This is a genomic window from Flavobacterium sp. T12S277, from assembly GCF_048514875.1.
In the GTDB taxonomy this organism is placed as follows: Bacteria; Bacteroidota; Bacteroidia; order Flavobacteriales; family Flavobacteriaceae; genus Flavobacterium.
In genome coordinates this window covers 230,687-288,357 of the sequence record NZ_JBLYEG010000004.1, presented here as the reverse complement: position 1 = coordinate 288,357, position 57,671 = coordinate 230,687, and the positions used below count along the sequence as shown (strand labels likewise).

Below are 57,671 nucleotides of genomic sequence, written 5' to 3'. Positions count from 1 at the left end.
CCGGAAGAAATTATACCATGAAATCTGCTTTGCAGCCCGGAATAAGAGGTGTCATGACCTGGTCTATCAATTGGGATGCCAGTTGTGGCAGTGGATACGAGTTTTCTAATAAGTACCATAACTACTTTAATAAATCGCTTTCAGTTGATGCATTCGATAAAACAACTGCTAACAATATAATTGCTTATTTTAAAAATAACGCATTGGCAATAGCGATACATAATCAAGCAATAGACATTGACCATGTTGAGGTATACAATGCTCTTGGGCAAGCTGTACTAAAGTATAAGAATGTTCAAAACAACAGAGAGTTATTGCTGGAGGATAGAAGTTTTAGTGCAAAGCAATTGTTTATTGTGGTTGTGACTGATAATCAGGGACATCGAAAATCATTTAAATTAATTAATCATTAAACGTAATACAATTGAGATCTTATAATTCCTTTTTTCTTTTTTAGAAAAAAGGAATTATGAAGTAGTTTTTGGTACAAGAAAATTAGCTAAAGCAAAAAATCGATCAGGAAGAAGAAATAGATTATTTGGCTTTTTTTCAACACAAATAAACAATTATGAATTATTACAAAATACAAGTTTTCTTCATTATATGTTTTTTATTTGTTGGCCATGTTTATTCTCAGGTAACTTACGAGTTTTGCATGACTGGTAAGTATGGAAAAACAATTGTTTTGGATTTTAAAGTGCATAACAATACCACAAAAGCAATACCGGATTATACTTTTGTTTTCAATTGGCCGGGAATTTCTAATGCTGTAATGTGGTCCGGAATGGATGTGATTCAGAATGGGGATAAGGGGATTGTCGAACTTAAAAAAAACACCTGGGGCGGTGACCTTCCGGTTGGGACAACTACGTTCAGTATTAATATGACGTATGAACCGGGAATGTTCCCTCCTGATGCAGGTACTTTGAACGGTTCTACGATTAAAGGCATCACCTGTTATACACCTCCGGCTTACGAGAATTTTAAGTGTATGAAGAAATTAACAGACGGGTGTATGCTAAAGTCTGTTAGTAGCGGGGGACACGAAATAAAAATTGGTGAAGGAAGTGTTTTTGCCTGGGGTGTTCCGATGCAGGTATACATCCCTGAGAACAGAAAAGGCTGGGCAATCGGTATGGCGGTTTCACATTCCTTATTTACCAATTTAATGGGGTTTGATGCCATGAGCATTAACGAATACTTTGCAACTGCTATTCAGGAATCGAATGCAGGTTGTGAAGGAAGTAAATTGATAGCCCCCAGTTGGGTAACTACTAAATATCCGAGTCTTGACACAAAAGCTCCGATTTTTTGTTATGATCTTAGCGGAGGAGTTGCAGTAGGATATTTTCAGCAGGAAATGGGAGGGAGCTGGACAGAATTAGATGCCAATTATCCCTGTTTTATTCCTTTTGTAAAAAAAGATCAATTTACATCAACTCCCAGTGTAGGTTCCAGCTTTGAATTTCAATCGATTGTTAAAGCTTATCACGATTACCGAAATGTGGCGTATTGGCAGTACGTGAAGTGTTGGAATCCCATCGATTTTTTTAAAAACTCAAAAGATCCTTATGCTGCGGTCAAAATAATTGCTTTGGCTTATAATCAGGGGATGAACAGTGGTGCTTTTGAACCGGTTTTTGTTAAAAACCGTACGGCTGCTGTTGCTGCAACAAATTTGATGGATTACATTTCTCCGGCTTCACCTAGTGGTCTCGATCGTCTTTATGCCGAACAAATTAATAGAATAACAAAAGTACTGGATAATAAAGCTTCGGAAATTAACTGGAATGATGCTGCTGTTTTTGGGGTGACTGATAAAGGAGATCACAGTTTTAGGGATTTTTATGATGCTCAGTACAATTGGTCTGATGTAGAAGATTACATCAAAAAAATAGCGCCTTTTTACAAAGCTTTTGGAGTGGATGAAAATAATTTTCTGGCTGAAATTAAACCTGTTTTTGATAAGATTAATGGAGGGAAATCGATCTCTTTCAGATATCAAATGGGGGAAGTTATTGATGCAATAGTGCTTTATTTACCCGTTTTTGATCCCAAAAAAGGATTAGGGGAAATTTACGGTGCTGTAGGGGGAAATGGTTGTTTTGCTCCTACTGCCAGAATGGAAAGGGAAAATGGCACTTGTTTAAACGAAGCAAAGTTAAAAGTTTATTTTTCCGGAGAAGCACCCTATTCTTTTTCTTATAAAAGAACAGATGTATCTCCTGAAGTTGTATATCCGGAGATTACAACCTCAGTGAATCCTTATATAATAAAACCGGTGCCTGACGGAGTATATTCGCTTGTTTCCATCAGAGATAATACAAGTGTAGGAGAAGTAGTTTGTACGCCTGTAGAAATAAAGTCTAACAGTGCAATGGCTACTGCCAGGTTAGTGAAATATGGTGATACTTTTTGTTCGGGTGCAGGTGCAGGTATACAGGTTCAAATTACGAGTTCAGCTTCAGGACCATTTACAATAGAATATGAAATTGACGGAATACTTCAATCTCCCGTAACCCTAAATAATACAGGTTTACACACTTTAGTAACAGCTCCGGCAAAACAAGGAACTTATCGACTGACTAAAATTTCGACAGCAGGATGCGCTTCGACACTTGACGATACAATGGTTATTGATAAAGGAACTCCAGCATCAGCCAGTGCTAAACTAATTAAGTATGGGGGAGTTTCTTGCTCAGGCTTAGGTTCGGGTATACAAGTAAATGTGACAAGTACAAAATCAGGACCATTTATAATAGAATATGAAATTAACGGAATAGCTCAGTCTCCTGTAACGATAAGCAGTACAGGTTTACATACTTTGGTAACAGCTCCGGCAAAAGTAGGAACGTATCGATTAACAAAAATTTCAGTCGGAACTTGTAATTTTTCGCTTGACGAAACTTTGGTTATTTATGGAGGAGTGCCTCCTAAAGCCAGTGCGAGACTCATCAAATATGGAGGAAATTCCTGTTTGGGAGAAAATCCGGGAGTACAGGTAGAAATTACAAGTCCGGATCCGGGGCCTTTTAAAATTGAGTATGAAATTAACGGAATACTTCAATCTCCTGTAACCATAAATAATGCAGGTTTATATACTTTAATAGCGGCACCATCTAATGCCGGAAGCTATAGAATTGTAAAAATTTCAACCGGAGGATGTGATTTTTCATTAGATCATACGCTCGTGATTACCGATGATGAACCATTTACCACAAGTGCTAAATTAGCCCAATATGGCGATAACCTTTGTTCGGGTACAGGTTCAGGTGTACAAGTTCAAATTACGAGTTCAAATTCAGGACCATTTACCATAGCATATGAGCTAGATGGAATCGCTCAATCTCCTGTAACTGTCAATAATGCAGGTTTGCATACCTTAATAACGGCTCCGGCTAAGACAGGAACTTATCGACTGACTAAAATTACGGTTGGAGATTGTGATTTTTTACATGATGATACTTTAGTTATTAAGGAGGGAGTGCCTCCTAAAGCCAGTGCCAGACTAATCAAATACGGAGGGAATTCCTGTTTGGGAGAAAACTCAGGGGCGGAGGTAGAAATTACAAGTTCAGCTTCAGGCCCATTTATAATCGAGTATGAGTTCAATGGAATCGTTCAATCTCCTGTAACGATCAATGATGCAGGTTTGCATACTTTAATAGCGGCTCCGGCTAAGGCAGGAACCTATCGAATTATAAAGATGTCAACCGGGGGATGCAATTTTTCATTAGATGATACTCTTGTGATTAATAAGGAAGAACCATTTACCGCAACTGCTAAATTATTTAAATATGGAGAGAATTCAGGGGTACAGGTAGAAATTACAAGTATTGATCCGGGCCCATTTACAATAGATTATACCTTAAATGGAATAGCGCAATCTCCGGTGACTATTAATAGCGCAGGTTTGCATACGTTAGTAGAGACTCCGGCTAAAACCGGAACGTATCGATTGACGAAAATTTCAACGCGAAGTTGTAGTCTTTTAATGGATGATTTTCTTGTTATCGATGAGAACATCGTTTCTGATGAGGTTACAATCGAAGGAAAATTAATGATTTGCAAAGGAGAGAGTGCTACTTTAAGGGTAAATATTCGTTCACATGAGGAAATTGTCTCTTATCAATGGAGGGTCAATGGCAATGATATTTTTGGAGCAGATACGAATACCTATGTAGCCACTCAGGAAGGAAATTACACGGTTAGTGTTAGTACCAGTAAAGAATGTCATTTACTTTCGGCTGTAGCAAAAGTGATTTTTTTAAGCAATGAAGATTGTGCGTTAGAAAAACCGGGATTGGATTATCCTAAGTTTTTTACACCCAATGGCGATGGCTATAATGATACCTGGCATGTTATAAATTTGGAGAATGTCAATTATGTAGAGATTGATATTTTTGATCGATATGGGAAGTTTATCACCCATTTGACAGAAAACAGTCCGGGATGGGATGGTACTTATAAAAACAATCCTGTTTTGGCTTCAGATTACTGGTTTGTTCTAATTTATGAAGAAATGAATAATCCGGGGATTAAAAAACAAATTAGAAGTCATTTCTCTTTAAAAAGATAAGCTGTAGTTTTTATACCGATTCAGGATTTAGCCTGATAAAAAAGAAGTAGTGCTAGTCATGAATCAAAAGCGATCATGAGTTTAAATTAAAAAAAGGTGGTCCGTTTGATTTGAAAACGAGGACGCCTTAATTGTAAAAAAGTAGGGTCGATTTAACGGTTTTACTCTTATCTTTTATCTTCTTTAGAATAATTAGAAACTCCATTTATATCGATTGGATTTCCTAAAAAGCGAGGCTCCCGATTTCTTAAAACATCAAAAAAAGCTTTGAAAATAGAACCGTATTCTCTAAAAGTAACGTATTTATAGCCCAGATACTCTCCTTCGTTAGCAGAAAAACCAACTGATTTCACACCAAGTTTCTGACCAATATAAACAGCCCGGTTCAAATGGTATTCCTGCGAAACCAGAGTGGCACTTTTTACGTTGAAAATAGATTTCGCCCGAAACATAGTCGAGTACGTATCAAATCCTGCATAATCAACGTAGATTTTGGTAGTATCAACACCGTGTTGGTAACAATACTTTTTCATCACCGTTAGTTCATCGTGTTCGTCACGGCCATTATCACCCGAAAGCAGAATCTTGTCTATTTTGTGTGTTTGGTACAATAAAATTCCGGCATCCAGTCGGTCTTTTAAATATTTGCTGGGCTGATCGCCGTTGATTCCGGCCCCAAAAATAATTCCTACCTCATTTTTTGGAAGATTGTTTGCAGTAGGATAAATCAAATCACGGGTTGATGATTTTACATATAGATTTACAGAAACGATTATTATCAAGCCAAGGATAGCAAGGTAAAGTAGGTTTTTGAGATTTTTTTTCAATTTGAATTTTCAGGATTAGTCTTTAATATCAACGGCATTTATCGTCTGAATTTTTCCATCCGCATAAACAACAATTTTTCCATTGATTTTCTTTTTGTTTTCTATCATTTTTTTAGAAGAAACTTTAAGACCCTCAATAATCTTATTTTGTAGCTCTTTGATCTTATCTTTAGTCATGTTGTAAATTATTTATTTTATCAAATAAATTTTCATCAATAATTATAGCTTTTTCATTCATTTCCTTTTCTAAAACGAGCACAGGTGATTTGTTAGAATTGTCAAACAACATCACATTGTTGCATGTATTTAGGTAAATTTTGAAAAAATTTTTAATTCCTCTGGTGTACCTTCTTTCGATTACATCCTCTGGAATGTTATGTCCTCCTTCGCTTACTCTTATCGAAACTCGTTGTTTTGCCAGCTCTATTGAGTTTAACCAAAAGAAAACTAGTGTAACAAAATAACCTTGACTTTGAGCTTTTTTTATGATTGAAATATAGCTTTTTGCTGAAAGAGTTGTTTCAAAGGCAAAATCACTTTCTTTTTGCAATAATTCATTAATACGGTGAAGCATTATTCTACCAGCTTCAAAACCTACTTTTTCTGGCTGAAAAGGAGAAAGCCCTCTTGCTATTTCGTCAGCATTTACAAATTCTCTGCAATTTAAAATCTCGGGCAGAATTGTATAGGAGGCGGTTGTTTTTCCCGCCCCATTACATCCGGCAATTATATATAAGTTTTTCTCTTTCAATAGCTTTTAATAGTAACAAAGATATCAAATAATTAAACCAATCCAGCTCTTTTCAATAAAGCTTCCGGTTTTGGTTCCTGACCTCTAAAACGTTTGTACAAAGTCATAGGGTGTTCTGTTCCTCCTTTTGAAAGTACATTGTCTTTGAATTTTGTAGCGACCTCATGATTGAAAATGCCGTTTTCCTGAAAATATTCAAAAGCATCAGCATCCAAAACTTCTGCCCATTTGTAGCTGTAATAACCCGAAGAATATCCACCTTGAAAAATATGTGAAAAAGCAGTACTCATTGCGTTTTCTTTTACATCAGGATACAATTGTGTATTGGCAAATTGCTCCGTTTCGAAAGCTTTTAAATCGGTAATGTTAGTTGGGTCTTGTCCGTGCCATGCCATATCCAGTAATCCGAAACTTAGTTGGCGCAAAGTTGCAAGACCTTCCTGAAAACTGGCACTTTCTTTAATCTTCTGAACATATTCAATCGGGATAATTTCTCCGGTTTCATAATGATTGGCAAACAAAGCCAAAGCTTCCGGTTCGTAACACCAGTTTTCCATAATCTGACTTGGTAATTCAACAAAATCCCAAAACACCGAAGTACCGGATAAACTTGGATAAGTAGTGTTGGCTAACATTCCGTGTAAACCATGACCAAATTCGTGGAATAAAGTCGTTACTTCATTAAAAGTCAATAACGAAGGTTTGGTTTCTGTAGGTTTTGTAAAATTGCAAACATTCGAAATATGAGGTCTTTCGTTTACACCCTCTTTTATAGATTGTGATTTGAAGGAGGTCATCCAGGCTCCGTTACGTTTTCCTTTTCTTGGGAAGAAATCGGCGTAGAAAATCGAAACTAAATTATTCTCCGCATCGGTTACCTCGTAAGTGGTTACTTCTTCATGATATTTGTCGATATCAAAAACTTCGGTAAACGTTAGTCCGTATAATTTTTTAGCAACGATAAAAGCTCCGTTTAAAACTTTTTCTAATTGGAAATACGGTTTCAGTTTTTCATCGTCTAAGTTGAAAAGCTGTTGTTTTAATTTTTCTGAATAATAAGCGCCATCCCATTTTTCTAACTGTTCGATTCCGTCCAGCTCTTTGGCGAAAGCCGTTAATTCAGCAAATTCTTTTTGAGCTGCCGGTTTTGCTTTTGCCAGTAAATCGTTAAGGAAAGAGAAAACTTTTTCCGGACTCTCGGCCATTCTTTCTTCTAAAACAAAATGAGCATGGGTTTTATATCCTAACAAATTGGCTCTTTCAAAACGCAGTTTGGCAATTTTCAGGACATTTTCCTGATTGTCAAATTCGTTATTTTGGAAAGCTTTAGCTCCAAAGGCAATTGCCATTTTTTTACGCAATTCACGATTGTCGGCATACGTCAAAAACGGAATATAACTAGGATGATCTAAGGTGAAAATCCAGCCTTCTTTTTCCTGACTTTTGGCTAACAATCTTGCGGCTTCGATAGTTCCTTCCGGTAAACCTGCCAGATCTTTTTCAGCGGTTAAATGCAATTCGAAAGCATTGGTTTCGGCCAGAACATTTTCGCCAAACTGCAAACTTAGTCTTGACAATTCTTTGTCGATTTCGCGTAAACTTTCTTTTTTGTCCTCCGGCAAATTGGCTCCGTTTCTTGAAAAGCTTTTGTACTTTTTATCCAAAAGCGTAGTTTGCTCCGGATTTAAATTCAGCTTTTCTTTTTGGTCGTAAACGGTTTTAATTTTAGCAAATAATGCCGCATTTAAGGTAATGTCATTTCCAAATTCTGAAAGTAAAGGAGAAACTTCCTGTGCAATTTTTTGCATCTCATCATTTGTTTCTGCCGAATTCAGATTGAAGAAAATACTGGAAAGACGATCCAGAACATCACCCGTAAAATCCATTGCTACCACTGTGTTTTCAAAAGTGGGTGCTTCCGGATTGTTTACGATTGCATCAATTTCGGCTTTAGCCAAAGCAATTCCTTCGTTGAAAGCAGGAACGTAATCTTCGATTTTAATTTGCGAAAAAGGGGCTGTATTGTGTCTGGTATTGAAATGTTGTGTTAAGACGCTCATTTTTTTAGTTTTCAGTCTCCGTCTCAGTTTTCAGTGCAAACTAAGACTAAAGAGTTTATTTATTTGAGTATTCAGTTGCAGCTCAGTTTTCAGTCTCAGTTTTCAGTGCTCACTGTGACTGAGACTGAAAACTGAGACTGAGACTGCGAACTATTTAAGACTTTCAGCCGCTTTATTAACCGCAGCTTTTAATTCTTCTTTATAGGAAATAATAGTGTCAAGTACTTTTTTATCGTGGCTTCCAATGATTTGTGCCGCTAAAATTCCGGCGTTTTTGGCTCCGTTTAAAGCTACTGTTGCAACAGGAACTCCACCTGGCATTTGAAGAATCGATAAAACCGAATCCCAGCCGTCAATAGAATTACTGGACTTCACCGGAACTCCAATTACAGGAAGTGGTGACATGGAAGCAACCATTCCCGGTAAATGTGCAGCTCCTCCGGCTCCGGCAATAATTACCGAAATGCCACGAGTGTGTGCATTTTTACTGAAATCGAATAACTTTTCAGGCGTTCTGTGTGCCGAAACGATATCTACTTCAACTTCAATATTAAATTGTTTTAAGATGTCGATCGCATCCTGCATGACTGGCATGTCTGAGATACTTCCCATTATGATGGCTACTTTGCTCATTTTATTTTTTGTTTCAGGTTTTTTTTGTTTCAGGTTTCAGACTGTTGACTGCGACTAAACACTAATCACTCTAATCGTATTCTTAACCTCTTCAGCTATTCTTCTGGCTTCAGACATGTCTTCATTGACAATGGTTACATGACCCATTTTTCGGAAAGGACGTGTTTGTTTTTTACCATAAATATGTGGGGTAACACCATTCCATCCTAATATAGTTTCAATGTTTTCATAAACAACATCTCCTGAAAATCCTTCTGCTCCCACTAAATTAACCATAATTCCGGCAACTTTGCTATCGGTATTTCCTAGCGGAAGATCCAGAATCGCGCGCAGGTGGTTTTCGAACTGTGAGGTGTAGCTGGCTTCAATAGAGTAGTGTCCTGAATTGTGCGGACGTGGGGCAACTTCATTTACTAAAATTTCATCGTCGTTAGTTTGGAACATTTCGACAGCCAAAAGACCCACGTGATTGAATTTTTCCGAAACATTTAAAGCAATAGCTCTTGCTTTTTCGGCTACTTTCTCATCAATTCTGGCAGGACAGATTACATATTCTACCTGATTGGCTTCCGGATGAAATTCCATTTCAACAACCGGATACGTTTTTATTTCTCCTGATGGATTTTGACATACAATAACTGCCAGTTCGTTTTTGAACGGAATCATGGTTTCGGCAATACATTCTACATTTGGAAGATGGTCTAAGTCAGCAGCCTGACGGATTACTTTTACACCATTTCCATCGTAACCAAACTCCGTGCATTTCCACACGAATGGTAATTTCAATTCCTGGATTTTATCTTTTAGACTTTCTAAATTTTCAAATCGCTCAAATGGTGCTGTCGGGATATTGTGATCTGCGTAGAATTGTTTCTGAATTCCTTTGTTTTGAATTCCTTTTAAGGTTTTTGGAGAAGGATAGATTTTTAAACCTTCATTCTCTAATTGTGTCAGTGCTTCAAGATTGACTAGTTCGATTTCAAAAGTCAGAACATCAACTTGTTTTCCAAAATTATAAACCGTTTCATAATCCATTAAATCACCCTGAAAGAATTTATTGCAGGCAATTTTACTTGGAGCTTCATCGCTTGGATCGAGAACATAAGTCTGGATGTCAAATTTTCTGGTGTCGAACAAAAGCATTTTGCCTAATTGTCCGCCGCCTAATATTCCTAATTTAAAATCAGAAGAAAAATAATTCATTGTAGTTGTGTTTTTGCAAAGATACTTTTTAATCTTTTTTTTGCCACGAATTTTATGAATTTCATGAGATAGGGAGTGGGAATATTTTTTTTGTCACGAATTCCCCGAATTTCCCCGAATTAAAAGTTTTCAAAAGCAGTGCTTAAGAATTTGTGGCATGTGAAAAAAAATCTTTTTTAATCTGTGGCTAAAAACAATATACGCAAAGTGTACAATCCGAATAACTATCAGGATTCTAAAAGTTGCAACTGAAATTCTAGGATAAGATTATTTTTCTATTTTCTTCAAAACTTCTTTGGCTACGGCTTTGTAAGCTGCCGAATGATCACCATAATCTTTATTCAGAATAATTTGCAGTTCAGGGTGTATCCAGTCGTAATGATTGCCCAAAACATACAAAGTCCGGATCGAATATGCTTTTGTCGCCACTTTTACATCGTTGATAAGCCAGTCAAATGACGCTTCTATGCAATCTTGGAGATTTTCTTCAGAAAGTGAAATGCCGTTTTTGGCTTTTTTATAATGGTCTTTTACGAGCAACTGAATCACTTTTGCAACGGGACGTATAGCACTTTCGTCTTTTAAAAATTTAAGATTGGAACAGAAAAAATCAAGATGAGGCTGCAGCCAGATCAATTCTTCGTAAGAAACAAACTCCAGAATCCAACAGGCTTTATGATTGTTTTTGTCTGATGGCGAAAAACAAATCGTGACAAGTTCTTTAAATAAAGAGTGGTTTTCTAAAACCTCTTTGGCAACCTTAAGACGGTTTTCTCTATAAGCTTTTACGTAATCTAGTTTTGTTTGTAATTCAGAAGACATTTAGTTGGGTTTAATACAGGGTCTAAAATAAGTAATTTAAGGTTATGGTTTTAAAATCTGCCGATTTAATGAAATCAGGCTTGTTTTTAAGAAAAGAATTCTAAATAGTGAGGGATATTTAACATTCTTAAAAAAATATGTGCGCAGTATATTTTGATACTTACATTTTGGTTGTAATTCTGTATCTTTGCCCATTATTTTAAATGTAAAAATAATGATACAACTTCACGATAAACAATTTGTTCCGTTTATTTCGGCAAAAGAAATTGATTTTGCTTTAACAAAAATAGTGGCGCAGGTAGAAGATGATTTTGGAGACGATACCCCAATTTTTATTGGTGTTTTAAATGGGGCCTTTATGGTGGTTGCCGATTTTCTGAAAAAATATAAAAGCCTTTGCGAGGTTTCATTTATCAAAATGGCATCTTATGAAGGAATTGAAAGTACCAATAAGGTAAAAGAATTAATTGGAATCAATCAGGATTTGTCGGGTAGAACCGTTATTCTTATTGAAGACATTATTGATACAGGAAATACTGTCGAAGAATTAAAACACTTGTTCAAGCAGCAAAATGTAAAGCATTTTAAAATTGCAACCTTGTTTTTTAAACCGGAGGCTTATAAAAAAGACATCAAAATAGATTATATCGGAATCAGAATTCCAAATAAATTCATTGTAGGTTACGGATTGGACTACGATGGTTTAGGAAGAAATTTGCCCGAAGTTTATAAATTGGCAGAATAAATTTAAACACACACAACTATATATTCATTTAAAACTTCTTATAAAAATAGAAGTCACAACACTCACTCATATTATGATTAACATTGTTTTATTTGGAAAGCCGGGAGCAGGAAAAGGAACTCAGGCAGAATTTTTAAAAGAAAAATACAAATTAACGCACCTTTCAACAGGAGATATTTTTCGTTTTAATTTAAAAAATGACACAGATTTAGGTAAAAAAGCGAGGGTTTTTATGGATAATGGAGAACTAGTTCCTTGCGAAGTTACCACTGCAATGTTAATTGATGAAGTAAAAAAACATCCTGATACAGCCGGATTTTTGTTTGATGGTTATCCTCGAACTTTAGATCAGGCAGAAGCTTTGGATAAATTTTTACCAACGATTGGATCAAGTGTTACAGCGACTATTGCATTGGAAGCTGATGATGAAATTTTGGTAGCTCGTTTATTAGAAAGAGGAAAAACAAGCGGAAGAGCTGATGATCAGGACGAAGAAAAAATTCGTGTAAGATACCAGGAGTACAATGAAAAAACGGCTCCGCTAATTGGATATTATAAAGAACAAAATAAGTTTCACGCCGTAAACGGTATCGGAACTATCGAAGAAATTACAGAGCGATTAACGTCAGTTATAGATAATTTGTAGAAGCTTTTTCCAGCTGTCGTTTCATCCCGATTGCTATCGGGACTCCAAAAGAACTATTTTTCTTATCATAAAATATGCTTCCCCTGGTTGCTGTTTTCTGGCAAGAAAAATTAGTTTTTTTAAAGACATGGCTCTTTTGAGTGGTCTGGAGTACGAAATATTTAAGATTACAGATTGATAAGGACGATTATATAACGAATAAACCAAAAATTGGAAATACTAATAATATTTTTTCTAATACTATTGAATGGAGTTTTTTCCATGTCAGAAATTGCATTGATTTCGGCTCGGAAAAACAGACTTGAAACTGCCGCAAAAAAAGGAAATAACAGTGCTAAAATCGCGCTTGATCTGGCCAATTCTCCAAATAAATTTTTGTCAACCGTGCAAATCGGGATCACTTTAATCGGTATTTTGACCGGTATTTATAGTGGTGATAAAATAACAATGGATGTGGAGGTTTTTGTTAGCGGATTTGAATTTTTAAAGCCCTATGCCCATTCAGTTGCAGTGGGAATTGTTGTCGTGGTCCTGACATTTTTCTCTTTGGTTTTAGGAGAGTTATTACCAAAGCGAATTGGTTTAAATTATCCGGAGTCGATTGCAAAAATGGTAGCCCTTCCGATGAAGACCATCTCGATAATCACGGCACCATTTATTTGGCTGCTTACTTCTTCGACTGATTTTTTACTGAATGTTTTCCAAATCAAGCCAACCGCTGACGGTAAGGTAACCGAAGAAGAGATTAAAGCGATTATCAAAGAAGGAACAGAGGGTGGAGAAGTGCAGGAGATCGAGCAGGACATTGTAGAACGTGTTTTCCATATTGGTGATCGAAAAGTAAACTCACTGATGACACACCGAAAGTCAGTTGATATGTTGCCTTTCAATGCCGATAAAGCGAAGATTAAGGAATTGGTTTTGCAGGATTTGCACACCGTTTATCCGGTCTTTAGAGATAATTATGATGATATAGTGGGGGTTGTAACCCTAAAAAATATATTCGCAAACATCGAAAGCGAACAGTTTGATTTGGCGGGAATCATGATCGATGCGCCTTATTTAATGGAGCAGACAACGGCATACAAAGCGCTGGAGAATTTCAAAAAAACAGGAATTCATTATGCTTTAGTTTCTGATGAATATGGTGTTTTTCAGGGAATTATTACCCTAAATGATATTTTGGAAGCTTTAGTAGGAGATGCATCTGATTTTTATAAAGATGAATTCCAGTTAATTGAAAGAGAAGACGGTTCCTGGCTGGTTGACGGGCATTATTCGTTACACGATTTCTTAACTTATTTTGAGTTAGACGAATTGACAAACGATTATGAAGTAAACACAGTAAGCGGAATGATTATGACCGAGCTTTCGCATATTCCAAAAGAAGGCGAAAAATTAATTTGGCAAAAATTTGTACTGGAAGTAATCGATATGGATGGCGTAAAGATTGATAAAGTGTTGGTAAAAGCGCTTAAAGAATAAATAAAATAGTTTTCAGTCACAGTTTTCAGTCACAGTTTAGTACTGAAAAATGCGATTGCAACTGAAAGATAAATAAAATAGAATTTAGAAATAGAAGCTAGAGAAATCTAAAATCTAAAATCTAAAATCTGAAATTCAGAAAAATGACAGAAGGAAATTTTGTAGATTATGTTAAGATTTATGTTTCTTCCGGTAAGGGAGGAAAAGGATCTACGCATTTACATAGAGAGAAATTTATTGAAAAAGGAGGCCCTGACGGAGGAGATGGTGGTCGTGGAGGACATGTGTATTTGGTAGGAAATAAAGGACTTTGGACGTTGTTTCATCTAAAGTTTGCACGACATATTAAAGCAGGGCACGGTGGAGACGGTGGAGGAGACCGTAGTACAGGTGCTGACGGAGATGATAAATTTATCGAAGTGCCTTTAGGAACTGTTGTAAAAGACAAAGAAACCGGAGAAACTTTATTCGAAATCACCGAAGACGGTGAAAAAAGAATCCTTTCAAAAGGAGGTAAAGGTGGTTTAGGAAACTGGCACTTTAGAAGTTCTACCAATCAGACACCACGTTATGCTCAGCCAGGTTTACCGGGTGTAGAGATGGATGTAATTCTGGAACTTAAAGTATTGGCCGATGTTGGTTTAGTAGGTTTTCCAAATGCCGGAAAATCAACCTTGCTGTCTGTTTTGACTTCAGCGAAACCAAAAATCGCCGATTATCCTTTTACAACCTTAAAGCCGAACTTAGGAATTGTAGCGTACAGAGATTATCAATCGTTTGTAATTGCTGACATTCCGGGAATTATCGAAGGTGCTGCTGAAGGAAAAGGATTGGGTCATTACTTCTTGCGTCATATCGAGCGTAACTCAACTTTGTTGTTTTTAGTTCCGGTAGATACACCGGATATTAAAGCAGAGTACGATATTTTGGTGAACGAATTAACGAAATACAATCCTGAAATGTTAGACAAAGAACGTCTTTTAGTAATCTCGAAATGTGATATGCTGGACGACGAACTGAAAGCCGAATTGAAAACCGAATTAGATGTCGCTTTCAAAGATGTTCCTTACATGTTTATCTCATCTGTGGCCCAACAAGGTCTAACCGATTTAAAGGATAAGCTTTGGAAGATGCTTAACGACTAAAAAAAATACAATTTGTACAAAAGGTGTTCTGGAAACAGAGCGCCTTTTTTGTTTTATATAATGTTAAATTCGTAATGAAATGCTAAAAATTTGCTGAGATATTTAATTTCAGGATGGATTGCAATAATATAATTACGAAAATGAGTTATATTCGCATCACTTAAACAAAATAACATGAAAAAAATAGTTTTATTCTTGACCATGTGTCTGATGGCTTTTCCTGTAAGGGCTGACGAAGGAATGTGGTTTTTGATGTTTATCGAAAGATTGAACCATAGAGATATGGAAAAAATGGGCTTGCAATTGACAGCCGAAGAAATTTACAGTATCAACAATCATAGTTTAAAAGATGCTATTGTACAATTTAACGGAGGTTGTACTGCAGAAATCGTTTCTAAAGAGGGATTGGTTTTAACAAATCACCACTGTGGTTACAATGCAATTGCGGAACTTTCTTCAGCAGAACAAAATTATTTGAAAGACGGTTTTTGGGCAAAACAAAGAGGTGCCGAAATGAAACCGAAATCCTTATACGTTCGTTTCTTTGTACGTATGGACGATGTTTCTAAAAGAATTTTATCAAAAGTAAATGATAAAATGACTGAGACTGAAAGAAACAAAGCGATTCAGCAAGAAATTGCTTTGATCGAAAAGGAAAACAACGAAGGTGGAAAATATACCGTTTCAGTTCGCCCTTTCTTTCAGGGAAATGAATATTACTATTTCGTTTACCAGGATTATACAGACGTTCGTTTAGTAGGAACACCACTGAAAGTGTTGGTAAATTTGGTGGAGATACTGACAACTGGGAATGGCCTCGTCAAACAGGAGATTTCTCTATGTTCAGAGTTTACGCAGATAAAGACGGAAATCCGGCAGCTTACTCTAAAGACAATGTGCCTTTGAAACCGAAACATTACTTACCGGTAAGTATCAAAGGGGTTAAAGAGAATGATTTTGCAATGATTTTAGGATATCCTGGAAGAACAAACCGTTGGATGCCGGCTGGAGGAATTGAGCAAAATGTTAAGTTTGCTTATCCTGCATGGGTTGAAGGTGCTAAAACCGGAATGGATCAAATGAAAAAGTATATGGACAAAGATGCAACAGTTCGTTTGCAATACGCGTCTAAATATGCTTCTACAGCAAATTACTGGAAAAACCGTCAGGGTATGATCGATGCTTTAACAAAAGCGGGTACAGCAGAGATTAAAGCGGCACAAGAAGATAAATTCTATGAGTGGGCTACTAAACCTGCTAACAAAGAAAAGTACGAGAATGTAATTCCAACGATTAATGATTATTACAGAGCTACAAATCTAAAAGCCATCCACGATAATTACTTAACACAGCTTTTGCGTACTTCAAATTATGCTGGCGGGCCTGCTAATTTAGGTAATGCATTGATCGCTTACTACAACGAAAACGACGCTAAAAAAGCTGAAATGTTGCCAAAGATCAACGCATTGATCGAAAATATTTATGGTGAATTTTATGCACCTCTTGAAAAAGATGTCTTAACGGCACAGTTAAATTTATATGCTTCTAAAGCTGCTGAATATGGTTTAGCAACACAAATTGCTAAAATGAAATCAGAGAACAATGGTGATTTTACTGCTGATGTAGCAAAAGCAACTGAAATCAGTTATTTTACTTCTAAAGAAACAGTATTGGCATTTATGGCTAATCCTAAACCATTAGCGATTGTACACGATCCTTTGTATATTATCTCTAACGACTTATTGACAAAATTCCGTTCTAAAACTGACGATCAGTTAAAAGCCGATGATGGTTTTGCAAGTGCTTACCGCAAATTGGTAGAAGGGTTAAGAGAATCTAAATTGAATGCAATTCAATATCCAGATGCTAACTCTACTTTGAGATTAACTTACGGAAAAGTAAGAGCTTTGCCTGCTGATCCACGTAACGATGCTAAAATAAACAATTATACTACCATGGAAAGTATGGTGAAAAAGTATAAAGCAGGAGATCAGGAATTTGATTTACCAAAACGTTTATTAGAATTAAACAAAGCAAAAGACTTTGGACAGTATGCAGATAAAGCAGGTTATATGCCGGTAAACTTCTTAACAGATAACGATATTACAGGTGGAAATTCAGGTTCTCCGGTATTAAACGGAAAAGGAGAATTGATTGGAGTTGCTTTTGACGGAAACATCGAAGCTATGGCCGGAGACGTTATTTTTGATTCTAAATTGCAAAGAACCATTAACGTAGATATTCGTTATGTACTTTGGATTATTGACAAATACGCTGGAGCTAAAAACATTATCGACGAAATGACGATTATTAAATAATTCTGATTTCTTAATAAATAGTAAACCCGACAGGTTCTTAAAACTTGTCGGGTTTTTGATTTTTTTTCCGCCACGAATTCACGAATTTTATTTAATTAATTCGTGAATTCGTAGCGGAAATTTTTTACAGCATTCTTTTGGAATTGGGGATTTTATTTTTGGAATTTATAAAAGTTGTTAATTCACTTTTATTCTAATTCCGTCGGTATGACTTGTAAATTCTGGTGCATACATACTTTCAATTGTTGTAATTCCGTTAGAGAATTCTCCACTGTTGTTTACGCGAATATCGTATTCTATTACATAAGTTCCTTTATTGATTGCATCAAAGAAGAAATGAGTTGCTGCATCTTTCGTACTCATATAGTACCCCAAATAATCTTTATATTGATACTGAGAAAGCACATTTACAGGTTCAAAACAAGAAGCCCTCATGTCTTTTAAATGAATATATTCTGTGTCTTCTTTTGCAGTAATCATCAATCGTACTGTAACTAAATCTCCGGTTTTTAAAGAGTTTTTAGAACTGATCTTTTCTAATTGGTCTCCTTTTAATGTGCTTTTCTTTAGATATAATTCTTTAGAGACTGACAGGACTGATCCTGAATTGGTTTGAATTTTATCCAAATCTTCAAAATACTGCCAATAAACACCTCCAAAACCAGGAACTTTAGATTTGTTTTGAATACTGATCGAAGCCATTTCTTTTTTAACTTCATCGGCCTTCCAGCTTAGTTTAATATAACCGGTTTCAGCTTCTTTTTCATTTTCAGTCAGTTTTTTAGTTAGAATTTTTTCATCTCCAATTTTAATAACGGTATTGTCTTTCACACTTAACCAGTCATTTCCTTGCATCAATAAAGCATAAATAGCTTCGGTAGTAGATTTAGTCGTTGGCCAATTTTTGGTTTGTTTGTTTTTTAATAACCATACTTTCATTGCATCAACAGATTTGGTATCGTTATTCACTTCGTCGAAAGCCTCAATTAATAAAGCCTGAGTTTCTATTGGCGCCTGATACCAATACCAGCCCGATTTATTGGCGATCCAGTACATTCCTAAATCTTCGTTGTTTGATGACGTTTCTTTTAAGCTTTCTATGATTTTTTTAGCGGTTTCTTTTTCGCCAAAACGATTCAAAGTTAAAGCAGCTAATCCTTTTTCGTAGAGAGAATAGTTTAGCCAATCTTTTTTAGCCGTTTCTAAATAAAGTTTGGTGGCTTTTTTTAAAGTGTCTGAAAGCGGATATTTCTCTAAATAAAAACTTCTGGTATATAAATAATGCAGATCAGAATAAGGATTGATCCAAATTAGTTTCTCTACAGTTTTTAGACCTTTGGTTCTGTTTTTATAGTATTCTAAAAATTTAGTGTCTAAAAACGGAATACCGGTTTTTGCAATTTGGTCTATTTTATTGTTATCACTGCTTTTAGTTAATTTTGATAAATGACCCAACCCAGCCAGAATATGTCGGGTAATGTATTCATTTTCATTGCCTCCTTCAAACCATGAAAATCCTCCTGATGATTTTTGCTTTTGTTTTAATTTTTCGAAAGTAGTTTCCTGTGAAGTTTTCATTTTCTCCAGATCAAACAAAAGTGCCAGATTCTTTTTCTTTTCGTCTTCGCTTTGCGCATCATTCAGCCACGGAGTTTCCGCAAGAATAATCGATTTTAACTCTTCATTTTCTTCTAGTTTAGACGTTAGTTTTCCATTTTTTCTCCAATTTTCAAAAACAGTTGCAATCTTCGGATTATTTGAAATAATCTCCGAAGCTAAAGCATTGGCATAAAAACGGGCAAAAGTTTGTTCCGCACATTCATGCTCGTATTCCATTAAATAAGGCAAAGACTGAATGGCTATCCAGGATGGATTCGAAGTATATTCGAATGTAAATTGGTGATTCTTTAAAGTTGTTGAATTGTTGTTTTTTAGATTATTAAAGGTGTAGGCTTTGGTTGAGTTTTCACGAACCCAGATAGGAATACTTTCTGTAACAAGCATATTGTTTGTCAAAACCGGAAGTATGTTTTCCTCTCCATCGGAAAAATTGCCTGATTTAGCCAGAATCTTATATTGTAAACCCTGCAAACCTTCCGGTATTGAAACGGTCCAGGTTACGGTTGTGTTTCCGAAAGCACCAACAGTAAAGTTTCTGATGTTTTTTGCATTGAGCATTTTAGCGTCGATGGGCTGCAGGGTTGCAGCATCAAAGAACTGTAAAACGGCAATTCCGGTTTTAGCTTCGTTGGTAATATTCGAGATCTTGGCATGGATTACAACCGCGTCTTTTTCTCTAAAGAAACGTGGGAAATTTGGTAAAAGCATTAATTCTTTTTGAGTCACAACACTTTTCTCCAGATAACCAGAAACAGCATCTTTGTTATGTGCCAATAAACGAAGTTTCCAAGTCGTTAAAGCTTCGGGAGAGCTAAAGTTAAAACTCACTTTTCCGTTAGCATCTGTTCTTAAATTAGGTAGGAAAAAAGCAGTTTCAGATAAATTTTTTCTGGCTTTTACTTGTGTTAAGGCTTCTAAGGCTTTTTTGGTTGTAATGATTATGGCTCCGTTTGCACCTTTACTTCCGTAAAGTGCTGAGGCTTTGTCGGCTTTTAATGTGTCAATTGAAATTATTTCCGAGGGGTTCAGATTTTTTAAAGTTTCTTCATTAGAAATTTCTCCATCAACTATAATTAGTGGATGTGTTGCAGCATTAGAAGCTGTACCACGAATCACTATTGTATCTGAATCGGTTTTGGTAATCTCCAGGCCGCTTACTATTCCTGAAAGCATTGTAGCCGGTGCGCCATTTACAGCAGCGCCTTCTGATATAGACTCAGCGCTTACTTTTCTAACGGCATAAGAAAGTGATTTTTGTTTTTTTTGTATTCCATAAGCAGTTACAACAACTTCGCTTAAGGCACTTGAATCCTCAACTAAAATAATATCTATATTCTTTTTATTTTCAACAAATACAGTTTTGTTTTTGAAACCAAGATAGCTGAATACAATTTCTTCATTTTCGGCGGCTTCAATTTCATAATAACCATCAAAATCACTCTGTGCTATTCTTTTTGTTCCATTGATGATAATAGAAACTCCGGGCAAAGGAAGTCCTGAAATCTCGGTAATCACGCCTGAAATCATTTTTGCATTCAGAGGCTTTTTTGTCTTTTTAGAAAGTTGTCTCTGATACTCTCTTTGCAGCTGCAAATTGTTGTTTTGGTTCGCAAAATCAAATCCAAACCATATTAGTTTGGTGGTTTCGTTATAGAGTTCTACACGATTTAGAGGTGGATTAAGATTAATAATCGATGTTGAAGTCTTTTCAAAACCTAGAGCTGTTTTGGTATTGTTTTGATTATAGTTGTAATCATAAATAGCCAGATTAGACCAATCTTTTTGGGTAAACTGATCCAGGGAACTGTCATACATCGAAGCCAAAATTTCAGCTTCTTTTTTTGCGTTAATGGATTTTAGCTTAAAAGACCAATTTTCACTGCTTCCAGGCTGTATTTTATTTCTAAAGGTTTCAACATTAAATTCCAATTTTGAGATGGGTTCTTTTAATGTTACATCTATTTGATTGCTAAAAGTTTCATTTTCAAAAACACTTTGAAATCCAATCTTTATACTTTTTTCAAATTCATTTTTTAAAGGAATTTTAATTATAGTCTCATTGTTCTGAAGATGATAGGTTTCTTCAAAAAAGATTTTACTGTTATAACTCCCGGTTGCAATGATGTAAAGTTCCGGTATAACAGACGTTAATTTGATTAATGCAAAACCGTCTTTTTTAGCGTCGCGATTGACCTGTTCGAAAGTAAAAAGTTTACTTGGATTGAACCTGTCTTTGCTTTGCTTAATGTCAAAAGGGGCGATGCTTTGAATAGTATTGTTATAACGGTCTTTTGCAGAGAATACAATTTTGTATTTTCCGGATTTGTAATTTGTAATAAAATCCAGAACTATTTTTTTGTCCTTTTCAGTATCAACTTTTTTTGAATAAACCAGAACTTCAGTTTTTTCATTTGTTATGTCACTTTTGTTTTGTTCGTATGGAAATAACTTTTCAAATTCTTCATTACTGATGGTTTCAATTTCAGGCTTACTCCATACACTTTGTTTGAATTTGCTTGAAAACGGACTAATAAAGTAGATTTTAACTTCACCTTTAGCAGCTAAGAATTCTCCATTTAAATTAGTACTTTCCAGTTTAACTTCATTTTTGTCTTTGGTTCTAATTTCAGGGGCGATAAGGGTCTGTAGAACCAAATCGTGATAGCCGACTTTTACGGTAGTTTCAGTTTCATGTGTCTCACCATTTATATCGGTGACAGAAGCTTTAATGCGATAATTAAAAACAGGCAATTGCTCTTTGTTGCTGTTTTTAGAAGGAACTGCGACAAAATCAATAATAAATTTACCCGAGGCATCGGTTTTTGTCTCCCCAGTTGAAATAGTTTCAGTTAGTTCGTTACTGTAATGATTTCTGTAATAATCGACATAACGAGTTACTGAATACGTAACTTTCGCGTCAGAAATCATACTCCCGGCAAATGCTTTTGCACTACCTTTTACTTGAATAGACTGATTGATTTGAAAGGTCTCTTTTTTGGGTTCAAAAGTGACTTCAAATTTTGGACGTTTGTATTCTTCTACTCTAAAATCAGTTTGAGAATTTTCAAAGTTGACATGATCCCAGAAAGGATGATCCCCATTTTCTTTGTCATAGATAATGTCTTTTTCATAATCATTTACGTCATCAGCTTTCATCGTAAAATTGCCTGTTAATCCGGTTTTAGGCAAGACAAATTCGCCCGAAAAAGAGCCAAACTCATTTGTTACTACTTCGAACTCTTTGATCTCATTATAATCAGGATCTTCAATACTGATGTTAAAAGAGGTGTGAGGCACAATACTAGTGATGTTTTGTTTTTTCTGGATTGCAATTCCTTTGTAATAAACAGTTTGCCCGGGACGATAAATTGCGCGGTCTAAATAAAATTCGACTTTCCCTTTAAAGTCATTGTTGTCAGTAGTGTCAGTAGGATCATATTCGCTGCTATAAAAAAGATAGTTTTTATAAACAGAGACAGTATCGTTTGCGGTGGAAATTTGAATTGCTTCATTGTTATAAGTATATTTTTTTTCCTTATAAACTGCAATTCCCTTTTTATTTGTTACAAGGTTAAGGTAAGTCGACTTAAGAATTGCGTTGGGTATCGGTTTTCCCGTTTTTCGATCCAGAACCTGATAAGTTTCTTTAGCATCACCCTGAGAAGCTAAAGCCATTATATTTGTGGTAGTGATGGTTTCATATGCAAAGGCTTTCTTATCCTTTTCATCTGAATCACTTTCAAAGCAAACTAAATAAGATCCCGTTTTTAAATTTGGTAGCAGAACCTCGGTCGTATACTCGAAAAAGTCTTTTTTATTTGTGAGCGGATAGTTTTTTCTTAGAATAGGCTGTGCTTTTTTAATTATAGCCTTGGTTAAACTATCTTTTTTAGAAAACAGGGTTCTAAATTCAGCAAGTTGTTTTTGATTGATTTTAAAGAAGGAAATTGTTAAATGATCTAGGTTTTTGTATCGAATAAAAGCTCTGGTATTTTCGTCAGTATAGGTGTATTTTTGAAGTTGTACATTTAATGATTTGGAAATAATGTTTTCTTTCTTCTGGTGGGCTAATTTATAGGCATTAGATCTATTGCTGATCTTTAGGATACTATCTAGAGTCGTAATGGCTTTTATATTGTAATCAGGATGAATGTCTTTTGATGCCTGACTACTTAAAATGAAAGCTTTTTCTAATTGAATTTTCTGAATTAGAAGCTCGTCTTTGATGTCTTTTTGAAATTGAACTAAATAGCTAAAATAGCTATCGTTTGCTAATGATAATTTTGTTTTGCAAAATTGTATGCGATCCCATTCATTTTCTTTTGTTGGATTTGTACTTTCTCGTCTTTGATACAGCGATAATGATTGTCGTAGATTTTCATTGGTGATAAAATCCAGATTCAGTTTTATGAAATCCGCGGAATTTCCGAAAAGAACTTTTTCATAAGATTCAAAATCACTTTTTTGAATTTCCCAGTTGCTGATTTTGGAATTGTATATTATGATATTTTCATTAATTATATAATCGAACAAGCTTTGATTTTTAAAATTTCCCAAAGTTGGGTAATCAAAAATAAGGTCATATTTTGCCAATAAAGTATTCTTCAAAACAGTTTCGTTCTCAAGAGATTGTTTTAAAGAAAGGTTTATCTGATCAGTAAAATTGAGTGTAGTCCAGGTTAAGAAATTAGTATCCGGTACTGTGGTATTAGTTCTTCTTTGGATAGAATATTTGTTTTGATTGTAATAATCATTTAAACACTTCGCGTAAATCAAATTCAAAATTGCTTTTGAAGGAATCGAAACGCGATCGATATCTGTTTTAAGATTGTTTAGTATTTTAGTTTGTGCATTTTCATCAATAATCTGTAAGTATTTTGATTGATAGAAGAAGCATTTTAGCATTTGAACTTCATCTTTTCTTGCGATCGCTTTTTTGTAAATTTTGCTTACAACTTCATTAGCTGATTTAACTTTTCCATCATTTTCGTATGCAACAACTTCATCCCATTTTTTATCTGTTCTTTGCGCAAATAGTGCTGTGGATAACAGTAAGAAAACAAATAGTATATTTTTCATAAGTTAGTTTTAATAAAGAGAGTGTTATTTTTCACTAAAGGTTGGGAGAGTACTCAAATAAATTTTGTACAAATTACTAATTTATCCCTAAAAGCAAATGAGACATTTTATAATTCCTTATTTTTGAAAAATAATTAACCGATTTAAGCGTTGAATTCTATTTTCGTTTTATCGAATAAACGGTTCAACAAACAAACGATTTAACGTATTCAATGAAAACACATTTCATCGCCATAGGCGGAAGCGCCATGCATAATTTAGCACTTGCATTGCACAATAAAGGATATCAGGTTACAGGAAGTGATGATGCTATTTTTGAACCTTCAAAATCAAGATTGGAAAAAAAGGGAATTTTACCGGCTGAACTGGGCTGGTTTCCTGAAAAAATCACTGCTGATATTGATGCCATAATTCTCGGGATGCATGCAAAAGCAGATAATCCGGAATTGTTAAAAGCGCAGGAGTTAGGTTTGAAAATTTATTCTTATCCGGAATTTTTGTACGAGCAGTCTAAGAACAAAACCCGTGTGGTAATAGGAGGTTCTCATGGAAAAACAACAATAACTTCGATGATTTTGCACGTAATGCATTATCACAATATCGAAGTAGATTATATGGTTGGAGCGCAATTAGAAGGTTTTGATACGATGGTGCATCTTACCGAAGAGAATGATTTCATGGTTTTGGAAGGGGATGAGTATTTATCTTCTCCAATAGACAGACGTCCTAAATTTCATTTGTACCAACCCAATATTGCTTTGATTTCCGGAATTGCCTGGGATCATATCAATGTGTTTCCAACGTATGAGAACTATGTTGAGCAATTCGAAATTTTTATCGGAAAAATTACTAATGGAGGTATTTTGGTTTACAACGAAAATGATCCGGAAGTAAAACGTGTTGCGGAAGCTGCTACAAACCCAATTCGAAAATTAGCCTATTCCACTCCTAAGTATACCGTAAGTGATGGAGTAACGTTATTAGAAACTCCCGAAGGCGATATGCCAATTGAAGTTTTTGGGGCGCATAATCTAAACAATCTGGCCGGAGCCAAATGGATTTGCCAGAATATGGGCGTTGACGAAGCCGATTTTTATGAAGCAATTGCCAGTTTTAAAGGAGCTTCAAAACGATTGGAAAAAATTGCGGAAGGAAAAGGAAAAGTAGCGTACAAAGATTTTGCACATTCCCCAAGTAAAGTAGCTGCAACGACAAAAGCCGTAAAAGAGCAATATCCGAACAGAACTCTAATAGCTTGTTTGGAATTGCATACCTATAGCAGTTTGAATGCAGCCTTTTTAAAAGAATACGAAGGAGCCCTTGAGTATGCTGATGTCGCAGTAGTATTCTATTCGCCAGATGCCGTAAAAATTAAACAATTGGAAGAAGTAACCTACGAGCAAATTGCAAGTTCTTTTAACCGCGAAGATTTAATTATTTATACAAATCCTGCTGAGTTCAAAGAATACCTCTTCAATTTGAATCTTGAAAATTCGGCATTATTGCTGATGAGTTCCGGAAATTACGGAGGTTTGAATTTTGATGATGTAAAAGGATTGATTAATTAGTCAATTTGAAAATTAGATAATGTGCCAATTGCAGTTTTGCAGTTGGCATTTTTTTTGGAATTTCTAATTTGGAATTTCTTTTACATACTTATAATGTCCGGTAATTTTATACTGAAACAAACAGTCCTCAAGAACTTGTCCGTTGCCGATGTTGTGTACAATTAAGTTTCGTTTTCCGTCGGCGGATTTTTTGGATGTGACAATTCCAATATGGTCCAGTTTGTCATTAATCAGCCAGGTAACAATTTCGCCTGTTTTATAATTATTTGCATTTTGAGTTACAGGAAGTTTTTTTCCTTTTCTTTCAAAGAAAACGGCCAAATTAGGAACTCTGCGATGGTCTATATTAGTATCGGTTGAAGTCAGTCCCCATTTTTGTAAAGACGGATAAACAGAGAAATTTGCAGCCATATCTTCATGTACTTCTTTCTGTAAGTCAATATTTAGTTTTCGATAAGATCGAATTACAACATCAGTGCAGACTCCTTTGTTTGAAGGGATGTCTCCGTTAGGATAAGCTATTGAAAAGTAAGCAGGGTCGTAATCTATGGAGGGATCAATAATTAGTAATGCCGCATTGGATAGTTTTTCGGGAAAAGTTTTTGCAATACCGGATGATAAGCTTTCTGCAACAGCAGTTTTACCCTCTTTTTGATTACAGGAGAGCAGAAGAAGGAAGAGGAGAAAAGCACTTATTATTTTCATGTAGTTAAGGTAAGGCATTTTGATGGGCTATTATATAGTTGAAATAATTAATTTGAGATTAATATTGTTTTTGTTGAAAGATTTTTCTTATTTTTAGATATTAACTTCTAAGAGTATTGTAAAATGAGAGCAAGTTTAAAAGTTGTAAAAACAACAAGTGAAACCCCGGATTTTTTGGCAACTTATTTTTCTATAAGAGATTGGTCTGAAGAAGATCGTCCCCGCGAGAAGTTGATCCTTAAAGGTAAAGAAGCCTTGAGTGATGCCGAATTAATTGCACTGTTAATTCGCTCAGGTAGCCGAAATGAATCGGCAGTACATCTGAGTCGAAAGATTCTATTGAGTGTTGATAATCTCAATGCTTTAGGCAAACTATCGATTACGCAGTTGCTAAAATACAAAGGAATAGGGGAGGCTAAGGCTATTGCAATTATTGCTGCTTTGGAGTTAGGACGCCGCCGAAGATCGGAGGATGTCGCTGAGTTTGCTAAAATCACTTCGAGTAAAACGGTTTTTGATATTATGCAGCCCTTAATCGGAGAATTGCCACACGAAGAGTTTTGGGTACTTTTTCTGAATAATTCGAATAAAGTAATTTCTAAATCCCAGTTAAGTAAAGGTGGAATTACCGGAGCCACTGTCGATGTGCGCATTGTTTTTAAATTAGCGCTTGAAATCGGGGCTACCGGTTTGATTTTGTGTCACAATCATCCATCGGGAAGTTTGCAGCCTAGTGAGGCAGACAAAATGCTTACAAAAAAAATAAAGTTAGCCGGTGACAGCTTAGATGTTAAAGTTTTGGATCATTTGATTATAACTGAAACAAAATATTATAGTTTTGTAGATCAAGGAATTTTATAAATTATGAATACCACTATTACCGATGTCTTTTTTGACTTAGACCACACACTTTGGGATTTTGACAAGAATTCAGAAATGGCTTTTGATCGAATTTTTAAAAGTAAATACCCCGAAATTCAAACACAGAATTTTATTGAGAAATATGCTCCAATAAATCAGGAATGCTGGAAATTGTATCAAAACGATAAAATAACACATCTGGAGCTGCGTTACAATAGATTAAAGTTTTCTTTTGATGCTTTAAATTATGTCATTTCAGATGAAAGCATCAATGAAATTGCCAATGATTATATTGAGTTTTTAACCGATAACAATCATCTTTTCGAAGGAGCGATTGAAGTTTTAGAGTATCTGAAACCAAAATACAGACTGCATATTATCACCAACGGTTTTGCAAATGTTCAGGATAAGAAAATTAATAATGCGGCACTTTCAGGTTATTTTGAAACCATAATAAATTCTGAACTAGCAGGTGTTAAAAAACCAAATAGTATTATCTTTGATTATGCGATAAACATTGCAAAAGCATCGAAAGAAAGTAGTGTTATGATTGGTGATTGTCTGGATGCCGATGTCAATGGAGCATTAAATGCTGGTCTGGATGCTATTTTTTTTAATGAAAAAAGAATCGAAGCTCCGCAAAATATCAAACAAGTAAACCATTTATTAGAACTTAAAAAATATTTATAATTATGAGAATAAAATTTTTGTTGCTTGCATTCCTTACATCAATTATCGGGTTTTCGCAATCGGTTAATGATTACAAAGCTGTTATTGTACCGCTAAAATATGATTTTCTTAAAACAGAAAACCAATACAGAACGTCAACAATGACAAAAGCTAATTTAAACAAAGCAGGTTTTCAGGCTTTTTATGCCAACGAGATACTTCCGGAAGGTTTTGGTGATCGTTGTGATCTTTTGTATGCTGATGTTAAGAAAGAAAGTGGTTTTTTAATCACTAAGCTTTTTGTGGAATTTAAAGATTGTTATGGCAAAGTAATTTTCACATCAGCAATAGGAAAAAGTAAAGAAAAGGAGTATGAAGTGGCTTATAGAGAATGTCTTGATCTTGCTTTTGTTTCGGTTACTGCTTTGCGTTACAAATACAACGGTAAAAGCGCCAATACAGTAAAAACCTCAGTTGCAGCTACTCCTCTAACAGCATCAACTGTTGCGGCGAAAGTTGTCGAAGCAACTCCGGTAGCCGATACTAAAGATCCTAATTTATTGTATGCTCAGCCAACTGAAAATGGTTATCAGTTAATTGATAAAACGCCAAAAGTGGTGATGAAGTTGTTAAAAACATCACGTCCTGACTCTTTTATTGCTATTAAAGATGGTATCCAGGGATCTTTGAATGCAAAAGACAATCAATGGTTTTTTGAATACTATAGAAACGATCAGTTAGTTTCTGAAAAAGTTTCAGTAAAATTCTAAAATAAGAAACGGTTTAATAGCCGTATTTATCTTTCCAACGGTTCTTTAAAAATTCGCGGTTGCTGTTCTCTCTTGAATTGTGCCCCGGATTGTAAAGAACCGTTTCTTTTATGGCATCGGGTAAAAACTCCTGCTCGGCAAAATTATTGGCATAGTCGTGCGAATATTTGTAATCATCGCCATAACCCAGTTCTTTCATCAACTTGGTTGGCGCATTTCTTAAATGAATAGGAACAGGCAAATCACCGGTTTGTTTTACCAATTGCTGTGCGTTGCCGATAGCCATATACGAGGCATTACTTTTAGGAGAAGTAGCCAGATAAATGGCACATTGGCTCAATATAATTCTGCTTTCAGGATATCCAATTGTAGTGACCGCCTGAAAGGTATTGTTGGCCATGATAAAGGCAGTCGGATTTGCATTTCCAATATCCTCGCTGGAGAGAATTAGCATTCTTCGGGCAATAAATTTCACATCTTCACCACCTTCAATCATTCTGGCGAGCCAATAAACAGCGCCATTCGGATCACTGCCACGAATCGATTTTATAAAGGCCGAAACAATATCATAATGCTGTTCTCCGCTTTTGTCATACAATACCGTATTTTGCTGCACTAATTCGAAAACGCGATCGTTGGTAATGATAATCTCATCACCAGCTGAAGCATTAATGACAAGTTCAAAAATATTGAGCAATTTTCGTCCGTCTCCGCCTGAAAGCCTTAACAGTGCCTCGGTTTCCTTTAAGGTAATGTTTTTAGAAGCCAAATAAGTATCCGTTTTCATTGCGCGGTGCAGTAGGGCTTCTAAATCGGCTTTTGTGAAAGCATTGAGTATGTAGACCTGGCAACGTGACAATAATGCAGGAATAACTTCAAAACTGGGGTTTTCTGTCGTCGCGCCAACAAGTGTAATCCAGCCTTTTTCGACAGCAGCCAAAAGTGAATCTTGCTGTGACTTACTGAAACGATGGATCTCGTCAATAAACAAAATAGGATTTTTAGCCGTAAACAGTCCGCCGCTTTGTTTGGCTTTTTCGATCACATCACGAATGTCTTTTACACCTGAATTGATGGCGCTCAGTATATAAAAAGGACGTTTGGATTCCTGTGCAATGATTTGCGCCAAAGTGGTTTTACCAGTACCCGGTGGCCCCCAGAAGATCAATGACGGAATAATTCCTTTCGAAATTTGCTGTGTTAAGGATCCGTTTGGTCCAACCAAATGACTCTGACTGATGTAATCTTCTAAATGTTGTGGGCGAATACGCTCGGCTAAAGGTGCTTCCATTTTGTAAAATTACTATTTTCAGTTTTAATTTTATAGTTTTTAGAAGCTATTCCTGCTGTCCGCTGTATCTTTTGCGTCCGCCGCGGCAGACACAAAAGGATGCCGCTCCCATCAGGGCTAAAATGACATTTAAGAAAGTTCTTGTTAGCTGACAAATTATCAGTAAATTGTAATTGGATAGTTTTTTGATGTCATCATTTAAAATTACCTGAAAAATTATGAACGACAACCATTTTAAATTTACGACTTCAGTTATAGGACTTCCGGTATTTTTTGTTCTTTTTTTGTGGATTGTGTACTGGGTGCAGATCCGCTTTGACTTTGATTTTTATCAATATGGCGTTTATCCCAGGGATTTTTTAGGTCTGCAAGGTGTCTTGTTCAGTCCTTTTATTCATGAAAATTTAAGTCATTTATATAATAATTCTATTCCGCTTTTGGTATTATTGGCAGCATTGCAGTTTTTCTACCCCAAACAATCCTTTGCTGTTGTTGCCTATGGTATTTTGTTTTCGGGATTGATAACGTGGATTATTGGCCGTGAAAATTTTCACATAGGGGCCAGCGGATTGATTTATGTTTTGGTTAGTTTTATTTTCTTTAAAGGAATTCAAACAGGCTATTATCGACTGGTCGCGCTTTCGTTATCTGTGATTTTGCTTTATGGCGGAATGATTTGGTACGTGTTTCCGGAGGTAGATAAAACCATTTCCTGGGAAGGACATTTGGCAGGCTTTATTACCGGATTTGCGATGTCTTTAATTTATAAAACTCCGGAGTACGCAAAACCTATTGTTTATGAATGGCAGAAACCGGATTTTAATCCTGAAGAAGATCCCTTTATGAAACATTTTGATGAAAATGGAAATTTCGTAAATACAGAGATCGTAGAGGAAGAACCGGAGGAATTAATGACTTATTTTAATTCAGATGTTCCGGTTAATTATATTTTGACTAATTCTGAGACAAAGGAAGATAGGTAATGTTTGGCTTAGAATGTTTATTTTACCCGTAGCTTAAGGTTGTAGTTAACAGTACTACAATTAAGCTACAGGTTTTTAGAAAGAATAAGTTATGAGTATTTTTGAAGACCTTAATTTGTCTCATAATTCTCAATTCTTTGTATTATTTAGCTTCTTTGGCGAACAGCCTCATATAGAAATGCACCACAAGCAACAGAAACATTTAAAGATCCAATTGATCCAAACATTGGTAATTTTGCTTTTTCATCTACAATTTTAAGCACAGAAGGATTTATACCTCTGTCTTCAGATCCCATGATGATGGCTACAGGTTCGTTTAGGGTAATGTCGTATATGTTTTGATCTGTTTTTTCAGTTGCCGCCACAGTTTTGATTCCTGATCCCTGAAGATAAAAAATCGCATCTTTGATATGTTCCACTTTACAAATCGGAACATTAAATACCGCTCCTGCCGAAGTTTTAACAGTGTCTCCGTTTACCGGGGCCGAACCTGCTTTTTGTACAATGATTCCGTTTACGCCGGTACATTCAGCAGTCCTGATAATTGCACCAAAATTTCTTGCGTCTGAAATCTGATCTAATATTAAAAATAAAGGTTTTGATCCCGATTCGATTGTTGATTCAACCAAATGTTCTAATTCTATAAAACCAATAGGGGAGATGGTTGCTACCGCTCCCTGATGATTGTTTGGCGTTAAGCGATTGAGTTTTTCTACAGGAACATACGAGAAATTAATGTTAGCGCGTTTCATCACCTTCATTAAATCTTTCATTAATTCTCCGGAAATTTCTTTTTGAATAAATACTTTATCAACTTCTTTTCCTGCCTGAATGGCTTCTATAATGGCTCTAATTCCAAATATTTGATGTTCTTTTTCCATGGGACAAATATAGGTATATTGTTGGTATAAAAAAAAACCACTCTGAGTGAACAGAGTGGTTTCAATATAAAATTTATTTTGATTAAGGAGCTTTAACTAAATTGAATGTATAGTCAGACGATCCGCTAAAACTAATTTTTAAGTTAATGTCTCCGGTACATGAACTAACGTTACCAGTTCCTGTAACAGTGTAAACCTGTCCAGGTCCGTAATTCCATTGCTCATTACTTGTAACGGTAACCGCATTTGTAGCCGGGTTGATAGTACCAATAATATAAGAAGTACTTCCGTTAATCAAATATGGGTTAGCTGTATTCAAAATTCTGAATACATATTTACCATTTGCTGCATTGTAAACTACAGGAACAATATCTCCAATTCCATAATCCTGCCATGTATCAGCGGTAACTTTATAGTTTCCATTGAACTGAGAAGCATCATTTAAAGGACAAAGTGCCGTGTAAGTTTGTTGCACTTTCCATAATGTTGAATTGGCTACGTCAGCTCCGTATGCTGGCTGACCGTTATCGGTAAACATTTTCAAAACACTTCCGTCTTTCAATTTTAAATCAGCAGTGATCACTAATTTATCAAGAAGACCAAAACTTGCAAATGTTGGGAATGCCTTAATAAGGTCTGCTTTAGTATACTTTAATGTTGCCGGGAAAGTGGTCACATTAGCTTGTAATGTTGCTTTTGAAACAACACCGCTTTTAGTAAAATAACCCACTACATCCATAGAGCTAACCTCACCGGTAGAAACTCCTAAAGTTAATCCCAGGTTTAGATCTCCCGCACCTTGCAGTGCTAAAATGTTTATACCCTGATCTGCAGTAGCGATTTTATTTATGTTTGGAGTAGCTCCTTCAACGGCGCCAATTTTTGATGTTCCTCCATCGTCATCACATGAGAACGCTATTAGCAAAAACAGCATTGATGTGAATATTAGTTTTATATTTTTCATTTTATTCGTTTTTTAATGATTAAAGATCCCAAAAGATTTTGTAAGTACCTGGGTTTTTCTGAGCCGGAGCACTTGCATTAGAATTTAATTCTGATTGTGGCCAGTACCATGATACTTGGAAAGGGTTATTTAATACAGTTTGTGAATCATTTAGAGGAAAAGCATCATTGTTGTTCAGCTGATATTCTTTTGTAGTACTTAGCGGGTTTGCTAATACAGGGAAACCAGTTCTTCTGTAATCAATGTATTGATCAGCAGGATCTCCAAAAGTACCTACCCATTTCTGAGTCATAATAATCTCTAATTTTTTTGCAGCATCGCCTGCATTAAATTCAGCTATTACTTTTGTAATGAAGTTATTCACTGCAGTAGAACCTGTAAGAACAGGAATTGTTGCAAGCTGAGGCGATTGGCTTTTAGCTACTACCTGGTCAACTTTAGCAAAACTTGCTGTAACAGCTTGTTGAAGTTTTGTAGCAGCATTTCCGGCTAGTTTTCCTGTTTGTATTAACTCTGCCTGAATGTATAAAAATTCATCATAAGTTAATATTCTGTGTGGCGCTATACCTGTTCCTGATTTTGCAGCTAAAGTTGAAACTGAACCACCTTGTCCGTCATCATATCTACCACCAGAAGGGAAGATACCAGGATAGGTAAAAGTGTTCTCTGCACTTTTATCTCTGTCAGGACCTGTACTCCCAAATCGGATACTAACAAAACCAGTTGATTTATCCCAATAATCTGCACCAGGATTTCCTGTTGTAGTGTTTCCTTGGTCAGGTGGGAATTGGTTTGGTTTTAATTGGTTGTAGTAGTAATATTTCATTCTAGGATCTGGATTCCCGTTATGAATATTAGGGTTTACTCCTTTCAGGATTTCATACATCCATGGACTTTGGTAAGATCCAAATTGTGTACTTTCATAAGATTCGATAAACAACCTGTTTCTTTCGTTTGTTGGCGAAATTATATTGAAACGTGCAAATTGGAAATCATCAGCATTAGAAGAGAAGAAGTTGTCTTCAGCTATTAAAGCGTTAAATCCTGCCTGATCAAAATCAGAAGTTAATCGTGTTTGATTGTATAATTTTAGTTTAAAAGTATTGGCAAATTTTATCCATTTAGTGTTACTTCCACCATAGAATATATCATCACCACCTGGTTTTTTTAAACCGGCATTACTTTTTAAGTTCACTTTTGCAAGATCGATTAATTTAAAAATACTTGCATAGATTTCTTTTTGATTGTCAAATTTAGGCGCAAGGTTACCAGTAGTTAATTTAGTCGCTTCGCTGTACGGAACATCTCCCCACATGTCTACGGCATATGCCATGATATATGCTTTTTGCATTTGAGCAATACCCAAGTATACTAAATCTCCAGATTTAGTAGATTGTTCTATTAGGGTTTCAAGATTAGTCAGACTCAGGTAAACAGCGTTCCAGTCATTATTCATAGGAATATTATCGACTTTTACTCCGTACTGATCTTCTTCCTCTCTGGCTGTCATCTGGTGCGTGTAAACCGCAAGGATATCACCTGTGTTCAAATTGAATTCACCTATTTCAGCAATATCGCTTTGGATTTGAGTTAGTAAATAATTCAATGGAGCAACCGTTGGGTCATCAGTATCTTTATCAACATCTAAATAATTACTGCAGCTACTGAAAAAAGTAGTGAGAGATAATAAAACCAGAGCAGTTTTATTATTTTTTATAGAATTATATAATTTCATGTCGTTTTGTATTAAAATGTTAAATTAATTTTGAAACCCCATCTTTTTGCAGTCGGAGCAGCTGAAGTTTCTATACCTTGTAATGTTGAATTACCGTAGCTTGTCGTTTCAGGATCAAAATTGGTGTACTTAGGAACGTTTGGAGCAAAATACCAAAGGTTGTTTGCGATAAGACTTAAACTAATTCTTCCAAATGGAGTTTTTTCCAAAATTTTACTTGGTACATCATAAGTCAAGTTTATTTCTCTTAATCTAAATACGGTTCCGTCATAGATTGTTGCTTCGTCAACAGAATTGATTCCGAAAGTACTTCCTCCTGCAGGTGAGAAGTAAAGCTCATTCATGCTTAATTGTGTTGTATTTGGAATTTGGTTTCCGTTAGCATCTAAGATTGGAGTTCCGTCATTATTTCCATAGTAACCTGGAATTATATATGTTTTTTCTCTGTCTTCAGTATCTCTGGTAACACCTCTTCCTAATAATTGTTCGATAGTAGAAGAAGAGATATCTCCTCCTTGTTTCCAGTCAAACTGAGTTCTTAAACTCCATGCTTTGTAAATAAAGGTATTCGCAAAACTTACTCTGAATTTAGCATTTGGATCTCCGATAACTCCAAGTGAAGGATCTTGAATAACTGCTCCTCCAGATCTGTTGATTAAATAATTTCCATTAGCATCACGAGCAAATCTTGTTCCGTAGAATACACCAAATGGTTGTCCTGGAATTGCATAAGCAATTTGATTAGCATTTAGCTGAATTCTGTCTAAACCTTCTTTTAAGGTTAATACCTCATTTTCGTTTTTAGTGAAGTTTGTTAATAACGACCATGTAAAGTCTTTAGATTTAATAGGTACTAATGTTAATCCAAGCTCAATACCTCTGTTTCTGATAGAACCTGCATTAGTGTTTAACTCTGTAAATCCAGTTGAAGATGCTACAGTTACCGGAGTAATTAGATCTTTTGTTGTTTTAGAGTATAAACTTAAGTCTACTGCAATTCTTTTTCTGAAAAATTCTAAATCTGTACCGATTTCAAATTCTTCTGAAAATTCAGGTCTTACGTCCTGATCTCCTAAGAAAGTATTGTTTCCGATTCTAGGAAGACCGTTGTAAGCTTGTCCTTGATCGTAAGATATTTTTAAGAATTCTGCTGGTACATCTCTACCAACTTTCGCGAAACTGGCTCTTAATTTAGCAAAAGTTAAAACTTCGCTTTGGATGTTCAATGCATCAGTTAAAACTGCAGAGGCACTAACAGATGGGTAGAAATAAGAGTTTCTGTTTTTTGGTAATGAAGAACTCCAGTCATTTCTCGCTGTAGCATTTAAGAATAAATAATCTTTATAAGATAAAGTTACATCGGCAAATACACCTACATTTCTTTTCATAGCGCGCTCATCAGTTAAACTGGCGATACTTTTAACGTTTTTGAAAGTAAAGATGTTTGGTACAATGAATTCTCTTCCTTCATTTGCAACTCTTGTGTATTCATTTTGTAGAACGTTATTACCAACAATGGTAGCTAATTTGAAGCTTTCATTTAATTCGTAATTAAAGTTCAATAAAAATGTAGATTCAATATCTTGGTTTACATAGTTATCGCTAAGTAAGTTACCTAATCCGTTGTTTGCTCTTGAAGCTAAATCACGAACTTGTATTCTGTTTAATGAATATTTGTTGATACCCGCTCTGTACGATGCTGAAATGTTGTCGTTAAGAACGTAGTTTAAGTTAATGCCTGCAACAATTCTATCGGTATTAGTAACGATTTGATCGTGTTGCCAAGACCAAAGTGGGTGGTCGAATTGAGTTCCGTTTGGAGTCACAGATCCACCAGTTACCGGGTCAACATAAGGAAGATTTAAATCCCAGTTTCTCGCTAAGAACAAAGTTCTGGCAAATGAAGAAGAAGATCCTGCAAATTGGTTTTCTCCAAAGAAACCTCCTACTTGTTTTGTTTTTGAGTAAGCTAAGTTTGCTCCAACAGTGAATTTTTTGCTTAATTTGAAATTTCCACCTGCAGACATTGATGTTCTGTCGTAAGAGTTGTAAGGAATGTAACCATCCTGACGTAAATCTGAAATAGTTGCATTAAAAGTTCCGTCTTGTCCAGCGTAGTTAAAACCAATTGTTTTGTCTAATACTGTTCCTGTTCTGAATAAGTCTTTTACGTTATTTGGTTTTGCAACATAAGGAACTGTTGGGCCAAATTGATCAGGATAAGCAGCCAAAAGTGTTGGCCATGTAGGAATTGTTGCTAATGAATCAAAGCGAGGCCCCCAAGAACCATTTGCATTTGAATATTGGAAGTTAGCTCCTGAACCATAAGTGTTTTGATAATCTGGTAAGTTGGCAATAGTTTCGAAGTAGGTACCCATTCCAACATTTACATTTAATTTTTGATTTTTGTTTGGTTTAGATGCACCAGATTTTGTGGTTACAACGATTACCCCGTTCATCGCTCTTGAACCATAAAGTGCAGCTGCTGCTGTACTTTTAAGTACGTTGATGCTTTCGATATCATTTGGATCTAATGAAGACAAAGCTGATTCGTATCCACCACCTCCAGTGATCTGGCTAGTAGAAGTTACAGATACATTGCTGTAGGCAATACCGTCAACGATAATTAAAGGATCTGTGTTACCCGTTAATGAGTTAACCCCTCTAATCGTGATTTGGTTTGCTGCTCCGGCAACCCCAGTGGATGTATTAACGTTAACCCCAGCCACTTTTCCGGCAAGAGCTCTTGATAAATCTGGTTCTGAGTTTTGGGTAATTTGTTCCGCTTTTACTTCACTTACAGAATACCCCAGTTTTTTCGGATTACGTTTAATCCCGAAAGCCGTTACCACAACACTCTCTAATTGTTGTGCTGCACCATCTAATAATTTTACATTAATTGCAGAAGAAGTAGCAGCTACTTCTTGGGTTTTCATCCCAATGTAGCTAAATACTAAAACCTGGTTTGAAGAAGCTTTGATAGAGTATTTACCATCAAAGTCAGTTTGCGTTCCTGTTTTGGTTCCTTTAACCAATACACTTACACCCGGTAAAGGCATTCCTGTATTGTCAGAAACTGTTCCAGAAACAGCTCTTTCTTGCGCAAAAGTAAGTTGCGCAACTAGTACTAATAGTAGTACTAAGCATCCATTGAACTTTAGTTTCATTTTTATGTGTTTTGAATTAGTTCGGTAAAAATCTTAATTATTTGTTAATCTACCTAATATAAAAAGCTTTTTTTTTACCCATATTATGCTTTTATTACGAGATGTGTTTTTTTAGTGTTAAAATACACTTGTTAATATGTTAATGTTTGTTTTTCGTTTAAGATGTGATAATGCTTGATTTTATTGGGGTTCCGGAGGGTGTTGCGTTTAAAAAAACGTGTTGTGGAGTGTTTTTTTCTGTGTAGTTTTTTGAAATAAAAAAAAGAGGCCCTCTCTTTTTTTTCGGAGAAAGCCTCTTTCGGTTTTGTTTAATTTTTCATTTTTTGGGAAAGTTGTAAACAGAAAAAAGGGCACTCATCATGATGATGAATGCCCTTTTTAGGAGTTGTTCTGAAGTCAGAGAATACTATTATCTAGTACCTCCAGCCCACCAAACTTTTTCTTTGTATACATAAGAACCGTCTCCGTATAATTCTTTAACGTTTGTGTTTGAAGCAACGTCAGATTGACCGTAAGCGAATCTTTGTGGGAACAATTCAGGTTTTGGATTTACCATAGGAATAAGGTCTCCGTTACCCATTGCTTGTAAACGTCTAATGTCGTTGTAAGACTCAATACCTTCATTTTCGAAGAAAGAAATATGTTTTTCTACCATGATTTTTTTCAACAATGCATTACCAGTTAATGCTCCAATAGAAGCAGTGTAAGTATCTGCCTGAGCTGGTGTAAACGCTACAGCTGTCTTTTTAGCATAAGCTGCTTTAATTGCTGCATTCATTGTAGCTTGTGCTTCAGGTAAACCTAATCTAGCTTGTGCTTCAGCTTTCAAGAATAATAATTCGTGGTAGCTTAATAAGTAGATTGCATTTGCTTCACTCATAAGAGCTGAGATAGAATATCTAGCTTGTGCTTCAACGTCTTCTTTTGAATTGTCAAAAGGAAGTACTACACCAGCCTTTTTTGTAAAGAAAGAAGCTGTACGAGCGTCTGCTGGTCCGTTAGCAACCATAGTGTCGTAGAAACTTTTAGAAACACAAATAGCGCCTCTGTTTAATTCGAATCTTGCGAAAGGATTTGGAACACCACCGTTTACAAGTTTTAACTCGTCAGTAGCATCTGCAAAAGAAGCATTTACATAGTTGATTACACCTTGGTAATCCGCTTTTCTAAGAGATAATCTCATAGTGTATCTTGCTAATAATCCATTTGCAGCTTTTATCCATTTAGCAGAATTTCCACCATAGATAGGATCCTGAACACCTAAAGTTGCATAAGTTGATGTTTTGTTCAAATTAGCAATACCTTCATTTAAGTTTTTGAAGATGTCTAAATAAATAGCCTCTTGTTTGTCAACTTTTGGTTGAAAGATTACTCCTGGTTTTACAGCTTCTGTGTAAGGAACATCTCCAAAAAGATCGGTAAGGATCGCTAAGTTGTAAGCCTTTAAGATTTGTGCTACACCTAATGTTTGGAAGTTTCCTTGTTCTTTACCAGTTGTACAGTTGTCAATAATAACTCCTAAATTCAATAATTGTCTGTAGCTATTGTTCCAGCCGTTATTGTAAGTTGAAGATAATTGTGGATCAGCTCTTCTAATTTGAGCATTGTACATTTGATTGTGGTTTCCTGCACTTAATTCAGAGTAAATACCTCCGTAAAATGAAGCATCAGCACCCGTTACTGTGAAGGCAGAATTAACCATGACATCCGTAATGATTAAGCGGCTAGCCATCTCTGTCGGATTGTTCACATTCTTATTTATTTCGTCCATCTTGTCCTCAGAACAAGCTTGGAATAAGAACGTAGCCATTAAAGCTGTTAGTGTTATTTTTATATTTTTCATTTGATTTTTTTTAATTAAAATGTAAAGTTCAATCCAAAACCAATGCTCTTAGTTTGTGGCATTGACCATTGTTCGAATCCACCAGCAAAGTTGTTGTTTCCTTGTGTTGCTTCTGGATCAAGGTTTGGCATTTTAGACCATAACAAGATGTTTCTTGCGAATACAGAAGCTTTGATGTCTACTGCGTTGTCTAATAATTTAGGGAATTGGTATCCTAAAGTTACCTCTCTTAATTTTACAAAACTTGCATCAAATACTGCAGACTCTGCAATACCATTTAAAGCTGCTTGTAATTGTTGAGCTCCGTTTGGATCTGTAGAACCACCTCTAACGATGTCGTTTGGAGTTCCGTCAGCTTTAACACCTGGGTAAACAAACTGAGATGTTCTGTCTGATGTTCTTGCATCTACACCGTAAAAGTTCATTAAGTTGTTAGATCCACTGTACATTTTTCCACCATTTTTCCAATCTACAACTGCTCCTAAAGATACTCTTTTGTAAGTGAATTGTGTAGAACCTCCTAAAGTGAATTTAGGTGCAACTTCTCCTAATACTTTTAATTTACCATCTGCTTGTGGAAGACCTTGAGCGTTTACAACGATGTTGTTGTTATCATCTCTTAAGTATCCTGTACCATAGATAACTGGGAAACGATCTCCAACGCTAGCTCTAAGCTGTGGTGTTGTAAATCCTCCAAGGAAGATGTTGTCTACACCGTTTGCTAATGCCTCTACGTAAGAATCAATTTGAGAATAGTTCACATTGAATGTCCAGTTGAAATCAGCAGTACGTACTGGGTTAACGAATAAACTTAATTCGTGTACGTCATTACGCATTTTTCCTCCATTTGTTACAAGAGAATTCGCTCCTGTAGAACCTGATAATGGAACATTGAAGATTTGGTTTGTTGAATTTTGCTTAGAGAAAGTATAATCAACTCCAACTCTGTTGTTGAAGAACTTTAAGTCAACCCCAAGTTCATACGATTTTGTATTTTGTGGTTTTAAGTTTGGATCGTATTGTACGTTGCTAGGAATAAATGAACTAATTCCTCCTAATGGGTACTGTACCGGGTTTCCAGACCAGAATCCACCTGTGTAACTTGGTGTTGTGAAAGAGTTTCCAACGAAGTTTCCTGCTTGACCTACTTCAGCAATAGATCCTCTAAGTTTAGCATAAGAAACAACTGAACCTCCTTTTAATCCTTCTAATTCAGTTACCACGAAACCTAACGAAGCTGATGGGTAAACGAAATCTCTGTTACCTCTTGGCATATTAGATGCGATATCTTTACGGATAGTTCCACTCAAGAAAATCATGTTTTTGTATGAGAATTCAGCATTACTGAAGAAACCTACAGTACGAATTTGTCTGCGGAATTCTGAAGCTGTTACGATTCTTGCATTAGTGATAGTTGGGAAACCACCAAAGTTGAATGCTGTACCAAGATCATCAAATTCTTTAGTATTTTGGTGATTGTATTCGTTTCCAACCAAAACATTTAAGTTAAAATCGCTAGTGATGTTTAAGTTATAGTTTAAAGTAAACAAAGAGTTGATAACATCATTAGTTGTTCCGTAAAGGTGTGCACTACTTGTTTGTCCTGAAAGGTCAAGTTTGCTTCCAAACTCAAAAATATCTCTGTAGTTTGTAGTCCATGAATCTACACCTGCCTGGTATTTAACAGTAAGTTTTTGACTTCCGTCTTCACTGATAACAGGAGAGTATTGGATGTAAGCGTTACCGTAAACACGGTTTGTTTTTTCGCTGAATTCATTGTTTTTAGCAGCCCAGTAAGGGTTGTTGAAAACACCTGGTCTGTAATAAATTTGATCGTAAGGGTTTGAAGGGTTAGCATAGCCAATTCCTTTTAAGTCGTAACTTCTTGGACCTCCAAATACACCAACAATAGCACCGTCATTTGCAGCTGAACTTTTGTTGATTTTAGTTTGAACATAGTTAAAAGAGAAACCTGTTTTCCACTCGTTGTTTAACTTTGTGTCTACAAGTGCTTTTACAGTATATCTGCTCATTCCTGTTTCAGGGATAACACCGTCTTGCTTAGAGTTTCCTACTCCAAAAGAGTAATTTGTTTTCTCTGTTGACTGAGCAACATTTAAAGTATTGTTGATTGTGAATCCTGTTTTGAAGAAATCACCAATATTGTCATAAGCTCTAGGAGCAACCCATGGGTCTAATCCAGCTTTTGCTCTTTGTGGTACGTAGTATAAACCTGGTCTTAAAGTTCCACCGTTTAATGCGTTAGCCACATTTCCTCCGTAAGTTGCATCATTTGGTAATTCTGAGATTTTTGGTCCCCAGTTCATTGAAGAGTTTGGATCAAATTTTCCGTTAATACCTTGTGCATACTCATTTTGAGTACTTGGTTTTTTAGAAATTGTTTCAAAACTTGTAGAAGTATTGAAAGTAATAGTAGGTTTACCGCTTTGAGCTAAGTTTTTACCACTTTTTGTTGTAATTAAAATTACACCATTAGAAGCTCTTAATCCGTATAAAGCAGATGCAGCTTGTCCTTTAAGAACGTTGATAGACTCAATTTCGTTAGGGTCGATATCCACAGCTCTGTTAGCAATATCAGATCCTGTTACACCGTTTCCAGTACCGAAGTCTGGTTGAGATGCTACTGGCATACCGTCAATAACGTACAAAGGAGTGTTGTTTCCTGTGAAAGAACGAGCACCACGAATTATGATCTGAGAAGAAGCTCCAGGAGCACCACTAGAAGGAGTAATAGATACACCCGCTAATTTTCCTTGTAAAGCTCCGGCAAGACTGTTGTTGTTTGCTCTTGTAATGTCAGCAGCTTTTACTTCTTGTGTAGCATATCCAAGTGCACGAGCACTTTTCTTAACACCTAATGCAGTAACTACTACACTTTCCAGTTCTACTGAATCGTCTTTTAGTTTTGCATTAACTGTAGTAGCGCTAGCAGTAATTTCTTGGGCTTTCATCCCAATGTAGCTAAAAACTAATACTTGATTTGGTGCTGCTTTGATAGAGTATTTTCCATCAAAATCTGTTTGCGTTGCTGTCTTTGTTCCTTTAACTAATACACTAACACCTGGTAAAGGTATTCCTGTATTGTCAGAAACTGTTCCAGAAACAGCTCTTTCTTGCGCGAAAGTAAGTTGCGCAACTAGTACTAGTAAAAGTACTAGGAATCCATTGAACTTTAGTTTCATTTTTAAATATTTTGAATTAGTCCGACAAAAATCTTAATAATTAGTTAATATACCTAATCAAAAAAGTTTTTTTTTCAGCAAAACGGCAGTTTTACTGACAGGAGTTATTTTTTTATCGTTAAAATGCACTCAAAATTACAGGATTGATATTTTTTTACTTAAAATCCGATGAATAGCACAGTTTATGCCTGCTGAATTAAATGTTAAATTTTATGGGATGGATGGTAATTTTCGGTTTTTTATACGTTTTCAACAAAAAAACCACCCGAAGATCGGATGGTTTTGTGTTAAATTATGTTATTTTCTCGTATTTCTTATTTATCCCAAAAAATCTTCGTTGTTAGTTTGTCACCTCCAATAGAAGTTGCTGCAGCGTTGTAGTTTGTCGCGTTTAGCGTTTGTTCTCTGATAGGGTAAGCCATTCTCGATGGAACTTGTCCAGCTGCTGCCGGGTCTGCAGTTGCCGGTGCCGTTAGAACAGGGAAGTTTAATCTTCTGGTAGATGTCCAGCCTTCAAAACCTCTGTTGAATAAAGCATACCATGCTTGTTCTCCTACTTTTTGTTGCCATGTCCCTGTCGCTGTAGCATAAGCAACAGCCGGTTGAGCAAGGTAAGCGTTGGCATCAGTTGATGAAACACCCCAGTCTTCCATAGAAGCTAAAATTGCTGCATTATAATGAGAAGCAATAGTACCTCCAACAGCAACACCTCTTCCTGAAGCCTCTGCTAATAAAAATTCTACTTCTGCATAGTCTAATAAAGTACCACTGAAATCTGGTGCTTTGATTTTGTCACTGGCGTGAGTATATTTAGACTGAGAGTTTTTTATTCCAACGATTCCACCTCTGTAACCTGTTACAGTGATCAAATCTCCATCAGCATTTGTGTCTTTGTACGTTGGTCTGAAATAAGGAGTTTTTCTCGGATCGTTTAATGTCACTAAAGCATCAACGAATGGTTTTGCAACAACAAAGTCATTTCTTCCAGAGAATACCATATCTACATATAGTGGGTTGGTATTCGGAAGGTTTAACATATAAGGTAATTTTGCGTTGTCGGCATTTGATGTAAATCCTCCTGCAGCACCAGATATAATGGTAGCATCGGCAAGTGCTGATTCAAGTCCTGACGCTTTTAGGTTAACACCTAATTTTAGCTTCATACTGTTTGCAAATTTAATCCAGGCATTCAGGTCGTCTTTATAGATAACTTCTGCAGCCCCAAAACCTGGATGTGAAGTGTCTAAACCAGCGATGTCTTTATTTAGACGTGCAATTAAATCTTTGTAGATGTCTATTGCTTTGTCGTATTTAGGCAAATAATCAGCAGAACCTTGTAAGGATTCTGAGTAAGGAACATCTCCAAAAGTATCTACTAGGATTTGATACGTATATACCATTAGTATGTCAATCAAAATTAATTGATTTTTCTTGATGATTGTTTTTTGAGCAAATTCCGGATCAGTAGGTGAGATTACATCTTTTTCCAAAAATCCTTTTGCCTGAGATAAATCAGCAAGTGCTCCTGCATAAAGTCTGTCCCAGTGATTGTCTGAAATTTTACGGGTTACCCAATTGTAAATAGATTCGTCCAGATAGGTAGTTTCAGTCCATTGTTGATTTACTAATCTAAAAATGTTTCTGTTTACGTTGGTATTGACAAGTTGTTCTGTTAGGTTTTTCTCAGCATTTGTAAATAAAGTGCTTGGGGGTACTACAGAAGGGTTTTTTACATCTACATTTAAGTCTGTTAGGCTGCTATCGTCACATGAAACTGTGAGAAGCATGATTCCTAAAGCATATATTAATTTTTTCATTTTGTTCTGTATTAAAATTTGAATGTTAAGTTAAAACCAATATCTCTGGTTGTTGGAAGAGATCCAACTGAATAACCTCTTGAGCTATTTCCTGAAGACAGTCCGCTTTCTGGATCTGCGTATGGTAGATTTTTACTGATTATCCATAGGTTCGAACCAACTAAACTTGCAGATGCTGCGTTTATGAATGTGTTTTCGAACATGCTTTTAGGGAAGTTGTAAGTAATAGATACTTCTCTTAATTTAACAAAAGAAGCGTCATAGATAAAAGCTTTGTTTGGAGCTGCCTGATATCCCATGCTTGTTGCAATTGTTCCACCTTTTGTTTTTACGGTATTTGGAGTTCCGTTAGGTGCTACTCCAGGGTTTAAAGTACCATTTTCTCTGATGTCTCCTACAGCTGTTTCTTTGTATAATCCAGATGCAAGACCATAATACATATCTAAAGAGAAAATATCTCCACCTTTTTGAGTGTCAATTAAGAATCCGAAAGTTAAGTTTTTGTAGGTGAATTTGTTTCTAACACCACCAATCCAGTCCGGAGTTATGTTTCCGATTGTATTGTCTGAAGAAGTAGTAATCATGTATTTTCCTGTGGCTTGGTCTATTGTTGGTTGACCGTTTGTGTAAACAAAATCAGTTCCTTTAAGTGCGCCGTAAGCTTCTCCCGGTGCAGCATTAACCGTTACACCACCTTGGAAAGCTCCTAATTGCAGATTGTCTAGTCCGTTTGGTAAAGTGATTACTTTACTTCTGTTGTTAGACCAGTTTACGATAATTTCCCAAGTGAAATCTTTAGTTCTGATTGGAGTTCCGTTTAACTGAATCTCAAATCCTCTGTTTTCGATGTTTCCACCATTTACAAGTCCGTTTGTGAAACCAGATCCTGAAGAAACAGCAGCTGCAACAATTTGATCAACGGAGTTTGTTTTGTAGTAAGTAACATCAAATCCTAAACGTCTGTCCAATAAACTTGTTTCTAAACCAACTTCGAATGATTTTGTTCTTTCAGGTTTTAGGTTTGGATTTTTGTTGATACTACGGAATGGAAGTAATAATGCATTTGTGTAAAGAGGTGTTCCTTGGAAGTTGGATACTCTTGTATAAGTATTGTTTAATTGCAGTGCGTCTGCATCATTTCCAACTTCAGCATAGTTGATTCTGAATTTCCCCAGATTTAACCAGTCTGCTTTTACTACGTTTGAGAAAAGGAATGATCCTGAAATTGCAGGGTAAACATAATCGTTGTTGTTGTCTGGTAATGTAGATGAAACGTCTCTTCTGATAGAGGCATCTACAAAGTAAGTGTCTAAATAACCAACAGATGCCTGAGCGTAGATACCATTAACACCTGAAGATATTTTTGCTTCTCTTGGGAATGGAAGGTCTAAACGTGAATTTGATAAGGCGTAAATTCCAGGAACTACTAATCCTCCAACGGTTGAAGAAAGTACATTGTCTCTTTTGTTACGTCTGATGTTTGTTCCGATTACTCCATTTAAGCTAATGTTGTCTCCAATTTTTTTATTGAAGTTTAACATAAAGTCGTAATTGATCTCTTGGAAATCGATGTTGTTTCTTTGGTATCCTGATGATTCGTCAACTGGTGAAAGACCAAATCCTGAAGCGATAGATCCAATAGCTCTTCTTTCTTCTTGTAGTTGTTTGTAGGTGTCAAGCGAAACTCTTCCTAATGCGCTTAACCATGGAGTGATTTCGTAGTTAAGGGAAGCGTAGCTAAACAAACGTGTTCTATCATCAGAAGAATAATTTTGATAGCGGGTAAAGTATGGGTTGTCCCAGTATGCCGGTACTAAACCTGATGGGTCCGTTGGGTCGGCCCAGTTCCAGGTTACGTTTTGGCCGCCTGATGCAAAGTAAACATCTTTTAAAGCCTGAACATCGGTATTGGTTTGCCACCATTGTCTGAAGTTACTCATGATATTGTCATTGTAACCTGTAGAGTTTCTACCTACAGTACTTTGTAGTGTAACTGCTGCATAAGCATTGGCAGTAAGTTTATCGGTAACTTTTTGGCTGAATCTGGCACTGATCTGATTTTTTTTCAATTCACTGTTTGGAAGAATACCAGTTTGATTAGTGTTAACATAGCTTAAAGATAAGCTTGATCTTTCAGTTGATTTTTCAAGTGCAATACTATTAACAAAAGTATGAGCATCATTAAAGAAAGTTACAGGACCATTTTTTGCAGCTGCCCATGGAGTAGCTTTTCCGTAGTTTGGAGAAAATGGTGTGAAAGCATCCCATTGATACACGGGTTGATTGTTGAACGCGTCCCCGTCAGAAGCATCATTAGAGGTGTCAACTGTGTCTGGTGTACCAGTTCCTAAGAATGACGATCCAAAACCATATCCGGATCCGTATCTGTTTTGGTATTTAGGAAAAGTTGATTTGTCAACACTTCCGTTTGTGAATCCGCTTGAGAAAGAAAATCCTATTTTGTTGTCATTTGATTTTCCTTTTTTGGTAGTTACCATTACAACACCATTTGCGGCTCTTGATCCGTATAATGCCGTTGCAGCAGCTCCTTTAAGAATGTTGATGCTTTCGATGTCTTCCTGATTGATATCCGAAGCATTGTTACCGTAATCGTAACCACCGCCACCAACTTGTTGTGAAGAAACGTTTGTGTTAGAGTTGTCAATTGGCACCCCATCAATAACCCAAAGGGCCTGATTGTTTCCGGTAAGTGATTTATTTCCCCTGATTACAACGTTTGTAGAACCTCCAAAGTTGTTGTTTCTTTGAACTTCTACCCCCGCAGCTTTACCAGATAGGAGATTGGCAACGTTAGCGTTTCCGGCTCCGCCATTAACGTCTTTTCCTGAAATTTGTTGAGAGGCATATCCAAGAGATTTCTTTTCTCTTTTAATACCCATCGCTGTAGTTACCACAACGCCTTCCAGCTGTTGGGCATCTCCAGATAACTTAGTGTTTACTTGTGATGAGCTCGCGGCAATTTCTTGAGTCTTCATGCCGATGTAGCTAAATACTAAAATTTGACTTGTGGTTGCTTTGATGGAGTACTTACCGTCAAAATCAGTTTGTGTGCCGGTTTTTGTTCCCTTGATTAGTACACTTACGCCTGGTAATGGCATACCTGCATCATCGGTAACGGTCCCCGAAACGGCTCTTTCCTGCGCAAAGGTTAGTTGCGCGAATAGCACTAATAGTAGCACTAAAAATCCATTGAACTTTGGTTTCATTTTTTCAATTATTTTGAATTAGTCTTACAATATTCTTAATAATTTGTTAATAATCCTAGTGTTGGGTTAATGAATTTTCTAACAAGGTTAAAATTTAACATTGTAACATATGTTAAGCATTGTGTTAAATAATTGAATTTGCTGGGTTTTTGGTCAGTTATTACTGCGGTTATTTGGTGTAATTCCGCTTATTGTTTGGGATTTTACAGAAATTTTAAGTTCTTAATGATTTGTTAATAGTGAGATCGCTGTTTTGGTGAATTTTCTCACAGTGTTAAAATTTAACATTGTAGTTTATGCTGACAATTGTGTTAAAAAATTTAATTTCCTGAAGACTTTCCCCGCCATTGCTGAGATTAATTCGCAACAGTCCACTCGTTGTCTGGATGGTTGTGCCGATTCCGACTCCTGATAATTTTTGTAATTTATTAAGATTTTGATTGTTTGTTAAATCTTGATAGATGGCAAAGTCTATAATCGAATTGATGTACAGGTTGTTGGAAACTTTGTATCGGTATTCGGTGAGTAACATAGAGGCGAAATTGGCCTGAAGGCTGTTCTCGGCGAAACCTCTTATGGAGTTTGTTCCTCCAAACCGAAACAATTCGTTGGTGATGTAATTTTGGCTTTTTAAATAAAAAACCTGAGGATTCAGAAAAATGAAATTCTTTTTGTTAAGCTCAAAATTGTACGACAGATTAAGGTTGGTGTAGAATTGCTTGCTCGATGTTACGGTTTGCGGGCTGTTGTTGGTGTTTCTTTTTCCGTATCTGACGATGAAGTTTAGGGCGGCTTTCTTAGGAAATAGTGTATTGAGATAATCTGTTTTTTTATACTCGAGAGTAGAAGTGACGTACGAGTTTTTGTAGTCGCTAATGGTGCTGTTGTTTGTGTTTTGAATGTCGCTTGATTCCGTAGACTGATAACCCAGGTAGAGTCGTGAGTTGTAGTTTAAGAAATAGCCTAGGTCAATTGCGGTTTTGGTGTTCTGAAAAGTACTGTCCTGTTTGAAGATATTGAGTTGTGCTTTGATGCCTAGTGGGGATTGGAATATGTACGGAATTTCAATTTTTGTATTAAAGGTTTTTTGTTGGTTTCCGTCGCTTTTCCAATATAGCGAGAATTGTTCGCCTGCATGAAGCGTGTTTAGTAACGACAGATCCAGGTATCCGTTTAGGGTTGTTTTTTTGTTTTCGTCATTAGAGAAACCAATGTATCCGTCAAAAGTGTTTGCTCTTCTTTTTTCGATATAAGCATATACTTTTGTAGCATCGTTTGTGAATAGTATTTCGGGGTATTTTGTTTGAGTTATAAATTCAAATGCATTGATATCATTGTATAATTGTTTTATAGTTTCCTGATTGAAAGTTTTGTTTAGGTATTTTTTGTTGAGTTGTTTGAGGTGTCCTTTCGGGAAATAATCTCGTTTGGAGTTGTCGGTTTGGGTTAGAATAATGGAATTTACAGTGCGTTTTTTTTCGGATTTAAAATTTAAGCTTGCATAAATTATGGAATTCTTTTTCTGTAGGTCTTCAAGTTTTATTTTGTTGAGCGCAAAACCGGCTTTTTCAGCCTCTAATGTTTTTTGATTTAGATAATTTTCTAATTCTCTATACGGAATAATTAAGGTATCGTTTTTGATTTTTGCGTCGTCAAAAAAACTGCGATTTGCTCCTATATATATATGTACCTCTTTTGTTTTGTTTTTTAAGTTGATTATGGAGGTGAAAGTGCTGTCGTTTATTTTTTTTGTCTCCATTATTTGGTGGTCGAGATAGCCGTTTTTGGATAGCTTCTCAGAAATATTTTTAACTTCTTCAAATAATGATTTTAGGTTGGCGTGATTTCCGGAGTAACTTAGCGAATCAATAATTTGTGTTTCGGTTGGATTGGATCCTTTAATTTGTAAATGAAGATCTTGAGCATAGAAAGAAATGCTGACAATGAAAAATAGGAGGGATAAAAGCGGTTTCAAAAGCAATTGTTTCATTTATTAAAAGTATTGCAAATATCTATTGTTTGTTTGTAAAATCATAAGCTTAAATAATCTTATTGAAAATTAATGGATTAACGTTTGTATAGTGAAAAATATTTTATACATTTGCAACCCCGTAAAAAGCGGGAATTTAATATACATAATAAATTTTTAGTATTAATTATGCCAACAATTCAACAATTAGTAAGAACAGGAAGAACTCAGATAACTAAGAAGAGTAAATCGGTTGCTTTAGATTCTTGTCCTCAAAGAAGAGGGGTTTGTACGCGTGTTTACACTACTACACCAAAAAAACCAAACTCTGCAATGCGTAAAGTTGCGCGTGTACGTTTGACAAATGGTAATGAGGTGAATGCTTACATCCCTGGAGAAGGACACAATTTACAAGAGCACTCGATAGTATTAGTTAGAGGTGGAAGGGTAAAAGATTTACCAGGTGTTAGATATCATATCGTTCGTGGAGCGCTTGACACGTCAGGAGTTGCAGGAAGAACGCAAAGAAGATCTAAGTACGGTGCTAAACGCCCAAAAGAAGCAAAAAAGTAATTTAAAAACTTTTAAGAAAAAGACATGAGAAAAAGAGCGGCAAAGAAAAGACCACTTTTACCAGACCCGAGGTTTAATGACCAATTGGTAACACGTTTTGTGAACAACTTAATGTGGGACGGTAAGAAATCTACAGCTTTCAAAGTATTTTATGATGCAATTGACATCATTGAGTCTAAAAAGCAAGATTCAGAAAAATCTTCATTAGAAATTTGGAAAGACGCGTTAACAAACGTTATGCCTCACGTAGAAGTACGTAGTCGTAGAGTTGGTGGAGCTACATTTCAAATTCCAATGCAAATTAGACCAGACAGAAAAATTTCTATGGCAATGAAGTGGTTAATACTTTATTCTAGAAGAAGAAATGAAAAATCTATGGCACAACGTTTAGCGTCAGAATGTTTAGCTGCTGCTAAAGAAGAAGGTGCTGCGGTTAAGAAAAGAATGGATACTCACAAGATGGCAGAAGCTAATAAAGCTTTCTCTCACTTTAGATTTTAATTCGTAAGAAATGGCTAGAGATTTAAAATATACAAGAAATATCGGAATTGCTGCTCACATTGATGCTGGTAAAACAACAACTACTGAGCGTATCCTTTTTTATACTGGAAAGTCACATAAAATTGGTGAAGTACACGATGGTGCTGCAACAATGGACTGGATGGCTCAAGAGCAAGAAAGAGGTATTACAATTACTTCAGCTGCAACAACTTGTGAGTGGAATTTTCCAACTGAGCAAGGAAAACTTTTGCCTGAATCATTGCCATACCACTTTAATATTATTGATACTCCTGGACACGTTGACTTTACTGTAGAGGTAAACCGTTCTTTACGTGTACTTGACGGATTAGTTTTCTTATTTAGTGCTGTTGATGGTGTTGAGCCTCAATCAGAAACTAACTGGAGACTTGCTGATCAGTACAGAGTTCCACGTATGGGATTTGTTAACAAAATGGACCGTCAAGGATCTAACTTCTTAGGGGTTTGTCAACAGGTTCGTGATATGTTGAAATCAAATGCTGTTGCGATCACTTTGCCAATTGGTGAAGAAAATGATTTCAAAGGTGTTGTAGATTTAGTAAAAAACCAAGCTATCATTTGGCATGATGCAACTCAAGGGGCAACTTTTGATATTGTTGAAATTCCTGCTGATATGGTTGCAGAGGTTAAAGAATACAGATCTATTCTTATTGAAGCGGTTGCTGATTACGATGAAAACCTTTTAGAGAAATTCATGGAAGATGAAAACTCTATTACTGAGGAAGAAATCAACAACGCTTTAAGAGCTGCTACTATGGATATGGCTATCATCCCGATGATCGCTGGTTCTTCTTTCAAAAACAAAGGAGTTCAATTCATGTTAGATGCAGTTTGTAAATATTTACCTTCTCCAATGGATAAGGAAGGTATCGAAGGAATTCACCCTGATGATGCTGAATTATTAGAAGAAGATCAAACTAAAATCTTACGTCGTCCAGACGTAAAAGAGCCGTTCGCTGCTTTGGCATTTAAAATTGCTACTGACCCATTCGTAGGTCGTTTAGCTTTCTTCCGTGCTTATTCTGGACGTTTAGATGCTGGTTCTTACGTTTTGAACACTCGTTCAGGAAGTAAAGAAAGAATCTCTCGTATCTACCAAATGCACGCTAACAAACAAAATCCAATCGAATATATTGAGGCTGGAGATATTGGAGCTGCTGTTGGATTTAAAGATATCAAAACTGGAGATACATTGTGTGATGAAAAACACCCAATCATTCTTGAGTCTATGAAATTCCCTGCACCGGTAATTGGTATTGCAATTGAACCTAAAACTAAAGCTGACGTTGATAAGATGGGTATGGCTTTGGCTAAATTAGCTGAAGAAGATCCAACATTTACAGTTAGAACAGATGAGGCTTCAGGGCAAACTATTATCTCAGGTATGGGTGAGCTTCACTTAGATATCTTAGTAGATCGTATGAAACGTGAATTTAAAGTTGAAGTGAACCAAGGTGAGCCTCAAGTTGAATACAAAGAAGCGTTTACAAGAACTGCAACACACAGAGAAACTTACAAGAAACAATCAGGAGGTCGTGGTAAATTCGGTGATATCGTATTTACACTTGAGCCAGCTGAAGAAGTGGATGGTAAAGTTCCTGTAGGATTACAGTTTATTAATGCAGTAAAAGGTGGTAACGTTCCTAAGGAATATATCCCTTCTGTAGAAAAAGGTTTCCGTGAAGCTATGAAAACTGGTCCATTGGCAGGTTATCAAGTAGATAGTTTAAAAGTAACTTTGACGGACGGATCTTTCCACCCTGTCGATTCTGATGCACTTTCTTTTGAGTTAGCTGCTAGAATGGGTTATAGAGAAGTAGCTAAAGCTGCTGGTGCTATTATTTTGGAGCCAATCATGAAAATGGAAGTTATTACTCCTGAAGAAAACATGGGAGATATCGTTGGTGATATCAACCGTCGTAGAGGTCAGGTGAATGACATGGGTGACAGAAACGGTGCTAAAACTATTAAAGCTGATGTGCCTTTATCAGAAATGTTTGGTTATGTAACAACATTAAGAACATTATCATCTGGTAGAGCAACTTCAACAATGGAGTTTTCTCACTATGCAGAAACACCTTCTAATATTTCAGAAGCTGTAATTAAAAAAGCAAAAGGTAACGCTTAATTCTTAAGAAAATGAGTCAAAAAATCAGAATAAAACTAAAATCTTACGATCACATGTTGGTAGATAAATCTGCTGAAAAGATCGTAAAAACAGTAAAAACTACTGGAGCAGTTGTAACAGGTCCAATTCCGTTACCAACTCACAAAAAACTTTTCACTGTATTGCGTTCTCCGCACGTTAACAAAAAAGCGAGAGAGCAATTTGAAGTAATGTCATACAAGAGATTGATTGATATTTATTCATCTTCATCTAAAACTATTGATGCATTAATGAAACTTGAATTGCCAAGTGGGGTTGAAGTAGAGATAAAAGTATAATTTTTTTATATTTTTTTATATAAAAAGCGAGACAGAAATGTCTCGCTTTTTTTTGTTTTTGGAAGGAGATTTTGAATCGGGTATTTTTTTAATATTCGATGATTTTAGGGGGAGGGTAAGTTGATGTAAAGTCCTTTGTTTTAAGGGGGTGCGAAAGTTTTTTATTTCTGTTTTATTATGTAATTGTTAAGTGTGAATTGTGTAAAGATTAAAAAAAATGCTTCAAATTTTGAGATCGGAAAAGTTGTGCCGGCGGTTATTTTGGGGCTTGGATTTTGATTATGAGCGATTTAATTTTTCTAACTGTTTGGTATATTCAATTTTAATATCTACTTTTGCACTCCCTGTTTGGAAATTTCTGTTATTTTCAAATTGAAGGGAATTTTAGTAATTAATAATTAATATTTATGTCTGGGTTAATTGGTAAAAAAATCGGCATGACTAGTATTTTCGACGAAAACGGGAAAAACATTCCTTGTACAGTAATCGAGGCTGGGCCGTGTGTTGTTACCCAAGTCAGAACCAAAGGTGTTGACGGGTACGAAGCGTTGCAACTTGGTTTCGATGACAAAAACGAGAAACATTCCACTAAAGCGGCTGTAGGTCACTTTAAAAAAGCTGGAACTGTTGCTAAGAAAAAAGTCGTTGAATTTCAAGATTTTGCAACTGAACAAAAATTAGGAGATCTTATTGATGTTTCTATTTTTGCTGAAGGAGAATTTGTAGATGTACAAGGTGTATCTAAAGGTAAAGGTTTTCAAGGGGTTGTTAAACGTCACGGTTTTGGTGGTGTTGGACAAGCAACTCACGGTCAACACAACCGTTTAAGAGCGCCAGGTTCTGTAGGAGCATCTTCTTATCCATCTAGAGTATTCAAAGGAATGCGTATGGCTGGAAGAATGGGAGGAGACAATGTAAAAGTTCAAAACCTTAGAGTTTTAAAAGTAGTAGCTGAAAAGAACCTACTTGTTATTAAAGGATGCGTTCCTGGACATAAAAACTCTTATGTAATCATTCAGAAGTAATGGAAGTAAAAGTATTAGATTTCAACGGAAAAGATACTGGAAGAAAAGTTCAACTTTCTGATTCAGTATTCGCAATTGAACCAAACAATCACGCTGTATACCTTGATGTTAAGCAATATCTTGCTAATCAAAGACAAGGTACTCACAAAGCTAAAGAAAGAGCTGAAGTGACAGGAAGTACACGTAAGATTAAAAAACAAAAAGGAACTGGTACAGCTCGTGCGGGAAGTATCAAAAATCCATTGTTTAAAGGTGGTGGAACAATTTTCGGACCAAGACCAAGAAGTTATTCATTCAAATTGAATAAAAGCTTGAAAAGATTGGCAAGAAAATCAGCTTTCTCAATCAAAGCAAAAGAGTCGAATATCATCGTTCTTGAAGACTTTAATTTTGAAGCGCCAAACACTAAAAATTTCATTAACGTTTTGAAAGCTTTAGGGTTAGAGAATAAAAAATCCTTATTTGTGTTGGGTGAGTCGAATAAAAATGTATATTTGTCGTCACGCAATTTAAAGGCTTCTAATGTCGTAACTAGCTCAGAATTAAGCACTTACGCTATTTTAAACACTAACAATTTAGTGCTTTTAGAAGGTTCTTTGGAGTTAATTGAAGAAAATTTAAGTAAATAATAGGAATATGAGTATCATAATTAGACCTATAGTAACGGAAAAAGTAACCAAAGAAAGTGAAGTTTTAAACCGCTTCGGATTCGTTGTTGACAAAAAAGCAAACAAAGTTCAAATTAAGAAAGCTGTTGAAGCTGCTTATGGAGTAACTATCGTTTCAGTTAACACGATGAACGTAAGACCGGATAGAACTACAAAATACACTAAAAGTGGTTTAATCAGTGGAAAGACAAATGCAATTAAAAAAGCAATTGTACAAGTACAAGAAGGAGAAACAATTGATTTTTACAACAATATCTAAGATAGAAAAATGTCAGTAAGAAAATTAAAACCTATTACCCCAGGTCAGCGATTTAGAGTTGTGAATGGTTATGACGCCATTACAACTGATAAGCCGGAACGCTCTTTGATAGCGCCGATAAAAAACTCTGGAGGTAGAAATAGTCAAGGAAAGATGACCATGCGTTATACGGGTGGTGGTCACAAGCAGAGATATCGTATTATTGATTTCAAAAGAACTAAAGACGGAATTCCGGCTACTGTGAAATCAATCGAATACGATCCAAATCGTACTGCATTTATCGCTTTATTAGCTTATGCTGATGGTGAGAAAACTTATATTATTGCTCAAAACGGATTGAAAGTTGGTCAGAAATTAGTTTCTGGTCCAGAATCTCAACCTGAAATTGGTAATACATTGCCTTTAAGCAGAATTCCTTTGGGAACTGTAATCTCTTGTATTGAGTTACGTCCAGGTCAAGGTGCGGTAATCGCTCGTTCAGCTGGAACATTTGCTCAGTTAATGGCAAGAGATGGAAAATATGCTACAATTAAAATGCCATCTGGTGAAACAAGATTGATCTTGTTAACTTGTTCGGCTACAATTGGAGCTGTTTCTAATTCAGACCACCAATTAGTTGTATCAGGAAAAGCTGGTAGAACAAGATGGTTAGGAAGAAGACCTAGAACAAGACCTGTTGCAATGAACCCTGTTGATCACCCAATGGGTGGTGGAGAAGGACGTTCTTCTGGTGGACATCCACGTTCAAGAAATGGAATACCAGCAAAAGGTTATAGAACTCGTTCTAAGAAAAACCCGAGTAACAAGTATATCGTAGAACGTAGAAAGAAATAATAAGATATGGCACGTTCATTAAAAAAAGGACCTTTCGTTCATTATAAGTTAGACAAGAAAGTTCAAGAAAACATTGAAAGCGGAAAAAATGGAGTAGTAAAGACTTGGTCTAGAGCTTCCATGATTACTCCAGACTTTGTTGGACAAACAATCGCAGTTCATAACGGTCGTCAATTTGTACCAGTTTACGTAACAGAAAACATGGTAGGTCACAAATTAGGAGAGTTTTCACCAACTAGATCTTTTAGAGGTCATGCTGGAGCAAAAAATAAAGGTAAAAAATAAGAAGCAATGGGAGTTCGTAAAAGAGAAACAGCAGATGCGAGAAAAGAGGCTAATAAGTCTATTGCTTTCGCAAAATTGAATAACTGCCCTACTTCACCTAGAAAAATGCGCTTAGTAGCGGACTTGGTAAGAGGTCAGAAGGTAGAAAGAGCACTTAACATCTTAAGATTCAGTTCTAAAGAAGCTTCAAGAAAACTAGAAAAACTATTATTATCTGCAATCAACAACTGGGAGCAAAAAAATAGTGAAGGTAATTTAGAAGAGGCTGGATTATTTGTTAAAGAGATCAGAGTAGATGGTGGAATGATGTTGAAAAGACTTCGTCCAGCTCCACAAGGTCGTGCACACAGAATAAGAAAACGTTCTAATCACGTAACAATCGTGCTTGGAGCTATCAATAACACACAAAGCAATTCTTAAGCAGCATGGGACAAAAGACAAATCCAATTGGAAATAGACTTGGTATCATCAGAGGGTGGGACTCAAACTGGTATGGTGGAAATGATTACGGTGATAAATTAGCCGAAGATCACAAAATCAGAAAGTATATCCACGCTCGTTTATCAAAAGCTAGTGTATCTAAAGTAATCATCGAGAGAACTTTGAAACTTGTAACCGTTACTATCACTACTGCCAGACCTGGTATCATTATCGGAAAAGGTGGACAAGAGGTAGACAAGTTGAAAGAAGAACTTAAGAAAGTTACTGACAAAGAGGTTCAAATCAACATCTTTGAAATTAAAAGACCTGAGTTAGATGCTTATCTTGTGGCGACAAGCATCGCTCGTCAAATCGAAAGCCGTATTTCTTACAGACGTGCAATCAAAATGGCTATTGCTGCTTCTATGCGTATGAACGCTGAAGGTATCAAAGTTTTGATTTCTGGTCGTTTGAATGGTGCTGAGATGGCGCGTTCAGAAGGTTTCAAAGAAGGTAGAATTCCTCTATCAACTTTCAGAGCTGATATTGATTATGCTTTGGCTGAAGCTCACACTACTTACGGTAGAATGGGTATCAAAGTATGGATCATGAAAGGTGAAGTTTATGGAAAGAGAGATCTTTCTCCGCTTGCAGGAATGGATAAAAAACAATCTGGAACTGGTGGTGGTAAAGGTGGAGATGCCCCTAGAGGTAAATCTAACTTTAATAAAGGTGGAAAACCAGACGCTCGTAAAAGAAAGTAAATTTTTAAACTAAAGAAAAATGTTACAGCCTAAAAGAACAAAATACCGTAAGGTACAAAAAGGTAAAATGAAAGGTAACTCTCAAAGAGGGCATGAACTTTCTAATGGAATGTTTGGTATTAAATCTGTACATGAAGATGGAATGTTCTTAACCTCTCGTCAAATCGAAGCTGCGCGTATCGCTGCAACTCGTTTCATGAAGAGAGAAGGACAATTATGGATCAAAATATTTCCAGACAAACCAATTACTAAGAAGCCTCTTGAGGTACGTATGGGTAAAGGTAAAGGTGCC

42 protein-coding genes and 1 pseudogene (2 of these 43 running past the window's edge) are annotated in these 57,671 nt (G+C 36.0%); 24 read left to right on the top strand and 19 right to left on the bottom strand.

Annotated features, from left to right (window positions below; translation table 11 throughout):
- Together ACN1CN_RS09010 and ACN1CN_RS09005 are read left to right on the top strand one after the other, a co-directional pair.
- Positions 1-413 carry the 3' end of a glycosyl hydrolase family 18 protein gene (locus tag ACN1CN_RS09010; protein ID WP_419135403.1) on the top strand. Its footprint begins 3,736 nt before the window's first position, so 413 of the gene's 4,149 nt are visible here — the last part of the coding sequence; its start codon lies off the left edge, out of view; the stop codon is at positions 411-413.
- A 155-nt stretch (positions 414-568) separates the two neighbouring features.
- The gene (locus tag ACN1CN_RS09005) at positions 569-4,579 is read left to right on the top strand and encodes a T9SS type B sorting domain-containing protein (RefSeq protein WP_419135402.1); all 4,011 of its coding nucleotides are present in this window, start codon (positions 569-571) and stop codon (positions 4,577-4,579) included.
- 167 nt (positions 4,580-4,746) lie between these two features.
- Here the strand turns inward: ACN1CN_RS09005 and ACN1CN_RS09000 are convergent, their stop codons facing one another.
- The 7 genes from ACN1CN_RS09000 to ACN1CN_RS08970 all read right to left on the bottom strand — a co-directional run bounded on the left by ACN1CN_RS09000 (position 4,747) and on the right by ACN1CN_RS08970 (position 10,875).
- Positions 4,747-5,406, bottom strand: coding sequence for a SanA/YdcF family protein (locus ACN1CN_RS09000; protein ID WP_419135401.1), 660 nt, complete (start codon positions 5,404-5,406; stop codon positions 4,747-4,749).
- Positions 5,407-5,421: 15 nt separating this feature from the next.
- Positions 5,422-5,583, bottom strand: a complete 162-nt coding sequence (locus ACN1CN_RS08995; RefSeq protein ID WP_419135400.1) for a hypothetical protein — start codon at positions 5,581-5,583, stop codon at positions 5,422-5,424.
- Positions 5,576-6,157, bottom strand: coding sequence for a zeta toxin family protein (locus ACN1CN_RS08990; protein WP_419135398.1), 582 nt, complete (start codon positions 6,155-6,157; stop codon positions 5,576-5,578). Before ACN1CN_RS08990 ends, ACN1CN_RS08995 begins: the two co-directional genes overlap by 8 nt.
- 32 nt (positions 6,158-6,189) lie before the next feature.
- Complete coding sequence (locus ACN1CN_RS08985) at positions 6,190-8,217, bottom strand: M3 family metallopeptidase (protein ID WP_419135396.1); 2,028 nt, start codon at positions 8,215-8,217, stop codon at positions 6,190-6,192.
- A 150-nt stretch (positions 8,218-8,367) separates the two neighbouring features.
- Positions 8,368-8,850: a 5-(carboxyamino)imidazole ribonucleotide mutase gene (purE, locus tag ACN1CN_RS08980; RefSeq protein ID WP_173967210.1), complete on the bottom strand. Its 483-nt coding sequence runs from the start codon at positions 8,848-8,850 to the stop codon at positions 8,368-8,370.
- 54 nt (positions 8,851-8,904) lie between these two features.
- Positions 8,905-10,053, bottom strand: a complete 1,149-nt coding sequence (locus ACN1CN_RS08975; protein ID WP_419135395.1) for a 5-(carboxyamino)imidazole ribonucleotide synthase — start codon at positions 10,051-10,053, stop codon at positions 8,905-8,907.
- A gap of 267 nt (positions 10,054-10,320) precedes the next feature.
- The gene (locus ACN1CN_RS08970) at positions 10,321-10,875 is read right to left on the bottom strand and encodes a hypothetical protein (RefSeq protein ID WP_419135393.1); all 555 of its coding nucleotides are present in this window, start codon (positions 10,873-10,875) and stop codon (positions 10,321-10,323) included.
- Between the two features lie 214 nt (positions 10,876-11,089).
- Here ACN1CN_RS08970 and ACN1CN_RS08965 point away from each other — a divergent pair, with 214 nt between their 5' ends.
- The 5 genes and pseudogenes from ACN1CN_RS08965 to ACN1CN_RS08945 all read left to right on the top strand — a co-directional run bounded on the left by ACN1CN_RS08965 (position 11,090) and on the right by ACN1CN_RS08945 (position 17,214).
- Positions 11,090-11,620: a phosphoribosyltransferase gene (locus tag ACN1CN_RS08965; protein WP_264525366.1), complete on the top strand. Its 531-nt coding sequence runs from the start codon at positions 11,090-11,092 to the stop codon at positions 11,618-11,620.
- A 73-nt stretch (positions 11,621-11,693) separates the two neighbouring features.
- Entirely contained in the window at positions 11,694-12,266 is a 573-nt protein-coding gene (locus ACN1CN_RS08960) for an adenylate kinase (RefSeq protein WP_264525365.1), read from the top strand.
- A gap of 210 nt (positions 12,267-12,476) precedes the next feature.
- Positions 12,477-13,751, top strand: coding sequence for a hemolysin family protein (locus ACN1CN_RS08955; protein WP_419135392.1), 1,275 nt, complete (start codon positions 12,477-12,479; stop codon positions 13,749-13,751).
- A gap of 143 nt (positions 13,752-13,894) precedes the next feature.
- Positions 13,895-14,896 carry a GTPase ObgE gene (obgE, locus tag ACN1CN_RS08950; protein WP_264525363.1) on the top strand — a complete coding sequence of 334 codons (1,002 nt, stop codon included), beginning with the start codon at positions 13,895-13,897 and terminating at the stop codon, positions 14,894-14,896.
- A 174-nt stretch (positions 14,897-15,070) separates the two neighbouring features.
- A pseudogene (locus tag ACN1CN_RS08945) lies at positions 15,071-17,214 on the top strand (S46 family peptidase).
- 177 nt (positions 17,215-17,391) lie between these two features.
- Here the strand turns inward: ACN1CN_RS08945 and ACN1CN_RS08940 are convergent.
- Positions 17,392-23,913: an MG2 domain-containing protein gene (locus ACN1CN_RS08940; protein WP_419135391.1), complete on the bottom strand. Its 6,522-nt coding sequence runs from the start codon at positions 23,911-23,913 to the stop codon at positions 17,392-17,394.
- Between the two features lie 212 nt (positions 23,914-24,125).
- Here ACN1CN_RS08940 and ACN1CN_RS08935 point away from each other — a divergent pair, with 212 nt between their 5' ends.
- Positions 24,126-25,481 (top strand): UDP-N-acetylmuramate--L-alanine ligase, encoded by a 1,356-nt coding sequence (locus tag ACN1CN_RS08935; protein ID WP_419135390.1) that lies wholly within the window; start codon positions 24,126-24,128, stop codon positions 25,479-25,481.
- 63 nt (positions 25,482-25,544) lie between these two features.
- On the opposite strand, the gene ACN1CN_RS08930 is transcribed toward ACN1CN_RS08935, so the two are convergent.
- Positions 25,545-26,186 carry a DUF1287 domain-containing protein gene (locus tag ACN1CN_RS08930; RefSeq protein ID WP_419135389.1) on the bottom strand — a complete coding sequence of 214 codons (642 nt, stop codon included), beginning with the start codon at positions 26,184-26,186 and terminating at the stop codon, positions 25,545-25,547.
- 123 nt (positions 26,187-26,309) lie between these two features.
- On the opposite strand from ACN1CN_RS08930, the gene radC reads away from it, so the two are divergent.
- From radC to ACN1CN_RS08915, 3 genes are read left to right on the top strand one after another with little or no spacing between them, the layout of a single operon-like run.
- Entirely contained in the window at positions 26,310-27,047 is a 738-nt protein-coding gene (gene radC / locus ACN1CN_RS08925; RefSeq protein WP_264525358.1) for a RadC family protein, read from the top strand.
- A 3-nt stretch (positions 27,048-27,050) separates the two neighbouring features.
- Positions 27,051-27,737 carry a YjjG family noncanonical pyrimidine nucleotidase gene (locus ACN1CN_RS08920; RefSeq protein WP_419135388.1) on the top strand — a complete coding sequence of 229 codons (687 nt, stop codon included), beginning with the start codon at positions 27,051-27,053 and terminating at the stop codon, positions 27,735-27,737.
- A gap of 2 nt (positions 27,738-27,739) precedes the next feature.
- Positions 27,740-28,486: a hypothetical protein gene (locus tag ACN1CN_RS08915; protein ID WP_419135387.1), complete on the top strand. Its 747-nt coding sequence runs from the start codon at positions 27,740-27,742 to the stop codon at positions 28,484-28,486.
- A gap of 13 nt (positions 28,487-28,499) precedes the next feature.
- Here the strand turns inward: ACN1CN_RS08915 and ACN1CN_RS08910 are convergent, their stop codons facing one another.
- The gene (locus ACN1CN_RS08910; RefSeq protein WP_419135386.1) at positions 28,500-29,777 is read right to left on the bottom strand and encodes a replication-associated recombination protein A; all 1,278 of its coding nucleotides are present in this window, start codon (positions 29,775-29,777) and stop codon (positions 28,500-28,502) included.
- 218 nt (positions 29,778-29,995) lie between these two features.
- On the opposite strand from ACN1CN_RS08910, the gene ACN1CN_RS08905 reads away from it, so the two are divergent.
- Positions 29,996-30,760, top strand: coding sequence for a rhomboid family intramembrane serine protease (locus ACN1CN_RS08905; protein ID WP_419135385.1), 765 nt, complete (start codon positions 29,996-29,998; stop codon positions 30,758-30,760).
- Positions 30,761-30,906: 146 nt separating this feature from the next.
- Here ACN1CN_RS08905 and rlmB read toward each other — a convergent pair whose 3' ends face one another.
- From rlmB to ACN1CN_RS08860, 9 genes are all read right to left on the bottom strand, one after another.
- A complete protein-coding gene (gene rlmB, locus ACN1CN_RS08900) occupies positions 30,907-31,641 on the bottom strand; it encodes a 23S rRNA (guanosine(2251)-2'-O)-methyltransferase RlmB (RefSeq protein ID WP_291285091.1) in 735 nt (244 codons plus the stop codon).
- 82 nt (positions 31,642-31,723) lie between these two features.
- The gene (locus ACN1CN_RS08895; RefSeq protein ID WP_419135384.1) at positions 31,724-32,605 is read right to left on the bottom strand and encodes a hypothetical protein; all 882 of its coding nucleotides are present in this window, start codon (positions 32,603-32,605) and stop codon (positions 31,724-31,726) included.
- Between the two features lie 19 nt (positions 32,606-32,624).
- Complete coding sequence (locus tag ACN1CN_RS08890; RefSeq protein ID WP_264525353.1) at positions 32,625-34,340, bottom strand: SusD/RagB family nutrient-binding outer membrane lipoprotein; 1,716 nt, start codon at positions 34,338-34,340, stop codon at positions 32,625-32,627.
- A gap of 11 nt (positions 34,341-34,351) precedes the next feature.
- Positions 34,352-37,507 carry a SusC/RagA family TonB-linked outer membrane protein gene (locus ACN1CN_RS08885; RefSeq protein ID WP_419135383.1) on the bottom strand — a complete coding sequence of 1,052 codons (3,156 nt, stop codon included), beginning with the start codon at positions 37,505-37,507 and terminating at the stop codon, positions 34,352-34,354.
- Between the two features lie 409 nt (positions 37,508-37,916).
- Positions 37,917-39,350, bottom strand: coding sequence for a SusD/RagB family nutrient-binding outer membrane lipoprotein (locus ACN1CN_RS08880; protein ID WP_419135381.1), 1,434 nt, complete (start codon positions 39,348-39,350; stop codon positions 37,917-37,919).
- Between the two features lie 14 nt (positions 39,351-39,364).
- Complete coding sequence (locus ACN1CN_RS08875) at positions 39,365-42,553, bottom strand: SusC/RagA family TonB-linked outer membrane protein (protein WP_419135380.1); 3,189 nt, start codon at positions 42,551-42,553, stop codon at positions 39,365-39,367.
- A 314-nt stretch (positions 42,554-42,867) separates the two neighbouring features.
- Positions 42,868-44,370: a SusD/RagB family nutrient-binding outer membrane lipoprotein gene (locus tag ACN1CN_RS08870; protein ID WP_264525347.1), complete on the bottom strand. Its 1,503-nt coding sequence runs from the start codon at positions 44,368-44,370 to the stop codon at positions 42,868-42,870.
- A gap of 11 nt (positions 44,371-44,381) precedes the next feature.
- On the bottom strand, positions 44,382-47,597 hold the full coding sequence (locus ACN1CN_RS08865; RefSeq protein ID WP_291285085.1) for a SusC/RagA family TonB-linked outer membrane protein: 3,216 nt from the start codon (positions 47,595-47,597) through the stop codon (positions 44,382-44,384).
- A gap of 274 nt (positions 47,598-47,871) precedes the next feature.
- Entirely contained in the window at positions 47,872-49,587 is a 1,716-nt protein-coding gene (locus tag ACN1CN_RS08860; protein WP_419135379.1) for a hypothetical protein, read from the bottom strand.
- Between the two features lie 168 nt (positions 49,588-49,755).
- Between ACN1CN_RS08860 and rpsL the strand changes: the two genes are divergently transcribed.
- The 12 genes from rpsL to rplP all read left to right on the top strand — a co-directional run.
- Positions 49,756-50,139 carry a 30S ribosomal protein S12 gene (rpsL, locus tag ACN1CN_RS08855; protein ID WP_007136570.1) on the top strand — a complete coding sequence of 128 codons (384 nt, stop codon included), beginning with the start codon at positions 49,756-49,758 and terminating at the stop codon, positions 50,137-50,139.
- A gap of 24 nt (positions 50,140-50,163) precedes the next feature.
- On the top strand, positions 50,164-50,640 hold the full coding sequence (rpsG, locus tag ACN1CN_RS08850; RefSeq protein WP_007803600.1) for a 30S ribosomal protein S7: 477 nt from the start codon (positions 50,164-50,166) through the stop codon (positions 50,638-50,640).
- Positions 50,641-50,650: 10 nt separating this feature from the next.
- Positions 50,651-52,807: an elongation factor G gene (gene fusA, locus ACN1CN_RS08845; RefSeq protein ID WP_173967235.1), complete on the top strand. Its 2,157-nt coding sequence runs from the start codon at positions 50,651-50,653 to the stop codon at positions 52,805-52,807.
- 11 nt (positions 52,808-52,818) lie between these two features.
- Positions 52,819-53,124, top strand: coding sequence for a 30S ribosomal protein S10 (rpsJ, locus tag ACN1CN_RS08840; protein ID WP_007803605.1), 306 nt, complete (start codon positions 52,819-52,821; stop codon positions 53,122-53,124).
- Positions 53,125-53,531: 407 nt separating this feature from the next.
- On the top strand, positions 53,532-54,149 hold the full coding sequence (gene rplC / locus ACN1CN_RS08835) for a 50S ribosomal protein L3 (protein ID WP_026982958.1): 618 nt from the start codon (positions 53,532-53,534) through the stop codon (positions 54,147-54,149).
- Complete coding sequence (rplD, locus tag ACN1CN_RS08830; RefSeq protein WP_065450855.1) at positions 54,149-54,778, top strand: 50S ribosomal protein L4; 630 nt, start codon at positions 54,149-54,151, stop codon at positions 54,776-54,778. The genes rplC and rplD overlap by 1 nt, the downstream gene beginning before the upstream one ends.
- Before the next feature lie 7 nt (positions 54,779-54,785).
- The gene (rplW, locus tag ACN1CN_RS08825) at positions 54,786-55,076 is read left to right on the top strand and encodes a 50S ribosomal protein L23 (protein ID WP_017495018.1); all 291 of its coding nucleotides are present in this window, start codon (positions 54,786-54,788) and stop codon (positions 55,074-55,076) included.
- 9 nt (positions 55,077-55,085) lie between these two features.
- Positions 55,086-55,910: a 50S ribosomal protein L2 gene (rplB, locus tag ACN1CN_RS08820; RefSeq protein WP_173967238.1), complete on the top strand. Its 825-nt coding sequence runs from the start codon at positions 55,086-55,088 to the stop codon at positions 55,908-55,910.
- A gap of 6 nt (positions 55,911-55,916) precedes the next feature.
- Positions 55,917-56,195 carry a 30S ribosomal protein S19 gene (rpsS, locus tag ACN1CN_RS08815; RefSeq protein WP_031456039.1) on the top strand — a complete coding sequence of 93 codons (279 nt, stop codon included), beginning with the start codon at positions 55,917-55,919 and terminating at the stop codon, positions 56,193-56,195.
- A 6-nt stretch (positions 56,196-56,201) separates the two neighbouring features.
- The gene (gene rplV / locus ACN1CN_RS08810; RefSeq protein WP_007803631.1) at positions 56,202-56,615 is read left to right on the top strand and encodes a 50S ribosomal protein L22; all 414 of its coding nucleotides are present in this window, start codon (positions 56,202-56,204) and stop codon (positions 56,613-56,615) included.
- Between the two features lie 5 nt (positions 56,616-56,620).
- Positions 56,621-57,379, top strand: coding sequence for a 30S ribosomal protein S3 (gene rpsC, locus ACN1CN_RS08805; RefSeq protein ID WP_012022487.1), 759 nt, complete (start codon positions 56,621-56,623; stop codon positions 57,377-57,379).
- A gap of 19 nt (positions 57,380-57,398) precedes the next feature.
- Positions 57,399-57,671, top strand: partial view of a 50S ribosomal protein L16 gene (gene rplP, locus ACN1CN_RS08800; protein WP_007803637.1) — the 5' portion only. The gene runs 153 nt beyond the window's last position; only the first 273 of its 426 coding nucleotides appear in the window; its start codon is at positions 57,399-57,401; the stop codon falls past the right edge of the window.

What these genes read in the sequence shown, in the direction of transcription:
- ACN1CN_RS09005 (WP_419135402.1), top strand. Translation starts at nt 569, where the DNA reads ATGAATTATTACAAAATACAAGTTTTCTTCATTATATGTTTTTTATTT.
- rplV (WP_007803631.1), top strand. Translation starts at nt 56,202, where the DNA reads ATGGGAGTTCGTAAAAGAGAAACAGCAGATGCGAGAAAAGAGGCTAAT.
- rpsG (WP_007803600.1), top strand. Translation starts at nt 50,164, where the DNA reads ATGAGAAAAAGAGCGGCAAAGAAAAGACCACTTTTACCAGACCCGAGG.
- ACN1CN_RS08970 (WP_419135393.1), bottom strand. Translation starts at nt 10,875, where the DNA reads ATGTCTTCTGAATTACAAACAAAACTAGATTACGTAAAAGCTTATAGA.
- ACN1CN_RS08930 (WP_419135389.1), bottom strand. Translation starts at nt 26,186, where the DNA reads ATGAAAATAATAAGTGCTTTTCTCCTCTTCCTTCTTCTGCTCTCCTGT.
- obgE (WP_264525363.1), top strand. Translation starts at nt 13,895, where the DNA reads ATGACAGAAGGAAATTTTGTAGATTATGTTAAGATTTATGTTTCTTCC.
- ACN1CN_RS08880 (WP_419135381.1), bottom strand. Translation starts at nt 39,350, where the DNA reads ATGAAAAATATAAAAATAACACTAACAGCTTTAATGGCTACGTTCTTA.
- ACN1CN_RS08895 (WP_419135384.1), bottom strand. Translation starts at nt 32,605, where the DNA reads ATGAAAAATATAAAACTAATATTCACATCAATGCTGTTTTTGCTAATA.
- ACN1CN_RS08870 (WP_264525347.1), bottom strand. Translation starts at nt 44,370, where the DNA reads ATGAAAAAATTAATATATGCTTTAGGAATCATGCTTCTCACAGTTTCA.
- rpsS (WP_031456039.1), top strand. Translation starts at nt 55,917, where the DNA reads ATGGCACGTTCATTAAAAAAAGGACCTTTCGTTCATTATAAGTTAGAC.
- ACN1CN_RS08935 (WP_419135390.1), top strand. Translation starts at nt 24,126, where the DNA reads ATGAAAACACATTTCATCGCCATAGGCGGAAGCGCCATGCATAATTTA.
- ACN1CN_RS08885 (WP_419135383.1), bottom strand. Translation starts at nt 37,507, where the DNA reads ATGAAACTAAAGTTCAATGGATGCTTAGTACTACTATTAGTACTAGTT.
- ACN1CN_RS08960 (WP_264525365.1), top strand. Translation starts at nt 11,694, where the DNA reads ATGATTAACATTGTTTTATTTGGAAAGCCGGGAGCAGGAAAAGGAACT.
- fusA (WP_173967235.1), top strand. Translation starts at nt 50,651, where the DNA reads ATGGCTAGAGATTTAAAATATACAAGAAATATCGGAATTGCTGCTCAC.
- ACN1CN_RS08940 (WP_419135391.1), bottom strand. Translation starts at nt 23,913, where the DNA reads ATGAAAAATATACTATTTGTTTTCTTACTGTTATCCACAGCACTATTT.
- rplD (WP_065450855.1), top strand. Translation starts at nt 54,149, where the DNA reads ATGGAAGTAAAAGTATTAGATTTCAACGGAAAAGATACTGGAAGAAAA.
- rpsL (WP_007136570.1), top strand. Translation starts at nt 49,756, where the DNA reads ATGCCAACAATTCAACAATTAGTAAGAACAGGAAGAACTCAGATAACT.
- ACN1CN_RS08890 (WP_264525353.1), bottom strand. Translation starts at nt 34,340, where the DNA reads ATGAAATTATATAATTCTATAAAAAATAATAAAACTGCTCTGGTTTTA.
- ACN1CN_RS08975 (WP_419135395.1), bottom strand. Translation starts at nt 10,053, where the DNA reads ATGAATTATTTTTCTTCTGATTTTAAATTAGGAATATTAGGCGGCGGA.
- ACN1CN_RS08985 (WP_419135396.1), bottom strand. Translation starts at nt 8,217, where the DNA reads ATGAGCGTCTTAACACAACATTTCAATACCAGACACAATACAGCCCCT.
- rplB (WP_173967238.1), top strand. Translation starts at nt 55,086, where the DNA reads ATGTCAGTAAGAAAATTAAAACCTATTACCCCAGGTCAGCGATTTAGA.
- ACN1CN_RS08995 (WP_419135400.1), bottom strand. Translation starts at nt 5,583, where the DNA reads ATGACTAAAGATAAGATCAAAGAGCTACAAAATAAGATTATTGAGGGT.
- rlmB (WP_291285091.1), bottom strand. Translation starts at nt 31,641, where the DNA reads ATGGAAAAAGAACATCAAATATTTGGAATTAGAGCCATTATAGAAGCC.
- rplC (WP_026982958.1), top strand. Translation starts at nt 53,532, where the DNA reads ATGTCTGGGTTAATTGGTAAAAAAATCGGCATGACTAGTATTTTCGAC.
- ACN1CN_RS08860 (WP_419135379.1), bottom strand. Translation starts at nt 49,587, where the DNA reads ATGAAACAATTGCTTTTGAAACCGCTTTTATCCCTCCTATTTTTCATT.
- ACN1CN_RS08875 (WP_419135380.1), bottom strand. Translation starts at nt 42,553, where the DNA reads ATGAAACTAAAGTTCAATGGATTCCTAGTACTTTTACTAGTACTAGTT.
- ACN1CN_RS08915 (WP_419135387.1), top strand. Translation starts at nt 27,740, where the DNA reads ATGAGAATAAAATTTTTGTTGCTTGCATTCCTTACATCAATTATCGGG.
- purE (WP_173967210.1), bottom strand. Translation starts at nt 8,850, where the DNA reads ATGAGCAAAGTAGCCATCATAATGGGAAGTATCTCAGACATGCCAGTC.
- rpsJ (WP_007803605.1), top strand. Translation starts at nt 52,819, where the DNA reads ATGAGTCAAAAAATCAGAATAAAACTAAAATCTTACGATCACATGTTG.
- ACN1CN_RS08910 (WP_419135386.1), bottom strand. Translation starts at nt 29,777, where the DNA reads ATGGAAGCACCTTTAGCCGAGCGTATTCGCCCACAACATTTAGAAGAT.
- rpsC (WP_012022487.1), top strand. Translation starts at nt 56,621, where the DNA reads ATGGGACAAAAGACAAATCCAATTGGAAATAGACTTGGTATCATCAGA.
- ACN1CN_RS08865 (WP_291285085.1), bottom strand. Translation starts at nt 47,597, where the DNA reads ATGAAACCAAAGTTCAATGGATTTTTAGTGCTACTATTAGTGCTATTC.
- radC (WP_264525358.1), top strand. Translation starts at nt 26,310, where the DNA reads ATGAGAGCAAGTTTAAAAGTTGTAAAAACAACAAGTGAAACCCCGGAT.
- ACN1CN_RS08965 (WP_264525366.1), top strand. Translation starts at nt 11,090, where the DNA reads ATGATACAACTTCACGATAAACAATTTGTTCCGTTTATTTCGGCAAAA.
- rplW (WP_017495018.1), top strand. Translation starts at nt 54,786, where the DNA reads ATGAGTATCATAATTAGACCTATAGTAACGGAAAAAGTAACCAAAGAA.
- ACN1CN_RS08905 (WP_419135385.1), top strand. Translation starts at nt 29,996, where the DNA reads ATGAACGACAACCATTTTAAATTTACGACTTCAGTTATAGGACTTCCG.
- ACN1CN_RS08920 (WP_419135388.1), top strand. Translation starts at nt 27,051, where the DNA reads ATGAATACCACTATTACCGATGTCTTTTTTGACTTAGACCACACACTT.